This is a genomic window from Priestia sp. BR_2, assembly GCF_041954005.1.
Lineage (GTDB): Bacteria > Bacillota > Bacilli > Paenibacillales > Paenibacillaceae > Paenibacillus_AQ > Paenibacillus_AQ lautus_A.
This window is the reverse complement of sequence record NZ_JAVFHM010000351.1, coordinates 115,343-173,013: the sequence shown is the minus strand read 5'-3', so window position 1 is coordinate 173,013 and position 57,671 is coordinate 115,343. Positions and strand designations below refer to the sequence as shown.

Sequence of the window (57,671 nt, the reverse complement as noted above, 5' to 3'; positions counted from 1 at the left end):
ATACGGCGGCAAGCTGTATTTCAATCCGGGGGTGCCGGAGGCGCAGCAGTTCATTATTGACGGCATCATGGAGGTCGTTCGGAATTACGATATCGACGCCGTGCATTTTGACGATTATTTCTACCCGTATCCCGTAACGGGCGTGGATTTCCCGGATACGGATACGTTTAATCAGTACAAGGGCTCCTTTACGAACAAGAGCGATTGGAGAAGAAATAACGTCAATACCTTCATTCAAAACGTGAAGGAAGCCATCAAGGCGGAGAAGGGCTACGTGAAATTCGGCATCAGCCCGTTTGGTATTTGGAAAAACAAATCCAGCGATCCGTCCGGCTCCGAAACGACGGGACTCGAGAGTTATCATGCGATTTACGCGGATTCGAAGAAATGGGTCGAAGAAGAGTGGATCGACTATATCACGCCGCAGATTTATTGGAACATCGGGTACTCCGCAGCGGCTTACGATAAGCTGATCGATTGGTGGAGCGGGATCGTGTCCGGCAAGAACGTTCATCTGTACAGCGGACAAGCCGTATATAGAATCGGGTCGAATGCCGACTGGTCCAATCCCGACGAAATGCCGAACCAGATCCAATACAATCGAAACTTCGAGGAAGTTCGGGGCAGCATGTATTTCAGCTCCAAATGGTTTAAGGACAACGCGCTTGGATTTACGGACAGACTGAAAAACGATTTGTACCGATACCCGGCGCTCATCCCGGCCATGCCTTGGATTGAATCGGAGGCACCGGCTGCGACCAAGAAGCCAAAGGCCGACCAAGTACAGGAAGGCGTGAAGCTCAGCTGGTCTTCGTCTGACGACGAGACGTATTACGCGGTTTATCGCTTTAACGGTCGGGAAACCGGCAGCGTTCAGTTACCGGCGAATTTAATAGGGACTTTCAGGAAAAACGCCGGAATGACGCAGTTCTTTGTTGATCGTACCGTTGTAAAGGGACAAACCTACACGTATGTGGTGACGGCTGTCGATCGTTTGCATAACGAGAGCGCCCCGAGCCCTTCCGTAACGATTAAAGCGGGGGACCACGGCCAGCCGCCGGTTGACCCGCCGGGGAATCCGAACCCGCCGGTGACACCGCCGGTCACTCCGCCTGGGAAACCGAATCCACCGGTAACACCGCCGGTGACTCCACCCGTAACGCCTCCGGTGACACCGCCGGTCAACCCGCCGACGCCGCCGAAACCTCCGGTGTTCCGCGATGTGGACGGCGTTGGCTGGGCAAAAGCGGCGATTGAGGAACTGGCGGCGCTTGGCATCGTAGAGGGGGTGGGACAGGATTCGTTCCGGCCGATGAAATCGGTGACAAGAGCCGAATTCCTGGCCATGCTTGTCCGGGCTTTCCAGCTGACGGGGGCGGCCGACCTGGAATTTACTGACGTGAAGCCGACCGATTGGCATTATACCGTCATCGCATCTGCGGTAGATGCCGGCCTAGCTCAAGGAATCGGTGGCGGCAAATTCGATCCGAACCGGCCGATCACCCGCCAGGAAATGGCGATCATGAGCGCCAACGCGCTGACATTATTCACCGATATGAAGGCAGAGGATGAGAACGGCACCTTGGCGAAGTTTAAAGACGGCAGCAGCATTGCAGGCTATGCAAGGAACGCGGTTGCCCTCTTGGCCGAGAAAGGCGTGATACAAGGCACCGGCAATGACCGGTTTATGCCGAAAGGAATCGCCAATCGCGCTCAGGCAGCGGTCATCATCCACAACCTGTTGAAATTGTAGAACCTGTAAAAAAGGGACATCCTTAGGCATAATGCCTTAGGACGTCCCTTTTGCTGCTTGTTCCAATCGACATGCTCCATGGTACAATAGAGGCATTATGTCTTGAAGTGTGGTGCATGGTCAAAAAATTAGGAATGGCACTTGTCTACGTTGCCGTGGGTGGTCTTATTTACTATAAAGGCGAGTTCATATTGGCATGGATTCGATCGACAGACAGCATCATGCTGATCATGCTCGTCGCTGTCGCCATGGCTCTGTTCCCGGTGATCCCTTATCCCGTTGTCGGCGGCGTAATCGGGGCGGCCCTGGGTCCGGTTATCGGCGGGATGGTTACTTGGGTCGGCTCCACAGCTGCTTCCATCCTGATGTTCATGTTCATCCGCTACGGTTATCAGGAATGGGGCAACCGGGCGCTTCACCGTTACAACAGCCTGGGAAAAGTGACCACGATGTTTGAACGGAACGCCTTTTTGACCATCCTGTTTACCCGGTTGATCCCGTTTATTCCTTCCATTGTCATCAATGTGTACGCAGCGCTCAGCAAGGTAACGTTCGTATCGTACAGCTTGGCGTCCGCATTGGGCAAAATTCCCGCCATGCTGCTGTTCTCGATGGTAGGAGACAATTTGATGTCCAATCCTTCCCATATCCTAATAACCATAGGCGTATATGGCGTATTTCTTGCCGTAACCCTTCTGGTTTACCGCTTGTCGGGCTTTGGCCGTTCGGGAAGAACGGAGGCCAAACGCTTATAGGCGTTCGATCGATGAGGTGGGACCGCTTCGCTCCGGAGGTGCTAAGGTCTCGCCTTTTTTCTGTTGGAACCATGCCCGTACGGCTTCGATCTCTTGCTGTTCCATTCCGCTTAAACTCTCGTTGATTTCGCTGAATATCATCTTCACTTGAAGGGACAGAAGCCCCTTTCTACGCTGCCTGCGGGTACCGCTGACCTCCATGGCAATGATCTGCGGCCGGCGTATGTACCTGGTGGACATTGCTATGAAGCGGCTGCGGATCGTAAGCTGTTTACCCGTGAGGTTCAGTCCGGAATCCCGGTGCGACAGAAGTCCCCAGGCCAACGAGAGCGGAAGCAGCAGGAGCGACAATAAACCGAGCCTGTCAAAATACCAAATGCATGCGGCGCTGACCGCTGCGGCAAAAGCCAGCTTCCAGCGGACGTACATCCATCTGGCGCGGGGCGGCGGCGAAGCCGAAATGGCCTGAGCGCTGAATTGAGGCGTAACCCGCTTCAGCAGCGCCGGGATATCCCCGGTCCTCAGCAGAGGATGCAGCATGAAATGTTTCTCGGACTCTGACGTAAGCACATGAACCTTCACTTCGGCGTAACCGAACCATCGCCGGAATACGCCTTCCTTTACGGTTATGGCCAATACGCGTTCCGGGGAGAATAGCAGTCTTTTTCTCTCCAGCAGGCCGCAGCTGACCGAGATTTGTTTCCCGAAACGCTCGACGGTAAATCCGGCATATTTGATCGTGTAGAGCACGGCCGAGAGCAGCCAGGACACGATGAGCGCCAATGCCGCGATGCTGATCCAGCTGCCGGGCAGCAGCTTCCCTGCCGATTGAAACAGCGATTGGTACATCCGATCCGGCAGCAGGTCGTCGGCAAAAGACACGATACCGCCCACAAAGGCTAAAGCCAATGACAGGTTGGGCGAGGATAGAGCGGCAATGAGCAGACGGCCCGAGGATAGCTGGAGCAGCGTGCTGCGTTCTTCCTCGGCCGGGATGGGACGGCTTGCCTTTTCTCTGCCGGCGGCGTCGGATTCGGAATCCATCAACGGAACGCTCTCGAAGTCCCGGTTATGATACGACGGGTGGTGAACGGATTCATAAGCCTCCGGGGTCCCCGGAGAAGGAACGGACGATCTCTCCGTCTCTGAGGAAAGGCTCTGACCGGATCGGCCGGAGTTTTCCGCAGCTGGGTGAACCTCGCGATCCGCCTGCCTGGTTTGGGTTTGCTCGCGCAGCCAGCGCTGCAGCCGTTCGCCTTCGCTATTGGTGACGGCCGGCAGGATGCCGCCGCCGCCTTCCTTTTTGCCCGGCGTTTCGATCCGGACCTGGGTAAGCCCCAATAAACGCTGCAGCAAGGGCTGCTCCATATTCATGGAATGGATGCGGCCCGTATAAATGGACATTTCCTCCCGGAACAGCACGCCGCGGCGGATGAGGATTTTGTCTTCTTCCAGCGTATAGACGAAGCGTTTCCACTTCAGATACCCGTACAGGAGCAGAAGGGAGACCAGGATGACGATGGCGGCGGACAGCCAATACCAAGGGATGTCGCGCAGCGATTTTCCGTTAAGGAATTTGATGGATACCAGGGCTGCGATCGGAATGAGCGATTTTACGCTGCCTACGAGCGGGAACAGGATGAACAGCCGGTGCAGTCTTGTCGGTTCATTCATCATGATCCACCACTCTGGCCAGCTCGCCGATCTGTTTCTTTAACTCCTCCGCTTCTTCCAGCTTGAGCGCTTGAATGACATGGGTCGTTGCGGCCGTGACGACCTTGACCTTGGCTAAGCCGTATTTGCGAAGAAGCGGCCCCCGTTCCAGCTCGACATGCTGCACCCGCGTCATGGGAACGAGGGTGTCGCTGAGCCAGATCCAGCCGGAGCGAAGCTCCAATTCCTCCTCGCTGACTTTAAAGCCGAATTGTTTGTAAGTGAAAGAGGGCACGGCCCAAGTAAACCAGGCTCCGAGAACCAGGAGTCCGATGGTGATCCACCCGGGAATGAGGGTCCATCCGAATATAGCCGCGATGATCAGATAAGCTGCTGCAGCGAGCATAATAATTCCGTCCGTGATGAAGCCCGTTATGCGGGAGATCGTGACGGAGTCCGGGTGGCACTTGCGCATGGCGTCAAGCCGATGGTCCATATGTAGGTTCCTCCTTGATGTTAAAGATTCGATCATTCCTTACCTATATGTATGTCTACGTTGCTAGGGAAAACCGCGTTTCATTCCGCCCCTGTTTGCTTGCCGTGCTTATCATTGTAGCATAACAGATTAACGATCATCTGAACCAGACCTAACGGTTGCATGAACACATCCCGATTCTGTTAAGCTTGAGTTAAGAAAGCTGATGAAATGATCGAGAAGAAAGGATGGCTGATCATGAAAATAGACCGGCTGTTAGCCATAACCGTCCTGCTTCTTAACCGTGGGAGACTGAGCGCCAAAGAACTGGCGGATCGGTTCGAGGTATCCAGCAAGACAATATACCGAGATATGGATACGCTGTGCAAAGCCGGCATTCCGATTGTTGCCCACCAGGGGATCACCGGCGGATTTGAGATCATGGAGCATTATATGATCGATAAGTACTGGCTGTCCGCCGAGGAGATGAGCACCTTGGTTACAGCCGTTAAGGGGCTGAGCAGCGCACTGGAGGATCCGCAGATGGGCATGCTGCTGGAGAAGATCAAAGCGCTGCTGCGCAGGGTAGAGCAGGGACTTGGCGATGAATATCGGAAGGAGCCCGTAGTCATGGACTTTCAGCCTTGGGGACAGCGTCAGGGACTGAAACCCGCCGTGGGCTTGCTCAAACAAGCCATTCATGACAAGCGCAGGGTGCAGATGGAATATATCGATGCGGAAGGCAGCGCGGAGCGAAGAACCATTGAACCGGCATCCTTGTTTCTGAAGGGCAATGTTTGGTATGTGCAGGCCTTTTGCCTGGAGCGGGAAGATTTTCGCCTCTTCCGGTTGTCGCGCATGCAGGATATCAAGATGCTGAGCGAAGCGTATGAGCCAAGGCCATGGCCCGGCAAGGAACGTTTGGAATGGGACTCCTCCTGGTCCAATGTTCGGGAGCAGGAGACCGTGCTGCTATTCGAGGCTGCCGCGCGTCAGCGGGTGGCGGATATGTTTCCGCCGGAACAAGTGACCGTCAACCCGGACGGATCTTTGCGCGTTCATGTGTTATACAAGCTGGACGAGTGGTTTTACGGCATGATTCTGAGCTTCGGGGATCAAGTGCTGGTTGAGCTTCCGGGCGAAGCAGCCGAGGAAGTGAAGCGAAGGGCGAAACGGATGCTGCTGCGTTACGATAACCCGGACAGATAGATGTCCACGTTACCTCTTTAGAATAGAGATATATTCATCTCAAGGAGGAAACAACTATGAGTCATAGTCAACAGCAGAATCAAAGTGAACGATGGATCGAAACTAGACCCGCCATGTCCATTCAGGGCGTCGGCGTCCGAACGACAAACGAAGCGGAGGCAGGACCGCAAGGCAAAATACCGCAGTTATGGGATCGGTATTTCCAAAGCGGCTTGCAGGCACGATTATCTGATAAGGATCAAGCCATCTATGGGTTGTACACGGATTACGAAAGCGACGCATCCGGGTCGTATACCTTAATAATCGGCAACAGGATAGATGAAGACGTGGCTGCCGAAACCTCCAGTGAACTTCAGCAAGCCTCCGTCCCTGCATCCAGGTATTTGGTATTCCGGACAAGACGCGGCCCCTTAATGGAGATCGTGCCTGAGGTATGGCATGAAATTTGGAGCTACTTCGACCAAGCGGCGGAAAAAAGAACCTATACGGGCGATTACGAACGCTATGACATGCAGCAGTTTGATCCTGCGAATACTGTGGTGAACGTATATATCGCAATTGAATAGCCGCGAAGCATCGGAAGACCGGTTCGGGTGCCTGGAGCTGATAAGACGATCCAAAGGGAATACGATCCGATCCGGGCCAACCGATGGTTGTCAACATCAAATAGAGGGTGTCTCAAAAGATCCTGGATCTTGCGAGATGCCCTTCTTGCTGTTTGAAGATGCCCCGGGCTTTTTGACCATCGTCATGAAGGAGGTGCCGCCCTTATCGAACGTTGCAGCCTCCGAGAAGCCAAGCTTGGCATACAGGCGAATGGCTCGTTCGTTGAATCGGGCTACGGTCAGCCGAAACGATTTGCGTTGGTGAAGTTCTCCCATGGATGCCAGCACGCAGTAGAGGAACTTGTGTCCCAAGCCTTTTCCCGTCAGCTCCGGTTTCATGCCGAGTCCGATATCGAGCAGATCCTCATCGTATGCCCCTAACGGGATCGCAATCGGTATTTGGGCTGATGAACCCGTGCAGCAAAAACCGATCAATTGCTGCTCATCGTCCAGTATGGCGTAATACGAACATTCCAGAAGCTCTCTTCGAAACTCCTCATCCTGTCCGCTGTCGTAGAAGTCATAGGGAGGTTCATAGTTCCAAGACATGATTTGATCGGCAAACGCCTCCGTCATGGCAGTGATATGATAAGTCATTAATCTCATCCTTTATGTCTATTGATATCGTTTCTTCATCGTTTATTTCTGCACGATCAGCACAAAAACCTCCTCTTCCATATTCGCAGCGGGCCTGATCGGCCTAACTGCCATGGAAGAGAAGGTTTCATTCAACCCATTATTTAAACCCGGTCAACGCCGATCCCGATTTCATGAAATACTTCTGTCCGAAGAAATAGATCAGGATCATGGGAATCGCCATGATGGTGGATGCCGCCATCAGTTTCTCCCACTGCGCCCCGTGGTCCTGCTGAAAGCTTTGCAGGCCGACGGTGATGGTCCATTTGGCCGAATCGTTCAGATAGATGAGCGGTCCCATGAAATCCACGTACGACCACACAAAAGAGAATAAAGCAACGGTGGCCAGTGCCGGCTTCAGGATCGGCATAATGATCTTGATATAGATCCGCAGCTCCGAAGCCCCGTCGATCTTTGCTGCCTCGGACAATTCGGTCGGCACGCCAAGCAGAAACTGCCGAAGCAAAAAGATGAAGAACGGCGCCCCGAAGAATGCGCCGATGGTAAGCGGCATGATCGTATTGACCCAGCCGAGCTTGGTGAAGATGATGTACTGCGGAATCATCTGCACTTGAGCCGGCAGAATCATGGTTGCCACGACGATGGTAAAGATGATGTTCCGGCCCCTCCAGGGGATGCGGGAAATCGAGTAGGCTACCAGCGGTGCAGAGAATAGCTGGCCGATGATATTCACCATACAAATCAGAAACGTGTTCATCATGTAGCGGGTAAACGGAATGGCAGAAAGCGCCTCTTTATAATTGGACCACTGGAACGTCTCCGGGAAAATGCTCGGCGGGAACTCGAGTATCTCCTCCGGCGTTTTCAGCGAGGTCATCACCAGCCATACAAATGGAAACAGGAAGATCACAGCGAATAGAAGAAGGACTACATGCGGCAAGATAACCCGCAACCTGACAGCCATGTTACTCACCTCCGTAATAGACCCAGCGGCCCGACGTTTTTAACAGGATGAACGTAATCAGCAGCACGATGATGAACAGAATCCAGGCGAGCGCCGAGGCATAACCCATCTTCAGAAAGACAAAGGCTTCCTGATACAAATTGACCGCATAGAACAGCAGCGATTGCTCCGGCCCGCCCAATGAGCCGCTTCCATCCACCTTGCCGCCAGCCAAAATATACGATTCCGTAAAGATTTGAAAGGCGCCGATCAACCCCATGATGAGCTGAAAAAGAATGATGGGGGACAGGGCAGGGACCGTGATCTTCCAGAAGCGGTACCACCAGTTCGCTCCGTCCACCTGAGCCGCTTCATAATATTGCCTTGGCACGCCCTGGAGGGCGGCCAGGAAGATTAAAGCGCCGGCACCCGAGCCCCACAGGCTCATCAGGATAAGGGACGGCTTCGTATAACGCGGATCCAGCAGCCACGCCGGGTCTGTTAAACCCAGGGTGCGAAGTGCCATGTTAACCAACCCGAAGTCGGGGTTCAGCATCCATGTCCACAATAGAGCGCTTGCAACGATCGGTATGACGGACGGAAGGTAGAAGATGGTGCGGTAATAATTGATCCCCTTCACTTTGAAATTGAGCATCACGGCAATCAGCAGTGAGACGGCCAGCGTGATCGGCACGGATATGAACGCCATGAAAAAGGTGTTACCGAGCGACTTATAGAAGCGGTCATCCGCGAGGATTTGCTCGTAATTCTGCAGCCCCACCCACTGGGGAGGGCTGAATAAATCGTACTCGGTCAGACTCAGATAGAGCGAACCGAAGAACGGATAGACGGTAAAAGCCAGAAACCCGATGATCCAAGGAGAGGCGAACGCCAGGCCAAGATACACATAATGACGCTCCTTCCTGGACCAGCCTGATACGGGCTTTCGTTGATTTGCTGTGGAGACTCTCATCTTCGCGATTCTCCTTCCGCTTCAAAATATTTAGGCAGCGGCCCCGCCCAACCCATCGCTGCATTGGACAGAGCCTGCTTGGTTCATCATTTCACCAGCGGCTGAATCTTGGCCTTCACCTTGTCCAAGCCTTCTTCCATGCTGACGGTGCCTCGGAGAATAGCGTCATATTGCGCGCTGAACTCCGTCATGTACTCGTTCGCGTAGGAAGAAGCCGGGAAGGACTTCAGGTTTTCGCTCCCCGAATAGTCGAGGAATTCCTTAAACCCTGGCACATCCTCGTAGAGTGGGTTGGAGAAGGCCGAATTTCGCGTCGGGAGATTCCCGAGGGCAGCCGTAAACTCGGCCATTTGCTCCGGCTCGGTCATCCATTTGATGAATTTCCAGGAAGCGTCCGGGTTTTTGACGCCTTTCGGAATATAGAATACGCTGGTAGTTACATTTCCGGAGTTTTTAAGTTCCGGGTTGCTCTCATCATAAGGAATGGGAGCTATGCCGTAGTTCAGATCAGGCGAGTATTGCTTGATGAAGGTGGGCAGCCATTCTCCGTCAATCGTCATCGCGTATTTGCCCGAGAAGAAGGGATTCTGTGCCGACATGTATTGGCCGAGCCCGGAGGAGAATCGGTCCAGATTATCGGAACCGTATTGATCCCAGATCTCCTTCGAGAGCTTGATGGCCGATTGGATCCCCGGATGATCAGGCGTCACCTGCTGCGTTGCTTCATCATAAAACGATCCGTTAAAGGCATAACTGAACGTATACGCATCCATGCCCGGCCACAATCCAAGCCGCTGGAGGCGGCCGTCATCCTGAGCGACGCTCAGCTTCTTGATATACTCTTTCAAATCGCTTATCGTTTCCGGCGGACCGTCATAACCGGCTTCCTGCAAAATATCCTTGTTGTAGAACAGCATGGACACGTGCATGGCCGTCGGGATTGCATACGTCTTGCCTTCATGCTGGGACGTGCTTAGGGCAGCCGGCACGAAGTCCTTAAGATCGACGACGTCCTTCGCTATATAATCATCCAGCGGCATCATGGCGCCACGGAGTCCCCACGGCACGACATTTTGTCCGAATTGGGATGCGATGTCCGGAGGATTGCCCCCGGTGATCGCGGTAAGCTGTTTCTGGTAATCGCTTTGGGATAAGCCCTTCACTTGAATGTCGGGATTGGCGCTGTTCCACTTGGCAATCAACGCTTCCAACGCCTCCGCTTCCGGTCCGGTCCATCCGTACCAGAAGTCGAGCGTTACGGCATCCTGGGCAGGCGGATTATCGGATGGCTCGTCACCAGCATCACTGCCTGCTTGGGGCGCATTACCGCCCGAGCATCCTGTTACGATAGAGAATAATAGAATAAGGCTCCAGATCCATGATTTCTTCTTCATTCCTCTTCCTCCCCTTGAGCAATCGTGTACAATCGTGCAACGTCATTCATTGAAGTTCTATCAATTCCCTCCCCAACACAGTTGACTAAACAACCGGCCCTGATCCAGTTATTTGTAAGAATTATGGATATCGTAGCATGTAAAAAAATCATTTCATTTCACTATCGTGTTCAAAAATAGGATTATCGTATGGCATTGAACACTCTATTTCATCGCTTGCTTACGAAAGTCGGTGGGAGAGATGCCCGTATACTTTTTGAAGATTCTGCAAAAATAGGAGAGTTCATTAAATCCGGTGGAGTAGCAAACATCCGTTACGGATAACTCCGGCTGCTTCAGCATCATCATGGCCTGCAGAATCCGCAGGTCGGTGAGATAACGGTTGAATGTTTTGCCTGTCCATTCTTTGAAGAGGATGCAGAACGTGGACCTTGATAAATTCGATAGGCTGCATAGATCATTCAAATTCATATCTTCCTGGTAGTGGTTATGGATGTGATCAACGACTCTTGTCATGATTTCCCGGTATTTCTCCGATTTCTCGAATCCTTCACGCAGCAGCTCGCCGTTAACCTGCCGTGCCAGAATCGAGAGAAGCACAAGCAGCTTGGCCTTGAGCGAGATTTGAAAAAAAGGGGTGCGTCTCTCGTATTCGATCAGCATATCCTTCAGGACATTTCGAACCGTTACGTCGGTAACGCTGTCCAGCGTGATTTGGGATTGGGCATTCGTTTCCTTGCGCAGAAAGTATTCCAGAAAGGCCACATCGAAAAAGGCATGGTCTGTCGGCTGTTCCTGAAATCTCTCGTTCACGAAGGAGGGCATGAATTCGCATCCGTAAATTTCGATGTCCTCATCGGGTGAAATGCTTACGCTGTGCAGGGTAAATGGAGGAATAACAAAAATATCGCCTTTGCGTATCTCGTATACCTGTTGTTGGACGGTGTGCAGGAAAGCGCCTTTTGCCACATACCATATCTGAAAATAATCATGGCAATGCGTCCACAGGCTCTGCTGATAGGTCAATTTATACATTTTGCATGGAAGACCTTCCAACATCTCCATCTTTGAGTTAAAATAAACGACACCTGATCCCGTTAGCTCTTCAATATCGACCTGACTCCAATAAATACTCAAATAAATTCCCTCCCCTGTTGATTTCCTTTAGTTTAAGAAAACGCTTTCATTTTAGGTGACAGCCATTTTCTTAAACATGATTATCCCTAAAACATCCGGATCGTGTACAGAATTCCTCCTCCTCCCTGAGAAATATAGGTCACATTATCAGCCTATTTCATAGGGGAACGCGGGGTTGTTTATGAAAATCGTATATTTGGACGGCTTGAGAGGGCTCGCTGCCTTGATCGTGGTGGTATCTCATTTTTTTCAAGTGTTTGCACCGTCGGTTTTTGAGGGGAGGGAGGAGATCGAGCATTTCGCTTTTGAGGGGATTGCGGCGCGAACGCCGTTCAATCTGCTGTTTAACGGCAACTTCTCCGTCTGCCTGTTTTTTGTGCTCAGCGGATACGTGCTCAGCTATCGTTTTTTTGGAACAGGGGACAGGTTCATCGTTTATTCTTCCGCCATCCGCCGCTATTTTCGTCTGGCCGTGCCGGCTTTGGCATCCGTTTTCCTTGCATATCTGATCCTCGTATGGGATCTCGGGGCTTATGACAATATACGCGGGATGACGTTATCTTCGATGCCCGATCCGTTTGCCGCGGACGCCAATCTGCTGGTTATGCTGAAGGAAAGCTTGTTCCATACCTTTTTTACTTATGGCTCGCAGTACAATCCCGTGCTATGGACGATGACGTACGAGCTGTTCGGTTCGTTCATGATCTTCGTTTTTCTGATTGTTTGCGGCCGCCATTGGATTCGTTATGCTGTGTATGCAATCCTCATCTGTTTATTCATCGATTCCTACTATTTGGGATTCGTCCTGGGTATGCTGTTAAGCGATGTAAAGAACAGCGGGAGGGAGCGGCCGGCATTTATTCATCGGTCCTGGATCCAGCTTCTGCTGCTCTGCGCCGGTGTTTACTTAGGCTCCTATCCCTACGTCGCACCGCAAGGAACGGTATATTCGATCCTCCAGTGGGGAACTGCCGATTTCGATTTCTTTGTGTTTTACCATGTAATCGGATCATTCCTGATCCTGATGGTGCTGCTGCGTTCGAGCCGAATGCAGTCGATATTCAGCCATCGTTTTTTTGCTTATTTGGGTAAAATCTCGTTCTCGCTGTACCTCGTACACTTTACGGTGATTTGCTCGTTCGGAAGCTATGTATTTCTGCAACTCAGCCCGTTTCTGGGTTATGGTCCCCGCGTGCTGCTTACCACGATTCTCACGTTTGCGGTTATCGCCGCGGTGGCCCATTGGTTTTACCGGCTCGTGGATGCCCGGATTCTGCTCGGGTTATCCAGGTGGAACAAAGCGTTATTCGCGTCTGGGAAACTGAGAAGACGGGAGGACCAAATACAAACGGAACAGACCATAAAGGCCGACTAAATACAGATTCGGTTACCTCCATCTTGTGAGCGAACAATGAAACGCAAAGAAACCTTCTCTTCCGGGATACCGGCCGGGCTTACGCCCGGTCCATGCCGAGAAAGAGAAGGTTTTCTTTTTGTTTTTTCTTCAGGATCCGCTCGCATGGGTTTGCAACACATGCTGCCTGCGGTATGCGCCCGGCGTCATGCCGACGGCCTTCTTGAATGTTCGGTTGAAGGAGGTAATGTTGAGATAGCCGACGCGCTGGCTGATCTCATTGACGGTCAGGTCGGTGCACGCCAGCAGCTCCTTCGCTTTGTTCATGCGGATGCCGAGGAGGTGATCGCTGAAGTTGAGACCGGTCTTCTCCTTGATATAAACGGAGAGGTAGGCGCTCGACAGGTTCAGTTTGGCTGACAGATAGTCCAGGGACAGATCATCGGCATACTGGTTATGGACAATGTTCATGAACATGGCGATAAGCGGCTCTTCCCCGGTATCCTTTTTCTTGCGGATGAGGGCACAGGAGGCTTCGACGAGCTGACGGAATACCCCTTGGTAATCAGATAAACAATGGCATTCCGCCAATCTTGCGCTCCACTGCTTCAAGGATTGGACGGAGGTTTTGTCAATCTGGGCCATCTCCATATAACTTAGAATTTTGGAAGCCACCGAATCGGCGAAGAAACGGAATTGCGCGATGCCGGCCTCCTTGCGCTGCATGGCTTCAAGCGCTTGGTCGATGATCTGCAGGGAGCGGCCATGGCTGCCGGATTGCAGCGCGTCGAGCAGTCCTTTTTCCTGCGGCGGGCTCAGGTTGACGGTGGTAGGGAGTACCCGCTGCATGGTTACGATCTGCGATTCCTCGAGCAGCGGAGCCTGGGCAGTCAATCCTTTGACCTGATGGTAGGCTTGATTGAATTCGGACGAATCGCTTACCTGGGAGCTGACCGCAATCGTGACCAGGAACAATTCCTTCTCCTCGTTCAGCATATCCTTGATCTCCAGCAGCAATTCCTCCAGGCGGGCCGCTTCCTCCCGTTTGAAGATGGAGACGATCTCGTTCTTCTCGATCTGGAACGTATGGGAGCCCGGATAGCGCTCCGCCGTGATCAGATGAATATGCTCCAGCATATGACGGACGGCCTGATCGGTTTGGAGGGGAAGCTCATAGACCGGATTCATCCGGAACCGGATATGGTACAGAACCACGATGAAGCTTCCGTCATCCGACAGGAAATCCTCCCATTCGCTGATATCGGTATTGATGCTCTTCAACTGACTGATATAAGAGTAACTGGTCAGGACGGACTTGTGTTTGTTCATGCGGTCCCGAATCTCTTCCTTCTCCCGGAACAGCTCCTGAATGCGGTTCTGGATCAGGTCGTATTCCGTGACGCTGCCGGTTTCCGGCATCGCCGAGCTGCTGGCTCTGTTCAGCACGGTCGTCAGGATCTGCTTCACCGGCTTATGCAGCCGCCGGCTGAGGAAATAGGATGCAGCAAGCGCTACCCCGAGCGATAGGCAGAAAATAAGCAGCAATCCGCCGGTTAACCGGCTCAGCTGGGAAGAGACATGGCTGTAAGGTACGGCCGAGACATAGGTCAATCCGTCGGACCCGGCTTCCGCAAAATAGTAGGTCCCATCCTTCAGCACGGCTTTTTGACCGGCCTCGAACGGCGGCAGCTGATCCTGGTTCATGGAGCCCAGCGTGTACAGCACTTGGCCTTCGGCATTCAGAATGGCAAGCGCGCGATCGTTCGACTCGCCGAAGAAGGACTGGGCGGCCTTATCGATATCGATGAGGGCAATGACCTCATATGGACTGTCCGGCTGCTTGTAAACAAAAGGCATCAGCGTTTTCTCGGACAAATCGTTGTTGATTCGATAGGTTGACGCAGGGAGGAGCTTGAAGGATTCCGAATCGCCCGTATAACCGTTCCAGAACGAATAAGGGTACATCGGACTCGTATAGGAACGATTGAACATATAGGCAGCATCGCCGCTCCCGGATTTGCTGAGCACAAAATCAAACTCCCGAAGATAGATCAGGGTGTCCTCCAGAAAGAACAGCGGGTTATAGATATCGCTCCGCATCTGCATCATCACATCTCGGGCCTTCAAGTAATTGACTTCGTTTCCGGTCTGGTGGCGAAGCTGATTATTGAAGCCGATTAATTCGGACTGGTTATATATATCGAACATTAATACCTGCAGCCTGCTGAATTGGTTGTTGAACCGTTCTGCCGTATCGTGAACCGACCGTTGGCTGTTATCGATGATTTCTTTTTGCAGGCTGGTCTTGAAGAGCTGGAAGATAACCGCATAGAACAATCCGAATAACACGATGATGGCCAGAAAGCTCAGAAAAATTTTAAAGAATACACTGTGGCTTTTATGCCGGATCCAATTCACAGTCTTCCCCCCTTTGTATTTTTCTGACGTTCCAGGTTTCATAACATTATATAGGACAAGTATTAAGGAATGTGCCCGAATCGTGTTAATCTTTCGTAAAAATGGGATAGTCAATATTTTAGATTTTAAGCATTGCTTTAGGAAAACGCGGCTTCCGCCCTTCCATCCAATGAAAGGCAAGACATCATTAAAATGGTCAATACCCCTCATGCGTTCGGGTCGTTTATGATGCAGACGTGGACCTTGGGACACACGAAGACGCATAGACGAAAGAGAGGGGATTGCCGATTTTGCAACGTCAGCTAAGCAACGTGGAAGCGCATTCAAAAATTCAAAGGAAAAGTGTCTGGCGAAGAACCATGATGCAGATGCGCAGAAACTGGCAGCTATACGCTTTATTTGCACCGGTTCTGTTGTACTTCATTGTATTTCATTATGTACCCATGTATGGCGTCCAGATTGCATTCAAGGATTTTATGGCCAACAAAGGGATCATGGATAGCCCATGGGTGGGCTTCAAACATTTTGAACGCTTTTTTGACAGCTTTTATTTCTGGCGCATTATTAAAAATACGATGGGTATCGGGTTATATGAGCTGGCGGTCGGATTTCCGATTCCGATCATTCTGGCCTTGATGATCAACGAAGCCAGATCGGGCCGGTTCCGCCGATTCGTACAAACGGTAACTTATGCACCTCATTTCTTGTCCACGGTCGTTGTTGTCGGAATGATCATGATGTTCCTGTCGCCGGTAAGCGGCCTCGTCAATTTGATTATCACCTCCTTCGGCGGAGAGCCGATTGCATTCATGACGGAGCCCTCCTGGTTCAAGAGCATCTATGTGTGGTCCGGCGTGTGGCAGGGCATGGGCTGGAGCTCCATCATCTATTTGGCGGCACTCGCCGGGATCGACCCGCAGCTGCATGAGGCGGCCAAGGTGGATGGTGCGGGCTGGCTCCGGCGAATCTGGCATATCAATCTCCCGGGGATCGCGCCCACGATGACGATACTGCTCATTCTGAACATCGGTTCCGTTCTTGGCGTCGGCTTCGAGAAGATCTTCCTGATGCAAAATTCGCTGAATATGGAAGCGTCCGACGTCATCGCCACAAACGTATACCGGAGCGGTATACTGGGTGCCCAGTACAGCTTCTCGGCTGCGGTCGGCCTGTTTAACTCCATCGTCAACTTTATCATGCTGATTACCGTAAACCGGATTGCCCGAAAAGTCAGCGAGAACAGCCTATGGTAAGGAGGAGTGATGGCATATGCCGCAAAGCCGCAGTGAACGAATAGCCGGAGTATTTATTTACATTATACTATCATTTATTACGCTCCTTGTGCTCTATCCTTTATTTTTTGTTCTGATTGCTTCCATCAGCGCCCCGGAAACGGTGATGCGGGGGGAAGTATGGTTATGGCCGAAGGAATTGTCGTTTGTCGGCTACGAGCGGTTATTCGCCAATTCGGATCTCATGCGGGGATTCATGAACACGCTGCTGTATACGACGACGGGAACGGCCTTGAATGTACTGATGACGATCGCAGCTGCTTATCCGTTGTCCAGAGCCGATTTTAACGGCCGCGGCATTTTTACGGCGATCATCGTATTCACCATGTTTTTCAGCGGGGGAATGATCCCGAATTACTTGCTGGTGAAGGAACTGGGGATGCTCGATACGATTTGGGCGATCATTATCCCTTCGGCCGTATCCGTGTGGAACATCATTATTATGCGGACCTTCTTCCAGAGCTCCATTCCGAAGGAGATGCAGGAGGCGGCGTTTATCGATGGAGCTTCCAACATGCGGGTGCTATGGCGCATCGTCCTGCCGTTATCCGGTCCGATTCTGGCCGTAATGGTGCTGTTCTATGCCGTGGGCCACTGGAATTCGTATTTCAGCGCGCTGATCTACTTGTCCGACCGTGCGAATTATCCGATGCAGCTGTTCCTGCGCGAAATTCTGGTTCAGGGGCAAATGCAGGAGATGGTGGATATCAGCGACGATTCGCTGGCTCGCAGCCTGATGGATGCGGAGGCGATCAAATATGCGGCGGTCATCGTGACGAATCTGCCGATGCTGCTGCTGTATCCGTTCCTGCAAAAGTATTTTGTGAAGGGTGTTATGATTGGTGCAATTAAAGGTTGATTACGGACAATCGATGAGGGGGATATGAAATTTATGGTGATGAAAAAATGGACTTCGCTTACATTGGCAGCCGTGCTGGCCGCCGGATTGCTGGCCGGTTGTGGAAGCAAGAGCGGGGAGGGCGCAGCCGATAAGGGCGAAACGCCGCAGGCTAATTTTAACGAGACCGGAATGCCGATCGTGAACGAGCCCCTCGACCTTACGTTTTTCACAGGGAAGTCGCCAACGAACGGAAGCAAATTCGAGGAAACCCTTGTATGGAAAACCTACCAGGAAATGTCGAATGTAAATGTGACCTGGAACCTCATTCCATTCGATACGCTGACCGAGAAGCGGAACCTGGCGCTTGCAGGCGGGGATTATCCGGATGTGTTCTATTCCGCAAGGGTCAGCTCCGCCGAATTGACCCGCTATGGGGAACAAGGAGTATTTATACCGCTGAACGATCTGATCGATCAATATGCTCCGAATTTCAAAAAGCTGATGGAGCAGTACCCGGATATTCGAAAAGGATTGACGATGCCGGACGGCAATATCTATTCCCTGCCTTCTTTCTATGATCCTGAGCTGCTCTCCATGTTGATTGGCACCCCGATATGGATTAATCAGGAATGGCTCGATCAGCTTGGGATGAAAGAACCGCAGACGACCGAAGAATTCTATGCCTATTTGAAGGCGGTCAAGGAAACCGATCTGAACGGCAACGGACAGCATGACGAGATTCCTTTCTCCTCCACAGGCATTACCGGGATCATCGATCATTTGAAAGGCTCTTGGGGACTTGGGACGAGCGGACTTGGCCATAAATTAGTGGATGTCGATCCGGACACTGGGAAATTGCGTTTTACCAAGGCCTTGCCGGAGTACAAGGAAATGCTTCAATTCGTCAACAAGCTGCACCAGGAAGGACTGCTCGATAAAGAGATCTTCACGATTGAAGGCGGCGCGTTGAATGCAAAAGGGCAGGAGGGCCTGCTCGGTGCCACGATCGTGCCGAATCCGGAGATGGTCATGGGACGCAAAGAATACATCGGGCTCGGGGCGCTTAAGGGACCGCACGGAGACCAGCTCTATTCCCACGTCAAAGTACCGATGGTTCACGTGGGTGCATTTGCGATTACCGATAAGAACCCGAATCCGGAAGCAACGATCCGTTGGATGGATTATTTCTACGGGGATGAGGGAGCCCAATTCTATTTCATGGGTAAAGAAGGAGAGACTTACACGAAGAACGCGGACGGTCAGCTGGAATATGTGAAGGAGATAACGGAGAATCCAAACGGATTAACGCAGGATCAGGCATTGGCCAAGAATTTCACTTGGCTCGGGGGCAGCTATCCGGGCTTTGTGCGGGAGAAATGGTTCAAAGCTTCGGAGACGCGTCCTAACGCCATGGCCGCTGCCGAAAAAGCACAGCCGTATGCCGTGAAGGAGATCCTGTACAACTTTAACTTTACATTGGAGGAAACGGACGTCATGACCTCGATCGGTAAAGATATCGAGGATTACGTGAAGGAAATGGAAGCGAAATTCGTGAACGGCTCCGCCTCGTTCAGCCAATGGGAAGAGTATGTGAACACGCTCAACAAGATGGGATTGGACCGATACATGGAAGTTTACCAGGCCGCCTATGAGCGCTATCAGGCGGAATAAACGACAAATATATAAATCCAGGGCGCGATTCGGGGGATTCCCGGATCGCGTTTTTTTATTTAATTGGTGAAATCCCAAAAGGGTGAAGATAAAGCGTACAACAAGCTGGGGAAAGCGGCCCGTTCAAGGAAACATCCTTGCTAGCGGACCGCTTTTGTCGTGGTTTTAGTCGAGGTGAATCAGAGTTCTTCCACATGGATGGTACAGAACAGCAGGGCGCTCCTGCCGGGCCCCAGCACCTGCATGCCGGTGATTTCCGGATCCATCCCCAGGTTGAAGGCATTGGTGGCGCAAGTATAAGGCTCGGGACATAGATAACCGCTCGCCCCATCGCCATTGTGCAGCACCCAATGTTTGAAGGCGTCATCCGCGCGGTAGGTAACCCTGAGGCCAGCCCCCGGATCGGTTAATACGGCTTCGTTACGGTCTTCCGGCATGGCAAGGAACAGATCATCGAGCGGGAACTGACTGACGGAAATGCCGTCCCGCAGGCCTCTGCTGCGGAAGTCATGAGCGAGCTCCCCGGTCGGCAGCACCCGGTCGTTAAGAACCCATCGTTTCCCGACAGGCGCCCGCAGCGTGCAGCGCTCCTGAGCTTCCGCATCCCCGAAGGGAAAGCGGAAGGTGGTATGATACCCCAATCCCCATGGAAAAGAGTGTTTGCTTTTGTTGCGGATTTCTGCCGTCTGCCTGAACGAAGCGCCGTCAATGCTCATGCGCAGAAGGATCGAGAACTCATGCGGAAATTGCGACATGACCGCAGGGCGGCCTCTCGAAGAGAACACGGTTTCGATCACGGCCCGATTCCCCTTGGTCCAGCAGCGTCCGACTTCCCATGCTTCGTCATGAACAAGTCCGTGCGCATGATTGTGATGCTGCGGCTCATTGATGCAGAATTGATAGGGGCGGCCTTTAAAGGTAAAGCTGCCGTTCTCGATCCGGTTGGGCGGAAATAAGACAGGCATACCGTATAAGAAGGGTGTCCGCTCATATTCCGTCATGGATGGCGGCGTGCGCAGCAATTCGGTGTCCGATGGTTTCCAGCGCAGCGAGATGACTCTGCTCCCCCATCCCGGAACCACCGTCATGGATAAGCGATCATTTTCGGCCCTCACTGCAGGCATGTCAAGAAAAGTGCATGATTCAACCGCTGGGCATGCCTCCATGTCACACCTGCTCAACCTGTCCGCTTAAGACGGAGCGATGGATGGCATGTACCAGCTTGGTATTCAGCAAGCCGGCAGCTGCGCCCGATTCGGGCATCGTATCCAGGCGGATATGATCGACAAAGGAATGGAGCATATAATGGGGCGCCGCGGTATATTGGCCGTTGATGGGCGTGCCGAGCGTATGGACATGACTGTAGACGCTGCCGCCCTTACGGACCATTTGATCGGATAAGTCGACATACAATGCCCCGTCCTCGCCGATGATCTCGACTTTGAAGTCATAGATCAGCGGCATCGACTCGGGCAGCACCCAGCTGGTCGTGAATGCTGCATGCGTGCCATCGTCGAAGGATACGATCGTTTGCATGGAATCGTAGGTGTCGATCCCCATCCCGGCCAATTTCTTCTTCGTCCCTACCGCGTAGACGCTGACCGGCAGAACCCCGCTCTTCAGCCATAAGGCAATATCCGTCGCATGCGGGAATAGGAACCAGCCCGGCGTGGATTCCCCGGCCCATTTCAGCATTTTGGTAGGCACGTAGATGGTGTCATTCAAGCGGGTGTTGATGGTCAGAATATGGCCAATGTCCCCATTCCGGACGGCTTCCTTAACCGCAACGAAAGGAGAATTCCAGCGATTCTCGAATGCGACGAGGCATTTGATGCCCGCTTTCTCTACCGCGGCGTACATTTCCTCGGCCTCCTCGACGGAGGTGGAGAAGGGTTTTTCGACCATGATATGGATGCCTTGCTCAGCCGCGAGCATAACGGGCTTTTTATGCAGGAAATCCGGCGTGGCAATCACGATGGCATCCAAAGTCTCGCTTTCGAGCATATCCTCAACTTGCAAATAGCCGGGAACCCCGTATTTCTCTATGCTTGCGTTCAGGGTAGTTTCATAAGCGTCGCTGACCGCGGCCAGCTCCGCATAAGGATTTTGGCTGAGGGTATCGGCGAACATGCTGCCGCGAATCCCCATGCCTACGATTCCGAATTTGATCATTGTGACCCCTCCTTGAATGGTTAGCTTTATTTAACGGCTCCGGCGGTCATTCCGCTGACCAGATGCTTTTGCAGCAGCCAGAACGCAATCACGATCGGAAGCGTGGTTATGACGGAGCCCGCCATGAGGTAATCCCAGTTGACGACATACTGTCCCTGAAAGCTGGCGATGCCGACCGACAGCGTCCATTTGTCGTAATCGCTGATGAACGTCTGGGCGAACATAAACTCGTTCCAGCTGGTTAAGAAAGAGAAAATGCCGGTTACCACGAGCCCGGGAAGCGTGAGCGGGAGCAAAATCCGGATAAAGGTTGTGAAGCGGTTGGCACCGTCAACGCTGGCAGCTTCATCGATGGACTGGGATACGCTGTCGAAGTAGCCCTTCAGCATCCAGGTACAGAACGGTACCGCAAAAGTGGTATAGGCAATGACGAGACCCAGATGGGAGTTCAGCAGATTGTAATCCTTCATGATCAGGTACAGCGGAATAATGAGCAGCGAGCCGGGGAGCATCTGCGTCAACAAGATGATATATCCGAGCGACATCCGTCCCCGGAAACCGAACCGGGACATCGCATAGCCGCCAAAGGCGGAGATGATAAGAGAGAATACCGTCGTTAGCAGCGAGACAAACGCCGTATTGCCGAACCATTTCATAAAGTTGGCGCTGTCGTCCGCATGGGGATTCAGCATGCCCTTGTACCCCTCCCAATGAAGCTCTTGAGGAAGATACGTCAGCGGCGTACTGTAGATTTCGGCCTGAGGCTTCAACGAAGTCAGGATCATCCATAGGAAAGGGGATACGGCAAACAACGAAATGAGAACGGCGCATGCATATACGATGATTTTGCTGATCCCTTTGCTCATGACATCTCACCTGCCTTCGTAGCTTTCATGTACATCACGGTGAATACGATGGAGATGGCCAGCAGGATCATCCCCGCAGCGGAAGCCAAACCGAAGTCAAACGATTTGAACCCTGCCCTGTATATAAAAATGGTCAGTATTTCGGTTACCCGGCTTGGTCCGCCCCCGGTGAGGACGTAGACGATGCCGAAATCCTTGATGGTCCAGATGATCAGCAGCAGGAAGACGATGACGGATACGGGCTTTAACATCGGGAAGGTAATGCTGAGAAACTGGCGCCATTTCGAGGCACCGTCGATTTCCGCCGCTTCGTACAAGCTTTTGGATATGCTCTGCAGACCGGCGAGCAGCATGATGGCGGCGAACGGGAAGCCCTTCCATACATTGACGAACATGGCTGCCCAGAGCGCGGTGTCGGCTTCGCCGAGGAAAGCGACCGGATTGGACAACAGGTTGAGCTTCAGCAGGAGATCGTTGATCACGCCGAATTGGTAATCATACATCAGAATAAATACGAGACAAGCAACGACTTCAGGGACGGCCCATGGGATGATCACCAGCGCTCTTACGAGCCCTCGGCCCTTAAAGGGAATGTTCAGCAGGACGGCCGTACCGATTCCCAGCAGGAAACGCAGAACCACCGTCACGATAATGTATAGAAAGGTAATGCCCAACGATTTCAGGAAATGCCCCGACTGGATGGCTGCTGCATAGTTGTCCAAGCCTACGAAGGGATTGCCTTCGGCAATCGGCTTCGCAACCTTCCAGTACTGCACGCTCATGAGCGCCGATTTCAAAATCGGATAGAGGAGTACAAGAGCAACGGTAATGGCCAGCGGCGCAATAAATAAATAGGCGGCTGTATTTTTTTTGAAATGCCGTTTTTCCTCCAGCCATAATCGCTTGGCCTTCGAAGCTCTCTTCAACGGCAAGGGAGTTTGCCTGCTTGTCACATCCGTTCGCGTTGGATTCATTCCCCCACCTCCTTATGATGTAAGTGCCACCCGGCCGTGGGGCCGGGGCAGCTTCAATCGTTTGATGTTTTCGAATGCCTCTTAATGCATCGTGTCTTTCATCTGCTCAGCCGCGCTATCCAGCGCCGTCTTGGCGTCTTTCATGCCGACGAACATCTCCTGCGCGGCATTGATCAGGATTTGGGACAGGGAGCCGAGTTCAGGGATGGGCGGGTCCATCACGGCCGGGGCGTATACATTCTCCTGGAAATCGAAGAATTGGGCAGCCAGCGGATTCTCCGTTTTGTATTCTTCGGATTCGGCGTATTCCTTGCTGCTCGGAATCATGCCGGAACCGGCGATAATTTGCTGCGCTTCCCGGGAGGTCATCCATTCAAGGAATTCCCAAGCTTCGTCAGGATGCTTGCTGTCTTTGGAAATCATCGACACGATCGGATAATTGTGCGGGTTCGGTTTATAGGTTTGACCTTCGTATACGACGGAAGGCTGCGGCATGAGCCCCAGGTCGTCCATTAAAGCTTCATCGCGTTCTTTGGTCATGCCGATAAACCAGGGACCATCCATCATCATGCCGGCCTGGCCGTTCCAGAACATCTCGCGGCTGACCTTCTTGTCGCGGGTTCCCGGAGGCGTGGCCTGCGGGTTCTTGATCAGATCCTGCCACCACTCCGCCGCCCAAACGTTGGGTGCGGAATTGACGTTAATCCGGTCGGCCTCGTAAGGGCCAGCTTCGCCGTCCGGGAAGTAAATGCCTCCCGATACGGGACGAGCGAGCAGCCGGTACCATTCCGAGGCGATAAAGGGATGGGTGCCGATGACGCTGGAGAACCCGTATTGTCCGTCTTTAAAACCGCCAAGCTGTATGGCTGCTTCTTTGAAATCATCCATCGTTTGAATGGAGGCCGGATCGATTCCGGCGGCTTCGAACATCGATTTGCTGTAGAAAATGCCGGTTGATCCCCATGCGTAATTGGATAAGGCATAATAAGAGCCGTCCACCTTGCTCAGTTCCTGTCCGACAAGCTTGTCCTCAAGTCCGCTCGCTTGAATCTTCTCGTCGAGATTCACGAAGGTGCCCCCGCTCTGCAGCGCATTATAGGTGGCGATATTCTCCGGGTATACCTGAACGATGTCGCCCTGCGTACCTGCCAGAATCTCGGTGGTCAGTTTATCCCAGTAATTCTCGTAGTCTGTTCCATGAACTTTGATGGTGACGTTAGGGTGGGTTTCATTGTATTTGGCAATGAGTGCATCGATTGCCTTCTTATGAGGTTCTTCGGCGTATACCGACGTCTCGAACGAGATCGTAATTGGATCGCCGTCGGACGGGGCGTTGCTTGCGGAGGCCGGTTCCTTGCCACCCGAGCAGGCGCTTAATACGGTTGATAACGTAACGGCTGCAGCGATCAGCGCCGTCCATCCCTTTTTCTTTCTGTTTCTGTCTACCATTGCTAGTTCATCCCCTTCTGGTTTTTTGGATATGATGGAAAGCGCGGTGAGGCGCCGTTCCTTGCCCTTAATAAAAACACCTGCTGCCAGGCCAGACAACAAACACTTTTCACTTAACAAACCGAAAGGCGAATCTAGTGTTAGTGTAAACGTTACCGCGATGGCAATTTAAATAACACTGGAAAATGTATGTAATATAAATCACAAAAAACTTTTCTCTACCCGGAACTATTTTCTACTTTGCGCCCGATGGGAATGGCTGCGCGGGCAGGAGCCGCTACGGCATAAACGGGAAAAGGCCGAGGGACCATATGATGTCCTTCTCGGCCTTCGTTTGATGTTTAGGTTCTGTGCCGTTTTATTTGCCTTTGCGGTAATCCATCGGGGGGACGCCGGTAATTTTTTTGAAAGTCCTGGCAAATGAAATCGGGCTGCTGTAACCGACCCTCTCCGTAATTTCCTGTACAGACAATGCGCTTTCCGTTAGGAGCCGTTTCGCTTCCTGGATTCGTAAATCAATCAAAAAGTCCACGAATTTCAAGCCGTACTCTTCCTTGAACAATCTGCTCAAATATTTGCCGCTGATCCCGAACTTGTCCTGCAGGTAATCAAGGGATAGTTCCGCCTTCGTATAATGCTTTTCAATATAAGCCTTAACCTCTTGGACGAGGTTTCCCTGGCTTCGCAGATTCCGCTGCGTATCCAGCCGTTCGGCAAATTGCTCCAGAAGCTGAAGCACCATCTGCGTCCAATCCTCCGGCAGGTCGATTTCTTTTTGAACCCGGTCGAGTGCCGGCATCGTTTCTGTTTTCCAGAGCAGGTAGTATTCGTCGTTCATTCCGGAAGCCGTTTTGTTCAGGTGGTAGGTCAGGTAATGCAGCACGCTGCTTGCGCCCCGGCGCGATATGCCTTCTTCCAGCATGTTCTGAAAGAGCGCCTGCATTTCCGTCTTCCACTTGGCTTCTTGGAGTCGGAAGGCGTCAACGATCCGGTCAACCTTTTGAAAATAATGAAAACTATGATCCTTCGACAAGGGATCGGACGAATAAGGAATGATCATGGCACTTCGATTGACGGGCTTCGTTTGCAGGGCATCCAATGCCTCATGGTATGAATCATGCAGATTGTCCGGATGCTCGACCGGCTCCCCGAGGCCGACGGATAAGGTGAACGATAAGGCATCGGCAAATCGGCGCTGGCATTCTTCCGCGAAGGAGAGGGCCTCGAATGCCAGCTTCTCCGCTTCTGGCGATATGACCAGAATGCAAGCAAGCTGGTGCAAGGATACCCAGAGCAGCTTCACCTCGCAGGCATGATCCGACGCCGCTTCCAGGATGATGGTTTCGATGGCTTTTTGCTGAGTGCCATGCTGCATCTGACCGTAATTTGCGCTCCACTCGGAACGGTGATCCACTTCCAGGACAAAAACCAGCTGCTTGCCAAACAGCACGGGCAGGCCATGCTTGGCCGATTCCTTCTCCCATTCCTTCAAATCGAAGGAACGCGTCCCTTCCAGCAGCTCGTACACGAAAAAATTTTGCTGAGCCTTCAAATCCTCCTCGAACTGAAGCTGGAACCTTGCGTTCTGATCAATCATGTTTTGCAATTTAGAATTGATGAACGTAAATTCGTTTTTATGGATTTCCTCCGGGGCGTCCTCCTTGGAGGATAGCTGCTGCAGCTGGTTGACCAGGCGCTGAATGGGCCTGTAATTTTGCAGCGTCACGTAGACGATCCAGGCGACCGAAACGGCACAGAGAAGCAAACCGGCAATAAACCAAATATTCGATAGGCTGATGATGAAATTGAAGGTATCCGCTCCTTGAACGCTGCTAACGATGCGCCAGCCCGTATAGTCGGAATTCGCTTCCGACTGAAGGGCGCCGTTGCTGGCTCCGCTCCTGCTGACGGGAGTCTCCGATTTTGCCATATCGAACACGCTGTTCCCTTGTGTATCATATAGGCTTAGTATGCGGGAAGACGGGTCATGCATTTGAAGAAGCATTCCCTGCAGGGCGTCAGCGCTTACATTAACGACGATTAACCCATGATGCTTGGAGAAGATGGAAACGCTGCGCGTCAATGAGACGACGGGGACCCCTTTGTCGGACGGCAGCTCCTTGTACAGCCTGGTATCCGACCAATGGCTGTTGGGTGCTTCCAGCTTGGAGCGGATGAAGGCGTTATCGGCATATTGATCCAAGGAATAGCTTGTGCTTTCATTGAGGACTTGATTATGATCCGCTTGAACCATGTAAATGGAATGAATCAGAGGATTGGTCATTTTTAAATCGCGCAACAGATTCATCACGTCCACCTGAAGGGGCAGATCCTTTTCCGTGCTTCTGGAGAAAAAGGAGATGACCTTTCGATTGCGCAGCATTTCAAGCGAAATTTTCTGATCCAGGGAAGACAACGACGTATCGATCATCAGCATCGCTTGCTGGGTTACGTAAGCATTGGAACGCTCGGCATCCTTTCGGTTGCTTTCGCTCAATGATTGGAAAAAGACGAAAAATAAAAAGGCGGGGACGATCAGAAAAGCAGGGATATACAGCATAAGCATCCGCGTAAACCAGTTACGATTCATGTTGGTTCCTCTTTCCTAGGCAAACATAAATGATATGCACACGTTATGGCCTTCGAATAGTCATGAATAGATCTTCGGCTGTTTTTCTTGTGAAGTGTTTGTGTTACAAATAGCAATTCTTTATGTTAGTTTATCAGACATCATGTCGATTTGACTACAATATTGTCGGAAATGTGACAAGGAAACATGATGCATGGTGAATTTTTCCATTAAACATGATAAAATTCAAGAAACGTGTTCAACCGAAGACTTGCGTTGTATATCCGACATACTAATCGATAGAAAATGGAGGAGGACGCAGCCAATGGAGCCAAAGACAACTTTCAGCGATATTCCCAAAGGGTTCGCGGCGTGGTTTTTTAAGCAGAGGCGCAGATATACGTCAAACAAGAAGATCGAATGGATGGTTGAGCGGCTGTTCCAAGGTCTTCTTATCGTTTGGGGGATCATTCTCATTCGGTGGTTCATCCTGATCACGGTTGCAACGATGCGGCATTTCGGGGTTTTTGATTGAAGTATGAGATGATCCGAGGCTGGCGCATGTTATAAACAGGTACCGGAATACATATGGAAGAAAAGAATAAGCAAGCCGCCAGCTCGAATGCAGCTGCTGCTCTGGGAAGCCCGACTTGGAGGTCGAGGCTTTTTTTGTTGCATGGAGCCATTTTACATAAACCGCGACTGATATTGAGCATCCGTTAACACTTCCTCCTTACACTTGAATGTAAATAAGGTAGAAGAGGGGATATGGAGTTGAAGCATAAAAGCATGAAAGTAGTTTCGCTGTTGATGGCAGCGGAAATCACGATGGCCTCTCTGTTTTCGGGGGGCAGCGTGTATGCTGGCGAGGGGCAGGAATTGCTCCAGACCGCCAGCATGGAGACGACATCACAAGATGCAGCTATTGCTGCCGTGGATTTGGGCATGACCGATATGATCTTTCCGGATGCATATGCGGAAGAGCCGTATGCGGTCACCGTAGATGTGTATGGCGGACAAGCGCCTTATACGTTCTCGGCGACAGGTTTACCGGCAGGCTTGACCCTTGCATCCGATACGGGAGCCATTTCAGGTACGCCTGCGGCTGGACAAGAGGGCGAGCATACGGTTGAGGTAACGGTGCAGGATAGTGCAGCCTTACCTGCTACGGTCCAATCGGTTGTGAAATTGCAAATATTGGGCAAGCGTCCATCACCTGTGGCCGACAAGCTGGCCATGAAGATGATCGGACATTATTCCGTAGGTACTTCCAACAAGGATGGCGGCGTTGCGGAGATTGTAAAATACAACAAAGATAATGGGAAGCTCTATTTGGTTAACGGATCGACCCAGCCGGCCAGTCTCGAAATCGTGTCTCTAGGCGCCGATGGCAGCTTGGTTAAGGACAAGCAGATCCATGTAGAAGATTTGGCGAACACGGGCGGTTTCCTGTATGGAGACTTGACCAGCGTGGATATCAACACCAAGACGAAGCAGGTCGTGGTTGCCGTTCAGGAGCAGGATCATACGAAAGCCGGCAAGGTCCTGGTGCTCGACTATGACGGCGGCTTGACCGGATCCTATGAAACCGGCGTTCAGCCGGATATGGTCAAGTACACGTCCGATGGCCGTTATATCCTGACGGCGGATGAAGGCGAGCCCCGCACGGAGACCGCACCGGATCCGGAAGGAAGCATCACGATTATCGATACTTTGGCTGGCGAAGTAAGCCATTTGAAGTTCGATGACCCGTCGATCATTGACGATCGGGTGCATATTCGCGGGAATGTGGAAGCGGACGGGCAAATTCGCAGCACCGGAACGAAAAACGATGCCGTTCATGATCTGGAGCCCGAATACATCGCATTGTCGGAGGACGAGCTGACAGCGTATGTGGCCCTGCAGGAAAACAATGCGATAGCCGTGGTCGATATCGCCTCGAAGCGGATTCAATCGGTCCGGGGGCTCGGATATAAGGATTTGAGCCAGCCAGAGAATCAACTGGATCTGCTCAAGGATGGACAAATCAAGTTTGAGAATGTTCCTTTTTACGGCATGTATATGCCGGACGGAATTGCGACCTACAGCGTGAACGGGCAGCAGTATATTCTGTCCGCGAACGAAGGGGACGCTACCGGCTGGGATGACCGAAGCAATGAAAGCGACATCGGCAAAATGAAATCCAATCTGGATCCATCGTCGCCGGCAGCCCAATTCCTGGCTGGCAAAGGGACAACCTATGACAAGGTTGAAGTTGCGAGCGATATGGGCAGTGAAGGGCTGTATCTGTACGGGGGGCGTTCCTTCTCCATCTGGAATGCGGCGGATTTGTCCCAGGCATACGACAGCGGCAGTGATTTTGAGAAGATTACGGCGGAGCGCTTGCCGAATCATTTCAATGCAAGCAATGACAAAACCGATCTGGACAGCCGCAGCGCCAAGAAAGGCCCGGAGCCGGAATATGTTGCCGTGGGCAAGGTCGGACAGAAGACGCTGGCTTTTGTCGGACTGGAGCGCATTGGCGGCGTCATGACCTATGACGTAACGGATCCATCCGCTCCGGCGTTCCTGAACTACTTCAACTCGCGGGATTTCAACGGAGGCATCCAATCGGATTCCGGACCGGAGGGACTGGACTTTATTCCGGCTTCGGACAGCCAAACAGGACGCCCGCTGCTGCTGGTTGCGAATGAAGTTAGCGGAACGGTGGTGCTGCTGGAGCTTCAGGTGACCAAAATTACGGTGGATAAGCCATCGCTCACGTTGAAAACGGGCGGGTCCCCGGAACCGTTGCAAGCAAGCGTTGAGCCCGTTCAGGGCGGATCGGCCGAGCTGGCTTGGCGTTCCTCCGACGAAACGGTAGCCGTCGTGGACCAAAACGGCCTGGTTACGCCGGTATCCGCAGGTGAAGCCGTGATCACCGTCCTGAGCAAGGATGGCTACGGTTCGACGGAAGTATCGGTTAACGTAACGGACGGTTCGCCGGATGGAGAACCGTGGAAGTTAACGGTGATGCATACCAACGACACCCATGCGCATCTGGCGGAAGTGGCCAGACGTGCAACGCTGGTTCAGGAGATCCGCAGCGAAGGCGGAAACAGCCTGCTGCTGGATGCAGGGGACGTCTTTTCTGGCGATCTGTATTTCACCAAATGGTTTGGGCTGGCTGATCTGGCCTTCATGAACTATATGGGTTATGACGCGATGACGTTCGGTAATCATGAATTCGATCAAGGCACCAAGACGCTTGCGGATTTCGTGAGCAAGGCGCATTTCCCGCTCGTCAGCGCGAACGTGGATCTTAGCCGCGACGCTAACATTTCACATCTGATTAACAAGCCGGCGGTTATCGATACCGATCAGCCCAAGACGACGGCAAATAGCGGGGTATATCCATACGTGACACTGCTGGTTGACGGCCAGAAGGTCGGGGTGTTCGGCTTAACGACCGAAGATACCGCGGAAACCTCCAGCCCGGGTAAAGACGTGGTCTTCCGTGATGCGGTGACCTCGGCTCAGGCTACCGTTGAGGCGATGGAGAAGGAGGGGCTGGACAAGATCATCGCCCTGTCCCACCTGGGGTACGCCAAAGATCTGGCGCTGGCCGAAGCCGTCGAAGGCATCGACCTCATCGTCGGAGGTCATACCCATACGACGCTAAACGCGCCGGAAGTGGTGACGGACAGTCAGCATCATACCCCTACCGTCATCGTCCAAGCGAATGAGTGGGGCAAGTTCCTCGGCCGGGTAGATCTGCAGTTTGATAAAAACGGCGTCGTTCTCGTGGGAGACGGCGAACTTGGCGGGAAGCTGATCCCGGTAGACAACACGGTCCAGGAAGACACGCAAGCGAAGGATATGCTGGCTCCTTATAAAGCGGAATTGGAAGAACTGATGAAGCAGGTTATCGGCATTGCCGGAGTCGAGCTTGACGGCAAACGCGAGAATGTCCGCTCCAAGGAGACGAATCTGGGCAATCTGATTGCGGACGGCATGCTGGCTAAAGCCAAAGAGCTGAAAAACGCCGATATTGCCCTCACGAATGGCGGAGGCATCCGCGCCGCGATTGATGAAGGCGATATAACGATGGGCGAGCTGCGTACGGTGATGCCTTTCGGAAATACGCTGTTTGTTATGGACGTCACCGGACAGCAGCTGAAAGACGGGCTGGAAAACGGAATAAGCGGTGCCAAACTGGCGGATCTGCCAGGGAAGTTCCCGCAAATCGCCGGGATGAAATTCAAGTGGGATCCTAGCGCTCCGGCAGGAGATAAAGTGTTCGACGTACAGATCATGAAAGACGGCAGCTACAAACCTCTGGTATTGACCGAAACGTACCGGATGGCAACGAACAGCTTTGTAGCCAAGGGCGGAGATGGATATAAATCCTTTGCCGATGCGATTGCCGAAGGGAAATACAACGAGGATCTGGGTTACCCGGATTATGAAATTTTCATGGAGTATGTGAACAAGCTGGGCGGTAAGGTATCGCCGAAGGTCGAGGGCCGAATTACGGAGCAGAAGAAGCCGGCGAATCCTGGCGGCGGCTCTTCTCCCGGATCAGGATCAGGCGGTTCGGGAGGCGGCACGGTAACGCCGCCGACAACGCAGCCTAATCCTCCTGCTACTGGCGGAAATGCATCCGAGCCAAACGTGATGACAGGCAATAGTTTGAATATCAGCGCTGCTTCAGGCGGAACGATGGACCGCATTACGGTAAAGGAAGAGGCGTGGAAAAAGGCCGTAAGCGGCTTGTCCGCGAACGGGCAGCAGGAATTGATTATTCGGGCTCCTGAATTGAACCGTGCCGCGGAGCTGTCCCTTCCCGCAGCAGGCCTGAAGCAGGCCATGGAACGGAATCCGAAGGCAACCCTGGTGCTGGAGACCGCACTTGGAGCCTTCCGTCTTCCGATAACGGCTTTGCCTCTGGATGAGGCTCTGGAGACGGCACAAGGGTCGGGCGGCATCCAGGTGAAGGTGTCGGTGGCTCCCGCAGCAGGCAAGGTAGCGGACGCTATGACAAGCAAGGCCACTTCCATGGGCGCCTCGTTGGCAGCCAATGGAGGACTGCGGTTCGGCGCAGCGGTTGGAGCGCCTGGCGCAGAGCAGGAACTGAAGGATTTCGGGAAGCGCGTCATCAGCCGTATCATGCCGCTGCCGACAGGGATGAATCCGGATTCGCTTGCTGCCGTCATTTATGACGAAGCGGCAGGAACTTTCCGGTTTGTACCGGCCGTAAGGACGACATGGAACGGTAAAGCGGCGATCGAAGTCAAGCATGCCGGAAACGGCGTTTATGCGCTACTGCAATACAAGAAGACGTTTGCGGATCTTGACGGCCACTGGGCGCAATCGGAAATCGAATCCATGGCTTCCAAGCTGCTCGTGAACGGAGTCAACGCGGACTCCTATGCACCGGGCAAGGCGATCACGCGAGCTGAATTTACGGCCATGCTCGTCCGTGCGATGGGGCTCAGCCCGGTCATCGAGAGCGGTGCATTCAAGGATGTTCAGGATCATTCCGCGTATGCCGGCGAGATTGGCGCAGCCTCGCGCTACGGCTTGATCGAGGGCGGCAACGGCGGTGCCTTCTCGCCGAATGCCAGCATGACCCGATCGGAAATGGCTGTAATGATCACCCGGGCCATGGAGGCGGTGAATCCGGCAGACCTATCCAACCAGGGTGCGAATGCCGCTGCCGGATTCAAGGATCAGGCATCCATCCCGGCATGGGCGGCTGCCCATGTGGCCAGTCTTACTAAGCAAGGCATCGTACAGGGTGACAACAACGGCAATTTCGGAGCACTCGATTCGGTCACGCGTGCGCAAGCAGCACTCGTGCTGAAGCGTACTTTGGCAGCGTTGGAGTTTATGAGCTAATCGAAGCAGGATAGCATTTCATGCGATTAGACCGTTCTTAAGGTGGATTGAAACCTTGAGGGCGGTCTTTTTGCATACTCAGGCAGATGACGATCGGTTAAAGCCAAGCGATCAGGCATCCATACATTTAATAAGGGTTAGAAATAACAACCTGTTAACGATCTGATAAGGATCTGATAAGGATGGAGTTCATGCGCATTGAATCTGAATATACATATTGGAAGTGGAACAAAGCCTTGCTGAGTGAGACGAAGCAATCGGAGGAAACAGCTGCGGAGAGTGTTCTCGGTTGTTATCTAAGCCTTATGGGAGCGGAATGAGCCTTAATACCGAGGAAGCGCTGGAGCTGCTGAATCTTCAGGCAGGAGCGGCTGCTGTTCAAGTCAGAAGGTATTCGAGATAAACGCGCGAAGATGGTAAAAAATCATGCTGGTAACAAATTGATACTTGCTGTATAATTCTCAGTAAGTATTGGATGAACGTGAGATTTTTCATTGTATTCAAGTCTAATTTCGTTTATTTTGAAAATAGATGTATTTACATGAAAGGATTCATGTTATAATTTCAATATAACAACTAAGTTTATAGGAATTATCGGTTAATTAGTGATTAAGGCATTACAAAATAAAACATGAATATGGATCTTCGGGGTAAGGTGAAATTCCTGACCGGCGGTGATGGTTCGTTCCTTCGCGAACGAACCCAAGCCCGCGACTCTCTGCGTTCTGTATCCAACATGAATGCAGCGACTGACTTGGTGCAATTCCAAGGCCGACGGTAAAGTCCGGATGGGAGAAGATCAAAGATGAGTTTGCCGTGAATGCGAATATTCCATTCGGCGCAGGCTTATTTGATCAGCCCCCGTATACGTCGGCCATGCCGATGACGGGGGCTTTCTGCTAGTAAGACCTCCGTATTCAAGACAGGAGAGGGCAAGATGAGTAATATGAATACCGGGATCAAGGTGAAACCTTATGGTTCCGACACACAGGCAAGTCGACGTTTTAAAGGAGGGTTCTGGCTCGTTGTTTTGGGGGCCGCCCTGTGGGGCGTTGACCCGTTATTTCGGGTCATTCTGCTCAAGAATCTGACTTCGGCTCAGATCGTTTTGCTCGAACATATCATTATTTCCTTGATTGCGATTCCTGTATTGTGGAAGAACCGGGAGGAACTTAAGAGCCTGGGCTGGAATCATGTCGGCGCGCTGCTGTTTATATCCTGGGGCGGTTCGGCATTGGCTACCGTATTGTTCACGATGGGGCTGTCGAGCGGCAATCTGAATGCCGTCCTGCTGCTGCAGAAGCTGCAGCCGCTGTTTGCCATCATTCTGGCCAGCCTGCTTCTGAAAGAGAAGCTTCCGCGCCATTTCGGGATCCTGCTTATCATCGCTTTGGCAGGCACGTATTTGCTCACCTTCGGCTTAACCCTGCCGATCGGCCATTGGAACGAGTTTGTTCAAGTCGGCAGCCTCCTGTCCTTAGGCGCAGCAGCCTTATGGGGCGGCTCAACGGTCATGGGACGCTTGATGGTAGGCAAACTGAAGTATGAGACGGTAACCTCGCTTCGTTTCGTGCTCGCGCTGCCGCTCCTGACCGTCATTACTTGGAGCGAAGGGGCAGCTTGGAATATGCCGGCATGGGGCACAGGCGCCTTTGCCTTGGTATCGCTGAACCTGATCGGGCAGGCACTGCTGCCGGGTCTGCTGAGCTTGCTGGTGTACTATAAAGGGCTGACCACGACCAAAGCCTCTGTCGCAACGCTGGCTGAATTGAGTTTTCCCATGGTGGGCGTGCTCATCAACTGGATTGTATTCCAGCAAATCGTGACAGGGCCTCAGCTCCTAGGATTCCTGCTGATTTGGATCGTGCTGTTCATTATATCGAGACAGCAATCCGAGGCTTCTCCGCAATTGCAATAAAATCATACGTTTGTAGAAAAAGCCGATCCGAAGGGGTCGGCTTTTTTTGCCGTTACTCCAAGCAAAGCTACTCCAATCCGTTTGCATGGCGAAACGATTATTTTTTCAAAAGATGTGTAGGGTTTCCGGAATTAAAGGTGTCTTATATAGTAGCACGGGATTTGTGGCTTGGTTCTACCAACAGAGATGATTATATAAGAGGGGGAGGATCCCATGGAGGATCAGACATTGCTGGATGGGCTAGCGAGGAAAGATCCGCGATGTTTTGAAACATTGGTTGACCGCTATTCACGCTACATAGCCGCGGTGGTTGCTAAGGTGGCAGGAGGGCGGTTTAATTCCTTCGATGTGGAGGAGATCACCGGGGACGTGCTGGTCAAGCTGTGGACAGACGGGACAAAAATCATGCTGCGCGGAGATAGTCTCAAGCCTTATCTGGCGATAGCCGCGCGTAATCATACCTTGAATGCATTGCGAAAGAGGCAGCGGGTCATTGAATCCGAATTGGAAGATGACGCCGTTTCTTGTCCCTCTGCGGAGGCACTGGCTATTCTGCGGCAGGAGAAGGAAACGATAAGCGGCATGGTACAGGGGATGGGCGAACCGGATCGCGAAATATTCATCCGCAGGTACTTTTATTTAGAGAAAGTCCGCGATATTGCAAGCCGGCTGAATATGCAGGAGAAAGCCGTCACCGCCCGGATCCGCCGGGCAAGGGACAAACTGCGCATACATTATGAAACCGAGAATCCGTAGGATTTCTATAAAGACCGTGTCTATAGGAGTGAAGCTTCAAATCGATTGCGAAAGGGGATGGATGCAAGTGAAGCGGCGAATTGTAGATATCATGGCCAATATCGACAATCAGGAGCTGGACAATCTCCTCCTTACGGAGGAAGAGGAACGCGAGTTGACGCAGCAGATCAGTATGGAACGGATCAAGAGCCGAGCGATGAACCGTATTCAAGAGGAGGAAACGATGGTGTTTAAAAACAGGAAAGTGAAAAAATATAAAGCCAGTATCGTTATCGCTGCCGCGATGATTATGATACTTAGCACGACCGCTTTTGCGAGCCAATACATGGATAGCTTGAAGCAGTTCTTCGGTCAATCCGCGTCCATTGCGGAAGACGAACGGTCACCTATACAAGGGACGGATACAGCATCCGGGGTAACCATGAATGTTGAAGAAGGGGTTTATGTCGGCAACAGCGGTTATTTGGTGGTCAGTTTCATGAAAGAGGACGGCATGCCATTCCCCGAGGGTGCTTCGATCCCCCTACTTGAACTGAAAACGGAGCAGAGTGTGAATTATATGGTGGGGCAGCAGCTTCTTGACGACAACAAAAAGCTTGTCGGCGTGTTTGAGATGGATGCGATGAATGACCTCGAGGGACTGAAGGCACGGATCACAGCCGATCGAATCATGTCAGCGGACAACGCCCAAGCCGTTGAAGGCCCTTGGAATGTGCAATTCACCATTTCTCCGGGCAAGCAAAGAGAACAGAGTTTGAATCTGGCAATTGATGAGGGTAAGGAAGCACTGTCTCTCCACACCATTAGTGTTTCATCCATCGGTGTAGCCATCGAAGGCAAGCGTACCGACGGTGAGCTGGATAAACTGCCGGACTATACGCCGGAGGTTAAGGTCATCGCCGCGGACGGATCGGAATTGAAGCTTCACGCCAGCTCGACAAGCACCACGAAGAGCGGATTTCAGTGGCTGTATAATCTGGACAGCAAGAATAACCTCGTATTTCTGGGGGATATGGACATCAAAAGCGTCAGCATTGACGGCAACGTGACGGAGCTGAAATAAATATAAAGCCGGCATGGGGAAATCATAAAGGGGCAGAAACGAAGGCTTCTGCCCCTTATCCATGATGAATACCTCGGGCAGCAATGGAACCCGAAAACCGTGAAGCAGCAGGCCATAGCCTGAATGCTCACGGTTTTTTTGCAGCTTGGGATCCGAATTTTATACATGAGAAAAAAATGTATTGAAATTGAAGAAAACGTCCATTACAATGAAACCAACTACCATACTAATTATACTAGTATACAAAATTACGACTCTCTACATAAGTGGAAGCAGCAGCGGAATCTTTTAAATCTAACGCTCCAAATGAGGGAGTCTATTCTTTAAGCCAAATATGTAAGCGCTTAATTGCACAAGCTGGTGGACGAAGGACTGCTGGACAAAGAGAGTTTTACCCAGGATGACGATCAGGCCGTGCAAAAATTCGTGACCGGCAAATCCTTCATCATCAACGGCAACTCCCAGACCGTGGTCCAGCACCGCACCGATATGGACAAAACGCTGGGCGAAGGCAAGTATGCCATCAGCAAAATCACGGTTCCCGGCGGCACGACCGAGCTGCTGCAATCCATGTTTAGCGAGGAAGAGCAGCAGTTCCAGAAGAGCATGAGCGAAACAAAAACGGTTGTGAAGCCGGAACCGCCGATTCCATACTCGGTAGAAGAGCGCGAGCGAGTGACGCTTTTGAGCACGCCGCTGAAGGACTACACGGATCAGAACACGCTGAAGTTCATTCTGGGGACCGCGATCTCGCCGAGTACGACAAGTTCGTGCAAGAGCTGGATAGCCAGGGCGTGGGGCAATACCTGGAGATTGCGAATAAAACGTATAAAAAATATAAAGAGCAACCATAACCAACGGATCGACAGGCTGCCGTTTCTTGATGGAAGGGCAGCCTGTTTTTCGGTTCGGCCGTTTGCGTTGGTTCCCAAGGAGGGCATTCCAGATTGCGAGTCACCGTTCAAGACATCATCAACCGCTTAACAGAGCCCGCAGCATTTCTTGAATCCAAGGTGGACAGGGTTACGGCAGGAAGCGCCGAAGCGGTGGTCCACGGCATTGCCGTCACGTTTACGGCATCGTATTCGGTTCTGCAGAGAGCGGTCCAAGTTGGGGCCAACCTTGTCATTACCCATGAAGGGGCGTTTTACAGCCATCAGGAGGAGGGATATGAGGGGGTGGAGGCGAGTCCTGTCTTTCAGGATAAACTCCGCTTGATGGAGTCCGGGGATCTGACGATTTACCGGTTCCATGATGCGCCTCACCGATACGTTCCCGATATCATGACGCAAGGACTGGTTCAGGCGCTGGATTGGGAAGTTTATGTCGATAAGCATCTTAAGGCAGCGGCCATTGTCACGCTGCCGGAAGAGATGAGCCTGCCGGATATTGCGGAGCATGTAAAAAGAAAGCTGAATCTTCCTTACCTTCGTTATGTCGGTAATCGAAGCAGCATATGCTCCAGAATCGGCATAACCGTGGGCTATCGCGGCGGCGGCGCGCATGCCATTCCCCTCTGCCTGAAGGAGTCGCTGGATCTTCTCATCGCAGGGGAAGGTCCGGAATGGGAGACGCCTGAATACATGGGCGATGCGGCGGCGCAGGGGAGGGGCCCGTCCCTGCTTCTGCTCGGCCATGCTGCCAGCGAGGAGCCCGGCATGGCCTGCGTGGCCGATAGGCTGCGGGAGTTTTTTCCGGGGATTCCTATACATTATATACCGTCCGGGCCTTTGATTCGGGTAATATAGAGGGAAGGGTAACATTAAGCAAAGAGAACATAGAGCATTTAAGAAAGAGGTAGCGATATATATGTCAACAGAGCAAAAGATTAAAGGCTCTACCAGAGAGTATTCTTATCAGCTATTGAAGGATCGGATATTTCATCTGGAGCTGGAGCCGGGTACGAAAATCTCGGAAAAAGAAATTGCGGATGAATTGAACGTCAGCCGGACACCGGTCCGGGAAGCGTTCATGAAGCTTGCGGAGGAAGAGCTGCTGGACATCATTCCGCAAAGCGGGACGATCGTATCCCGTATTAATCTTCGGCATGTTGAGGAAGGCCGATTTATCAGGGAGAAGATCGAGAAGGAAATCGTGGCCCTCGCCTGCGGTTCTTTTCCCGAAGAGTTCCGCTTCCGCCTGGAAACCAATATTGCGCTGCAGGACGTGTGCGCAGGCAACCATAACTTCTATAAGCTGTTTGAGCTGGACGAGGAGTTCCACCAAATTCTGTTTGAGGGGACGGGCAAAGAACGGACCTGGAAGATGCTGCAGCAATTGAACATCCATTTCAACCGTCTGCGGCTGCTTCGCCTGTCCAAGGACTCCAACTGGGAGAATATCATCTCCCAGCATAAAGAAATGTATCAGTTGATCGTCAATCGGCAGGCGGAGCAAGCCATGAACGTGATGGAGCGTCACCTGCGCCTCGTCGTTGTGGAGCAGGATATTTTGCGAGAGAAGTATCCGCATTATTTCATCTAACCATCGATATACATTCATCATTCAAAAATAATGGCCCGCAGGAGAGTCGCACGGGAATCAAGCGACCTGCCTTGCGGGCCATTTTTCATTAAATCGATCTGCGGATGACACGGTCCAGAATTTGGGCCACGTGGGATGGCCCCTGGGCCAGATCCTGCTTGTCGAGGGTTACCCAGGAGTGCTGTTCATCCATATCGAGCGAACGCTGGAGCCAGCCTGAAACGCCTCTGCCTCTCCGGTCGACTTCGACCAGGATGGAAATCCCCTCCTGCTCCGGATAGAGAATCAATTCAAGCTCTTTGATATGACCGGCATAGGAGGAGCCGGGATAAAATTCAATTTCCTGCACGAATGGAACACCCTGGCCGAGCCGCGGATGATATTCGCATGTTGCTATTTTGAAGCTGAAGCCAAGCGCTTCGACGGCATCGAACACAATGGATGCGTCCTCGTTCGGTTCGACGTCGATGAAATCGCGGTCCTTCGGATCGATGGCATTATCGATATCGAGTCCGGTGTGGATCCAGACCGGCTGCCGCGAAATGGTGAGCGGCGTTTCCAGCGGCAAAGGAAAGGCGAACGGAATTTCCTGCTGATCGCCAGGCTTCAACGTGAGGCGGCTTGAGACGTTGACTTTTGCAATGGTATAGGATTCTATGTATTTCTTGTCGTCGCTTTCCCTGGTATATTCCGTCATCAATTTCAAATAGATGCGGTCGACCGTCTGCTCTACGTTGCCTCCCTTAATGTGAATGATTCCGCGTACTTCTTCACCCGGATAATAGGAGGATTTTTCGAGGTGCGTATCGATCTGGGCGGCTCCAATTCCTACACTGGCTAGCATTTTGTTAAAAAACGACATAAAAGATACCTCCATAAGAGAATGTATGATAATGGAATTATACGCTGGAGGATCGTCTCTGGTTTCCATATCGAAAAAATATTTTTTGCGGTTTTTTGCGGATCCAAGATGTTGGCGCCAATGAAGCGAAAGAATCCCCGTACGACACCGGGAAAAAGTACATGGCTCGTTCGCATTCGCGGGTCCGGCATGGTATATTGGACACGATACCATTAAGGATGGAGCAATCAAGGCATGAGTGAACAACGGCGTTCCGGACAAGGAACCAACAACAGCAAATCAGCGGCATACGGGAAGAAGCCTGGTGAGCGGACTGCAGCGAACAAAGCAGGGGCAAAGCCGATTTTTCAACGTGACCGTATGAAGAACAGCAATTCGTCGTCGGCATCCCCGCATGCGAAGGGGAGACGAGCGGATCAATATAAGCAAGGGGTACGCGGACCGAAGCCGTCATCCGGGCGCGAGCATGCGGATGAGCTGCAGGCCGGGGACGTGATTGTCGTTACGATCAAACGCCTCGGCATTAACGGCGAGGGAGTGGGTTACTACCGCCGCAAGGCAGTGTTTATCGATGGAGCGATCACGAATGAGGTGGTCAAAGCCGAGGTGAGGGAGGTTCAGCCTAAATTTATCAAGGCGCAGCTGCTGGAAGTGGAGAAGCGTTCGCCTCACCGGATAGAGCCCCCTTGCCCGGTATTCGACATTTGCGGCGGATGCCAAATTCAGCATATTTCCTATGAGGGACAGCTGCAGGCGAAGACGGATATCGTGCGCGAAGCGTTCAGCCGCTACGCGGAATTGGACGATGTCAAGTTTAAGCCGATTCTCGGGATGGAGCATCCATGGGACTACCGGAACAAAGCGCAGCTGCAGCTGAGACGGAAGGGCCATGAAGTGATCGCAGGGCTCTATGAAGCGGACAGCCATACGATTGTGGATATCAGCGGCTGCCCGATTCAGCATCCGAAGGTCAATGAAGCGGTGGAGAAGGTCAAATCCGTACTCGAGGAATTGCGGATACCGCTTTATAAGGAGAATGGTGCCAAGGATGGCGTACGGACGATCGTAGTCCGTCACGGCTTCCAATCCGGGGAATTGCAGGTGACGCTGATCACGGCTGGAAGCAAGCTGCCAAGGCAGGACGATCTCGTTCGTATGCTGCGCCTTACCATTCCTGAGGTAAGCGGAATTTCACTCAATATCAATCCGAAGAAAACCTCGCTCATCTTCGGAGACCGGACAATCTCGCTATGGGGCACCGAGAGCATGCAGGAATCGCTGAGCGACCTGCAGTTCTCGCTGTCGCCGAGAGCGTTCTTCCAGCTGAATCCGCAGCAGACCGTCAAGCTGTACGAGTCGGTCCGGGCGGCAGCGGGGCTGACCGGGAAGGAAACCGTCATCGACGCCTACTGCGGCACCGGCACGATCGGCTTGTGGCTTGCGCCGTATGCCAAGGAGGTGCGCGGAATCGAGACGATTCCTGAAGCCGTCGAGGACGCCAAGGCGAATGCACAGCGGAACGGAAGGGCTAACGCCAGCTTCCACGTCGGCCAAGCCGAAGAGCTGCTGCCGCGCTGGGTCAAGGAAGGCATGAAGCCGGACGTCATCATTGCCGACCCGCCGCGCACCGGCCTGGACCCGCGCTTCCTGGAAACGGTGCTCCGCACCAAGCCGAAGCGGTTTGTATACGTATCCTGCAACCCTTCGACCTTAGCCAAAGATTGCAAGGTGCTTCTGGACGGCGGCTACGAGCTTGAATGGGCGCAGCCGGTCGATATGTTCCCGCAAACCAGCCATGTGGAGGCAGTCCTATTGATGAAGCTGAAATCATAGAAGCCATATGATGGCTTCATGTAAGCGAGTTTCCATTTTCGCTTTGGTCGACAACGCCCCCTTTCTATGATATGGTAGCAAGTAATTAGGCATTTCGTTCCCATGGAACGAGGTGCCTTCTCGCATATATAAAAGGTTTTTACATTAAATGTCTATCTGGAGGTGATGCAATGGTGCTCCTGATTTCCCCGCTACGGGGGGAGAAATCCGTAGTTCATAACGGACGATCGATGGAGAGTGCACCCAAATAACGATAATCTGAGGAGTGTTGTTGAGATGAGAGTAAATTTACGAGCAGAAACGCGCGCTGCGATGAACAAAACCGGACTGAAGCAGCTTCGTCTTTCGGGACGAATTCCGGCGGTTGTATTTGGCACAGGGGAAAACAATATGATGATTCAACTGTCCGCCAAAGAGTTCGGCAAATGGGCACGGAACGGCAAAGGAGGGATCCTTGAGCTTCATTTTGAAGATCGGGAGCCGATTCCGGTTTTGCTGGAGTCCGTTCAGCGTGATCCGGTAACTCGTGAATACATTCATGTCGACTTTTTACGTATCAATATAAATGAAGTTGTGCGGACGAGAGTGAATCTCGATTACATCGGCACCGCAAAAGGAGCCAAATTGGGAGGAGTCGTCCAAATCCAAAGCACGTTCATCGAGATCGAGTCCTTCCCGGACCAAATTCCTGCCACGATTCCCGTTGAAATCAGCAGACTAGAGATCGGGAATTCGTTGCATGTCGGGGATCTCAAACTGCCCGACGGCGTCGTGCCGATTTCTTCGGCCAACGAGCTGCTTGTATCGGTGGTAACGCCGAAAGTCCAGTCGGAACAACCGGAGGCTATGTAGCTTCTGCTGCCGGCAATTGCTTCCCGAATATCGGGAAGCAATTGCCGTTTTTTTCGTTAAAGCCCTTGATCGGAATCCGCGCTGGCAGAGGAAAGCTCTTTACCCGTCGATTTCTTCCATAATTCCCCTGGTAAGTAGGTAGAAAGACCCCTGACCTTTTCAAGGCGGAACCCTATAATGGAATTGCGGGAAGTCGGACATCGGAATCCCGGTTAAGCATGAATCGATCAGGAGCTTGCCCTAAGGAGGACGAGATGGATATAACCCAGGATTTCATAGATGAACGTTTCAAAGCTTATGTGCTCGAAACCTATTGCGGGAACCGTGAACGGATTCAGGCGGGCGATGTAGAACATATTATATCGCTGCAGCTTTCAAATCATGGATACTCAAGCCTGAATGGGATCGAGCATTTCACGTCGCTTGAAGAGCTGGATTGCTCGTCCAATAGCCTGACGGAGCTAGATCTCAGCAAGAATAGCAACTTGAAAACGCTGAATTGCGGATTTAACCGAATTCGAGATTTGGATGTCAGTCACAACGCCATGCTGACGAAGCTGGTCTGTTACTGGAATATCCTATCCGAGCTGCGGCTCGAGCAGAACGTGGATTTAACGGAGCTGGATTGCAGCTACAACTCCCTGTTTGCTTTGGAGCTGTATCAGAACCCCCGGATAACCTATCTCCATTGCGCAAACAATTATTTAATGAGCTTACACCTGGAGGAATGTCCGGACTTGATCGAAATCCGCTGCAACCATAATCATCTGACAAAGCTGGACGTAACCGGAAATCCTTCGCTGCAAAGCTTGAGATGCTTCAATAATCACATCACCGAATTGGATCTCACTCGCAATGTGCTATTAACGGAGCTCTACTGCTCGGAGAACAAAATCTCCAAACTGGATACGCATCGTAATCCCAAGCTGGAGCGGCTGGACCATTCCAACAATCTCATCATGGAGCCGGACCATACCGTTAAGGGCGTTGGGACCTTCGAATACGACGTCTCGCTGTCTTTCTACGGGGCCAGGCTTCAATGGAAGGAGACGGAGCTCTCCGTCAGCACGGTGGCCTCTGCCGAAGCGGATATGAACCGGCTGTCCCCGGTCATCCGGAATGCCTGGGCGAATTTTGGGGAGCTGAACGACCGGGCGCTGGATCTGATTGCCGGGATGCACCCCGGCTAAGACGTGAACGAGTTGGTTCTATCCGAGCTTGCCTTCGACAAGGACGGCACGTTTCGGCTAGGGTATGATGCAGGCGATACGCCGGCCGGACTACTATACATATACGTCCTGTTTAACGACAAGCTTGAAATGAACGGGGATCTCGTTTATGAAACGTATTAACCTGCGAAAGGGCTGTTATATCTGATGAAAGACGATAAAATCGTATACGGGTCGATCGACGATTACATTTCCGGCTTTGCTCCGGAGGTCCAGGATATCCTGCAGACATTAAGGCATGTGATTCAGGAAACAGCCCCGGAAGCCGAGGAAAAAATCAGCTACCAGATGCCAACCTTCGACCTCCACGGGAACCTCGTGCATTTTGCGGCATTCAAGAAACATATCGGCTTTTACCCCGCGCCCAGCGGGATCGAGGCGTTCCAAGATGAGCTGAAGGTATATCATGCGTCCAAGGGAACCTTGAAATTTCCGATCGATCAGCCGCTGCCTTATGACCTGATACGCCGAATCGTCCAATATCGGGTTCAGCAAAACCTGGAGAAGGCAGAAAGCAAAGCGAAAAAGAAGAGGTAGGCGAAGTGCTCGGGAGGGGAAGGCAGCCTTGCTGCCTTCTTTTATCTTATAGAGTTTTCTTCATATAGTAGTGGGTATGCCGCCCGGCGTTCTCGATTTTGCCATACACTTCGTAACCCTGCTTAAGGTAAAAATCCAAGGCTTGAAAGCCCAGCGTATCCAATTTAACGAACTCGCATTGCTTCTCCTTTGCGATGTCTTCGGCCTTGTTTAACAGTTTGGCGCCGTACCCCGATTGACGGAAGGGTTCATCCACGAACAAATAGTGGATCTCCAGCCAGTTCCAGCATATTTCCCCAACGACTCCGCCCAAAATCTGACCGTCCTCCTTCCTTAACAACAAGTTGATTTCCTGGTAACGGCCTTTTAAATCGTCAGGGAAATGCTTCAGATTATACGCAATCATTTGGTTTCTTACGTAATGTTTGTCCACGCTATCGGTTTCGTTTGATTCATTCGTGAAATAGATATTCATATCGTTTTACTCCTTCCGGTATGCCGGATGCGAGGTGTTTGCAGGATTCGGATACGGGTTATGCTAGCTCTCCTCCTCAACATACCATATGTGTTGCATGTACCGGCGGTAAAAAATCCTTTTAACAGAATGTACCCGTGAGCCCGCGGGGGAGCTATGTTATACTGTCAGTGTTATTTTATCCGTTTCATCTAAGGAGGATTGTCCTGACATGTGCTGCATCGCATTCATACGTATTCGTTAATGAGGGTACAGAACATCTACATCCATCCATTTTCATGTAAAAATGCGAAGGATTATTTGTGCTGTGCCTTTTTCATTACTATACGAATGAATGAGGTGCTTTTTTGTGTCCAAATATCATAAAACCCATCGTGAAAAGCTGAAGAAACCATCCAACTTTTCCGCGCAGCATCTATTAATCAGCAAAAGGCTGATTCATGATATGATCGACTTGGCCCGGATTCGCTCCACCGATACCGTTCTTGATATCGGCGCGGGTACAGGGGCGTTAACCTTTCCGCTTGCAGAGAAAGCGGCACGCGTGCTCGCAATCGAGGCGGATCCGGCATTTGTGGATAAACTGCTGGGCAAGATGAAGGATAGCAGCAACATTCTCGTCAAGCAGTCGGATTTTCTGGAAATCCCGCTGCCGAGAAATCCATTTGCCGTCGTGGCCAATATTCCGTATTCGATCACCACGCCGATCATGGGGAAGCTTTTGGAGTGCCCCGGCCTCCCTCTGCAGCGGGCCGTACTGCTTGTGGAGATGGGGGCAGCCAAACGTTTTACGGCCGTTCCCATTCAAGATCCGCGAATTCTCAGCTGGAGGATGCAGTACGACATTCGGCTCGTGCGGACCGTTTCGCCCCGTCATTTTGCGCCGCCTCCCCAAGTGGATTCAGCCATTCTGACTATTCATCGGAGGAAGAAGCCGCTCATTGCCGCATCGCATCAGCCCAAGTTTACGGCGCTGGCCGCCTATGGGCTGCGGGATGCCCGGCTGCCGTTATTTGCGGCTCTATCCGGCGTGTTTACGCCTCCCCAGATGGCGAAGCTCGTTAAAGTGCTTAGAGTGGACCGAGAGCTCCCCGTCGGTCGGCTGAACGAAGAGCAGTGGGGGACCGTTTTTCATACGATGCTCCAGCATGTGCCGGCGAATCGCTGGCCGAAGCTTCGCAAGGGTGCCGGTAACAAGTCCAAGAAAAGAAAGCGACTTTGAAGCGTTACCCAACACATCGAATTCTCTCTTTTTGAAAAAAATCGCGAAATCCTCTTGACCCTGACACTAGTGTCAGGGTTTACAATGAAATCGAATCGTTCGTCCAGGAGGTGTGAAAGCATGAAAATCGGAGAACTCGCGGCCCGTACCGGCGTCAGCATTCGTTCGCTGCGGTACTACGAGCAGCAAGGATTGCTGACGCCTGTCCGAAACGAGAACGGTTATCGGGAATATTCGATGCTTGCGGAAGAGCAGGTGCGTACCATCCAGTTATATCTAAACCTTGGATTGACCACCGAGCAGATCGCCGGTTTCCTGCATTGCGTCCTGAAAAACAAAGAGGCGTTTTGCGCGGAGGTGTTCCCGATTTTTCGTCAAAAAATCGCAGAGATCGAAGCGCAGATTCACCAGTTGAATCATATCAAGATGAATCTGGAGGAACGCATGCAATCGATTCTGGATGAACGGGAATCGGAGGAAGCGGAGGAATGCAAATGAGTTTACCACGATTAGACGCAGGGAGCTTTCAAAGCTCGATCAACCAGAACGGGGTCACGCTTGTTGAATTCGGAGCGGCATGGTGTCCGCCCTGCAAAGTGCTGCTTCCCATTCTGGAAGAGCTGAGCCGGGAGGAGGCGGGTCGCCTGGACATCTATCAGGTGGATTGTGACGAATCCCCCGAGCTTGCCGCCCAATTCGGCATCATGTCCATGCCGACGGTGATTGTGTTTCATAACGGAGAACCGGCAGATAAACTGATAGGGCTGCGGCCGAAGAGTGTATACCAAGCGGCGCTGGGCCGTTATGTATCATAAAATGAATGAATAGCGAGAACGCCTCTGATGTCGTGATGTCAGGGGCGTTTTCTTTTGGAGTAGAGGGCATTACGCCCGGCGTATCGAACTCTAATATATGGAAGATGTATGGATGTAACCAGTTTAAAGGAGATACTTTCAATGAGATCAAGAAGGAAAATCGTTTCTCTTATGGCCATCATCGTATTTAGCTGTCTAGCCATGAGCTTGGTCGACGCGGTGATCCGTCCGGATTACGCCGTCAAATCCGCCATCAAAATCATCCTCTTTCTGACATTGCCGATTGGCTACGCCATCTTCGCGGGCGGGGTTCCGTTTCCCAGGCTGTTCGCGTTCGAGAGAAGGGGTCTCCGAACCTCCCTGCTGCTGGGACTCGGCGTATTCGCCTTCATACTCGGCGCCTATTTTGGGCTGGGGCCTTTATTCGACTTTACCAAGGTGACAGGGGCATTGGAGGATAATATGGGTGTCAATGCAGGCAATTTCGTATTGGTCGCCCTTTACATATCCATCGTGAATTCATTGCTGGAAGAGTTCTTTTTCCGCGGTTTTGCTTTTTTCGCGCTGAAGGAGCAGGTCGGGCGGAGGTTTGCATATGTATTCAGTGCCGGGGCTTTTGCCGCGTATCATGTTGCGATGATGTCCAGCTGGTTCTCGGTAGGACTGTTCCTCTTGTTAATCGCGGGACTGGTTGTGGCGGGACTGCTGTTTAACTGGCTGAATGAGCGAAACGGCAATATTTACGCGTCCTGGATGGTGCATATGTTTGCCAATTTTGCGATCAATGCGATCGGTTTGATGCTATTCGGGATGATTTGAGTGTAGGGCGTCGGGCTCCCGGGATAGCCTTGTAAAATGACGGATTGACCCTCACATGATGTGATGCTTTAAAATGCGGATAACCGATGAAAAAGGAGCTGCTTGGCGTGCATATTAGTGAATTGTCACGAAAAACGGGCGTAAGTCTGCGTTCCTTGCGTTATTACGAGGAGAAGGAACTGCTGTGCCCCGAGCGTCTGAATAATGGCTATCGCGAATACAGGGAAACGGATATCGAGCGGGTCCGCTTGATCCAGATGTATTTTAGCCTGGGATTGACGGTGAAGGAAATTATGAGTTTTTTTCAATGCGCGTTCGATGAGCATATCAAAATCGAATGTCTTCCTAACGCCATTGAGGTGGGAAGGCGGAAGCTGGATGACATCCAGCTGCAGATGGAGATGCTGAAACAGGCGGAACTCCATTTGGAGAAGAGCATTGCGGCATGGGAGGCTATTTTGCATAAGGGGGACGGGCGTCGTGAACAAGGCTAGCGGGGAAGAGGTACAGCGAGTGGCCGTTGTGACGGGAGGCAACCGCGGGATTGGAAAAGAGATAGCAAGACAACTCGCTGCCAAAGGGCTTCAGGTGCTGATTACATCCCGTGACGAAGAGAAGGGAAGGCTGGCAGTCCAAGAACTGCTTAACGAGGGGCTCCGTGTGAAACTGCATGTAGCGGATGTCCATGAGGTCCGCGATGTGGCAGGGATGATGAATCGAATACAGTCTGACTATGGGCGCCTTGACGTGCTGGTGAACAATGCCGGGGTGATTTTGGATCGGGGAGTATCTGTGCTCGATGTAGAGGAGACGGTCGTGCGCGCAACGCTGGAGACGAATTTTTTCGGTGCTCTGCGAATGACGCAGGCTGCAATACCTTTGATGAAGCAGCATCACTACGGGCGTATCGTAAACATCTCGTCGGGTCTCGGAGCCTTCGAAATCATGCAGGGCGGTTACGGTTTACAAGGGGCATCCGCGGCATACCGCATCTCCAAAACGATGCTGAACGCGTTAACCTGTCTCGTCTCGCAGGATGTAGCCAATACCGGAATAAAGGTGAATGCGGTGTGCCCGGGCCGGGTTCAGACCGATATGGGAGGAGCAGACGCTCCGTTAACCGTTGCCGAAGGGGCCGATACGGCGGTATGGCTGGCGACGATGGAGGATGATGGACCCAGCGGGAGTTTTTTTCGTGAACGGCAACGAATCGCTTGGTAATGCGGAAAGTATTTCCGCTAACAAGGGATTAAATCTATCATATGGTATACCGATGACTCTACTAATGATTAGCAATATAAAATTACTCTGAAAAAACTCCTATTTTGAAGACGCTGATGTATAATAAGCGGTATCAGGAGGTGCAGAGTATGAGTGATATCAACATTTTCGGCCATCAGGCTCTGTTTGAACATGTCTACAAAAGTGCTCCAATTGGCATTGCCCTGGTTACGATAGAAGGAAGCTGGATCAGCGTAAATCCTGCGGCGTGCAAAATGTTTGGCTACACGGACGAAGAATTGATGGCACAGCCGGCAACCGATTATATTTATTCTGAATGCATTAACAATAAAGACAAGCTTTTACGGTCCCTGGATGAGGCGTCCTCAACCATTGCGGTGGAGAAACAACTCGTACATAAGGACGGCAATGTCATCTGGGCGTCGATACATGTTTCTCTGGTTCGCGACGATCAGGATCAAACTCCCTTGTTCTTCATTTCGCAAATTGTTGATATTACCGACAGCAAGGTAGCCGAGCAGAAGCTCCAGGAGAGCATTGAGCGATACACCTCGCTGAAGAAGTATAACCATGATGCGATTATTTCTTTCAATCTGGAAGGCAGGATTATTAACGGGAACCAGATGGCGGAGCAGCTGACGGGTTTTAAGATTCCGGAGTTAATTGGAACTAAAATCTCGAATTTGATCGGCGAACGCAATCTCGCCCGAGTGCTCTCTTCTGCGGCCGATTATGTTGCCGCCGAGAAGGGGATCAACTGTATCCATCACAAGGACGGGCATCAGGTTGAAGTGCTCGCGACGCTTGCCCCCATTGTCATTCATGGCAAGAATGTGGGGTTCTACATTATAGCCAAGGATATGACGGAGCAGAAAAGGCTTATCATCGAGAAGGAAGCGGCCGAGAAGACGAATAAAGCCAAAAGCGAGTTTCTGGCGATGATGAGCCATGAGATCCGTACGCCGATGAACGGCGTAATCGGGATGACGGATTTGATACTGGAAACCGAGCTTGATGAGGAGCAGCGGGAGTACGTGCAGATCATCAAGAAGAGCGGGACAACCCTGCTGAACATCATAAATGATATTTTGGATTTCTCGAAGATCGAATCGGGCAGAACGGAGCTGGTGGAGGAAACATTCAGCCTAAGAACGGCCCTGTCCGAGACATTGAATATGATTCTTCCGAAGGCGCTGGACAAAAATATTGAGGTGACCACCTCTGTAGCGTCCGACGTGCCGAATCAAGTTTATGGGGACGTGACGAAGCTGCGGCAGGTATTAATGAACCTGCTCAGCAATGCCATTAAATTTACGCCGAACGGTGCCGTTTCGATCTCGGTTCAGTGTGTCAGGAACCAAGTTAACTCGAAGCTTATACAATTCTCCGTTACGGATACGGGCATAGGGGTGCCAAGCGAGAAGATTGCGCAGCTGTTCGAACCCTTCTATCAGGTGGATCATTATATGACGCGGCAGGTGGAAGGAACGGGACTCGGGCTGGCCATATGCAAAAAACTCGTTCAGTTGATGGGCGGGGATATCTGGTATGAGCGAAATCCGAATCAGCAGGGGTCCGTCTTTACGTTTACGGTCGATTTTTCGTTTAATGCAAACGCGGGCAACATGCCGGAGGCCGGGACGGTTCACGAGAATCACTCCGACGGCAGCGATCTGAAAATTTTGATTGCTGAGGATAATGAGGTGAACCAATTAGTCCTCAAGAAGATGATTGAGAAGCTGGGGTACAATTCGACTACCGTTCTCAATGGGCTTGAGGCGGTAGAGGCCTTTAAGCGATATCCGTATGACATGGTGTTCATGGATATACAGATGCCCTTCATGGATGGCATGGAAGCGGTCCAGCTCATTAAGGAATCGGCCCCGCCCGATCATCAGCCTTATATCGTGGCCGTGACGGCCCATGCGATCAAGGGGGATCGCGAGAAATATTTAGGAATGGGCATGGATGAGTATGTCAGCAAGCCTGTCAGCTTGAATGTCATCTCGGCCATTATCGATAGGTTTCTGGCTGAACGAAATATTGCGCAAGCCTAAATAGACAAAAGCTCAAGTGATTTCACTTGAGCTTTTGTTATTCCCATGCAGCATAACCTATGAGGTGCTGCCGGTCACGCTGCTGCCGTTCTTCGTTAGGTTGTAGGTAATGACCTCGCCGCTCCAGAAATGAAACTTGAGGATGACTTCTCCGTCTCTGACCTCGTTAAAAAAGACAGGTTTAAGCTTGATTTCATGGCTTGCGTAGGATGGGGAAAACGTGTATTCAAATTCCTTGAAGGAGGTCCAGTCCTGCGGCCCTGCATTGCCTCCCGATGCGTAAACAGCCTCCATCGTGGCCAGCTGATCCCCGTTAAACGTCGCGGGAATGCTGAACGAATCAGTGGTTCCCTGCGTGCTGCGCAGCACAGGCGTATCATGATAAACAACCCTGAAGTTCCAGTCCGCGCCTCGGTTGAACTTGGCCGTCAGTACGGCATTCACTCCGAATTGTCCGGATAAAGTCAGCCTGGACAGCAGGCTGGATGTAAACGTAATCTCATTTCCGTTCAGGGTATAATCCTGCCCGGCGACTAACCGCTGTCCGTTTGAGCGGATTTCGGCCAATGCGTTGCCGTTCAAGTTCAATGGGATGCTTTGATCCTGGACCGCCGCTCCTTTTTTCACAAAAATCAGATCGGTATCAGCCGTGGAAGAACGCCCGCTCCAACCAGCCTTCATGATATTGTACAGCTCCGGATCGGACCAGGTGAAGGCGGTTCGCTTAAAGTGCTGGCCGTTGTCCCATAACATATGGGTAATGTTCTTCTGTTTGAGATAATGGGTCAGATATTCGAAGAACTTCAGTTTCTCGCCCTGCTCAATGACCCCTGTGCTTTGATCGAAGCCAAGCAGCCCGTATTCGCCAAGGATAACGGGAATCCCTCTAGCGATAAAGATGTCATATACATGGTTGAACGTCTGATCGATATCGTTTCGGGTATCCGTCTCAAAACGGGTATACCCCGCGATGTTCACGCTGAATGGCCAAAACCCATAATAATGGACGGTGGCGATGAGATTGGCATCATTCAGCTTGGTCATGGTGTTGTACAGCTCGTTCATTCTAGCTTGAGTCGGGGATGCCTCAAGGGTAGAGAGCACAAGCGGCCGGGTTGCATTGCGTGCTCCAGATCCGCGGACGATCCGATGGAACGACGTTTGAAGCTCATCCAGCATCTGAAAGGCTTTGGACTCGTCGGTGGTCCCGCCATCCGAGAAGCGGGGTTCGTTGACGCTTTCAAACATCAGCTTGTTCGAATGGGTGCGGAAGCGCTGGGCAACTTGAGTCCATACGGCGTTGTACTTGGCAACGACTTCGTTGCGGTTGTTCTCCATATGGCTGATCCACAGCCACGAATCGTGATGGACATTGATCATGACGTACAGATCGGCGTCCAGCGCCCAATCGACAACCTCCTCGACCCGGTCCATGTAAGAGGCGTCGATGGCATAACTCGGTGCACTGCCGATGTGATGGTTCCAGGTTACCGGAATGCGGATGCTCTTATATCCCTGTGCCGCAATTTGGTCGATCAGCGCTTCGGTGATGCGCGGATTTCCCCATGCCGTCTCGTCAGCTCCCACGGCATCCAGCGAATTGCCCAGGTTCCAGCCGGGCTGCATATCATTGACGTAGGCTTGGGGATTTTTCTTTGGATGCTTTGGATGTTCGTGTTTCGCTGCGGATGCGTATGAAGGGAACAATGAGATGACCAGAGAAACGATGAGAGCCAAGGAACAGATGGATTTCTTATTGAGGTTTATCATTAGCATCTCCTTTGTCATGAAGTTGTGAAGCGGTATTTTCACTAGATTCATTCAATGACCGTTATCCGTTGTTGAGGACCTAGCTGCAACAATGGCTTTTAAGGTCAGGCTTCACCTCCAAATGATATTTTTGAAAGCGCTTTCTGATTATAAGTTATCATATTTTTCCATGAGGGAGTACCCGGATAATTCATCTTAAAATCATGTGGAAATTAGTTATGAGATGCAAGGAGTTTTGAAAATGGGGGCTTGATGGAAGAAGCGGATAAAAAAGAGCCGTACCTCATCGTCTTAGTGATGAGGTACGGCTCTACATGTTAAAGCTTATTTTGATGCACTTTGGATTAAGGTGTTTTCTTTAATACAACAAGCGTTTTGGACGCTTCGGATAAAGGCGTTGCGGATTGAGTGCTCGACACAGATTTCTTATCTTTGGCCAGTACGGACAGGACATAAACGGCGTACTCCGCATTGTCTTTAATGTTTTGACCCAGGGCATCCTCGGCAGGGATATCGATGAGGGTTGAGACATCTTTGCCATCCGGTTTTATTGTTGCATTCTTATCTTCTTTGGCAGCGGCGTCCGTTGCTGCTTTAAGATTGAAGGTCTTCATGTTATTTTTCTCTACAAACAACAGGCGGTAAGCCGTAATGCCTCGCTCATCAATCGCCCTCTTGAAATCGACTTGAAGCTTCTTTCCACTCGCATCCAGCTTGGCTGTAACGCCCGTTGTTTGGGTGAGGTTAGGGATTTCGAATTCTTCCGACATGTCAGAGATGCTGTTCTTAGTTGACACGGTGCCATCAGCAACGGCAAGAATATAAACTCTGTACTTGACTCCAGCCACGACAGCTGCGCCGGTTACATCCGATAATCCTGCAGAAAGCTTCTGTTCAATTCTGACGGTAGATGGAGCAACCGTCGTATATAATTGTCCGTTGGTGATTTTGTTCGCATCATCCAATCCGAAACTTCTGCTCGATGGTACGATCAGAATTCGGTATTCTCCCACAGTACCGGAAGAAGGATTGAATTTAACCATAATATCACTGCTGTTCCCGTTGGTGCTTTCAATCCCGGCATACACATCAGAAGGAACCGTGACGGCTGTACCCGAAAGCTTGATAGGCGCCGATGGTGCTGACAGGGCATTGCCTATTGAACCATTGTTGCTTACGGACAGTACGAATACTTGATAATCCACCGAATTGCGAATCGGCTGACCTTCGACGTCGTTGATTCCCGATCTCAGAACGTCACCGAAAATGGTGCCAACCGGTACACTATCGTAGTTGCCCGGACGCACATTGATAGCTTGATCCACTTTAAAGTTACCAGCGTTGGTTTGCTTTACGACCATGATTCGGTATTCTTTGATGTTGGCATCATTAGCTGGATTGGTGAATGATACTTTCAAGTCGCTTGCGTTATTATTGTCTCCCACATCCGCTGCTGTAACGTTCGTTACTGCCGCTACCTGGGTCACGCCTTGAATCGTAACCGCATTAGAGACCGCCGAAAGCGCGTTGCTGTAATTCGAATAGCTGTTGCCTACAGACAGGACATACACGCGGTAGCTTGAACCTCTTTGAATGAGGGCTCCATCGCTATCCTTGGTCGTGTTAACCAAATCCCGAGTGATGGTACCGCCGGTTTTGTTAACCAACGTGTAATACCCGTTGCTGTAAGCTTGCGACACGTTCAGGCTTTGGTTTGACTTTACGACAATCACCCGGTAATGGTCGATGTAGCTTTCGCCATAAGCAGGACTGAAGGTGACTCTCAGGTCGCTTCCGTTTCCGTTATTGCCGTTTAGCGTCAGGGACGGCGTGGAAACAGGGTTAACGTTCTGATTGGCGTTCCCAAGCGTAATGGAAGCATAGTCAGATAATGCATTGTTACTGGTCGAATATCCTACGGACAGGACATAAACGCGATAGCTGACGCCATTGCGAATCAGTTCTCCGTCAATATCGCGGCTGCCTGAATTCAGCACCTGCGACATGTAGTTGCTGCTGCTGTTGTTCTTGCTGATTTGCGTATAATAATAGCTGCTTAAATTGGTTGCCCTGTACAGATCAAAATAACTATTCGATGATTTAACAACGAAGACCTGATAATGGCTAATATTCGATTGATCGGACGGGCGATAGAATGACACCTGCAGGTCGCGACCGTCATTGTAGTTGTTCACGTCGGTGACGGACAGGCTGGTAACCGCGCCCACATTGTAGCTGGAACTCAAGATGATGGAGCTTGATGGAGCGGACAGCACGTTGTTATTGGCGTTATTGTTGTCCACCGCCATGACGAATACGCGATAGTACACGCCGTTGCGAATCGTTGCTCCATCCACGTCTCTGGCGCCCGATGACAGCGTCAGGTTCGTGATGTTATTGCCGGTTTTGTTGACATGGGTATAGTAGTTGTAGCTGGAAGCCGTGTTGGCTCTGCTTAGGTTAAAGCTGCTATAATTGCTGTCCTTTACGACAAACACGCGATAAGAATGAATGCTGGATTCGTTGGACACCTTGTTGAAGCTTACGCGAAGATCGCGGCCATCACCGGCATCGCCGATATCCGTTACCTGCGTGATGAAAGGAACCGTTGTATTCCCCGTGCTGAGGGTGATGCTGGCCGAACCGGACGAGAGGTTGCTTGCAAGCACGCTCTCGTTGCTGCTGACAGACTGAACGAATGCGGTGTAAGCGACTCCGCTGCGAATGAGCTCGCCTGAAGTATCGCGGGCGGAAGAACTCAGCGTCGTGGACAGCGTTGTATTCGTCGTACTGGATTTGCTCACCGTCGTATAATTCTGGCTAGCTACAGACTTAGCTGCTGCCAAGTTGAAGTTAGCTGCATCCTTCGTTTTTACGACAAACACGCGGTAGTTGCTTACATTGCTCTCGTTTTGGGCGCGCGTAAAGCTGACCTGAAGATCACGGCCATCGCCGTAGTCGCTCACATCGCTCGCTTTTACGTTGGTTGCGCCGTTCACCGAATTGGTGTTGGTCAGCGTCAACGACGGGGAAGCCGAGGAAAGGGCATACGTTCCGCCTGTTTTGCTGACTGCCAATACATAAGCCTTATAAGCCTGGTTATCGCGGATAAGGTCACCGTCCACATCCTTTGAGCCGGATGTAAGGGTCAGCGTCGGATCCGAGCCGGATGGATATACCGTGGCGTAAGCAGCGGAGGATACGCGCTGTGCCTCGGTTTGGTTTAACGTCTTGGACTGCTTCACAATCATGACGCGGTAATGCGAGATTAAAGGTTCGGTCGACGATTTGGAGAAGCTGACCTGCAGATCGCGGCCGTCTCCGGCATTGCCGATATCCCGAAGGGTTACGTAATTCACCGGTGCGATCCCGGTATTGTTCCCGCCGGAATTGTTCGTCGTGGTGACGGTAACGGTTTTCGTTTTGGAATTCCAGCCGATTTTTTGGCCAAGGGCTTCGCTTACGAAGCGGACCGGCACCATGGTGTTGCCTTTTAAGTTCTTCGCCGGTACATCCAGCGCCACCGTCTTGTTATTGATGGTGGCCGTCTTGGAGTTGATTTTTAGGATGACGGTCGTGCCATCCTTGACCGCCGTGACGGTTTTCGTTTTTTGATTCCATTTGACCGATGCATCCAAGGCTTCGAAGATGGATCGCATCGGAAGCATGACGCGTCCCTGGATCATGACAGGCGCTTGAGGCGTATACAGCTTGACGCCGTCAATCAAGACGCTGATGTTCACTGCCGCCTGGGCCTGCGATTGGAATGTCATGGGAATTAACAGTATAGCTGCTAGCAAGGCAGTCCATATTCTTTTCACACACTCAACCTCCTGAATTTGCTTTGTTATTATTTTCCTCTACAATATGACGCATTCGTTCAGAATAAAGTTTCAACTATTACATCGGCATTCCGAAAATATTTTTTAGTACCAGATCATAAATAAGGGAAGAAACAGTGCATATTCGCCGTTTCTTCCCTCGTTATTGTTGATCAATATTGGGTAATGGGTTCGGTGCCGCCTGCGATCGACCGGGTTACCGCATCATAGATATTCGGCGGGTGCTCGGCGATTCGGTGGCACAAGTACAGGAACCACTCCTCGCCGTATGTCAGGTAGATTCGGACGGGGAAGCCTTCCTCCTTCAGTTGCTTGGCAAAGTCCGTTCGTATGCCATACAGCATTTCAATTTCGACGGCTGCGCCGCGATACACTTCGTTGCGGGTCATATGCCGCAGGATAGGTTCATCATGAGTGGCGACCGATACCGCCCTGCCTGCCTGAACGCATAAATCCACCATTTGAATATACCTAGTGGTAAGCGTCTCGGAACGAGGAATATACTGTCCCTCTTGTTCCTGATAGGCGCCTTTTACGATGCGGATCGTGCCGGAACCGTAGGTAAGAACTTGTTCGAGATCTTCCAGGGTTCGGGGGAGCTGGGCTTGCAGCGTGATGCCGACATTCGCGAACCGGGCCGATATTTTGCGATGCAGCGCAAGGATGGCATCCGTTTTGGCGGACTCCTCCATGCTGATGACCAGCTCCAAATCGGCCGCCTCCGCTTGGCTGGCAAGCCCTTCAAGATGCCGGTAAGCCAAATTCTCGTCTACCGATAATCCGATATGGGACAGGTCGAGCGAAATACGGGTGCCCGGCCGGCCATTCGAGCAGGCTTCGATTAACCGGGAGAACTCCAGGAAAGCCTGCGTACATTCGGCTTCGGTCAGGGTGTTCTCCCCGATATATTCCAGC

Annotated in this window: 47 protein-coding genes and 1 riboswitch (2 of these 48 running past the window's edge); of the genes, 28 read left to right on the top strand and 19 right to left on the bottom strand. The window is 51.7% G+C overall.

Going from position 1 to position 57,671, the window contains the following annotated elements:
* Both RB298_RS32520 and RB298_RS32515 read left to right on the top strand, forming a co-directional pair.
* Positions 1-1,753, top strand: partial view of a family 10 glycosylhydrolase gene (locus RB298_RS32520; protein WP_486050418.1) — the 3' end only. It extends 1,838 nt beyond the left edge of the window; 1,753 of the gene's 3,591 nt are visible here — the last part of the coding sequence; its start codon lies off the left edge, out of view; the stop codon is at positions 1,751-1,753.
* 116 nt (positions 1,754-1,869) lie between these two features.
* Positions 1,870-2,508, top strand: a complete 639-nt coding sequence (locus RB298_RS32515) for a TVP38/TMEM64 family protein (protein WP_012819394.1) — start codon at positions 1,870-1,872, stop codon at positions 2,506-2,508.
* Here the strand turns inward: RB298_RS32515 and RB298_RS32510 are convergent.
* A complete protein-coding gene (locus tag RB298_RS32510) occupies positions 2,503-4,182 on the bottom strand; it encodes a PH domain-containing protein (protein WP_486050588.1) in 1,680 nt (559 codons plus the stop codon). The two genes, RB298_RS32515 and RB298_RS32510, sit on opposite strands and share 6 nt — an antisense overlap.
* On the bottom strand, positions 4,175-4,657 hold the full coding sequence (locus RB298_RS32505) for a PH domain-containing protein (RefSeq protein ID WP_452517396.1): 483 nt from the start codon (positions 4,655-4,657) through the stop codon (positions 4,175-4,177). Before RB298_RS32505 ends, RB298_RS32510 begins: the two co-directional genes overlap by 8 nt.
* Before the next feature lie 237 nt (positions 4,658-4,894).
* Here RB298_RS32505 and RB298_RS32500 point away from each other — a divergent pair, with 237 nt between their 5' ends.
* On the top strand, positions 4,895-5,845 hold the full coding sequence (locus RB298_RS32500; protein WP_486050415.1) for a helix-turn-helix transcriptional regulator: 951 nt from the start codon (positions 4,895-4,897) through the stop codon (positions 5,843-5,845).
* A gap of 56 nt (positions 5,846-5,901) precedes the next feature.
* Entirely contained in the window at positions 5,902-6,411 is a 510-nt protein-coding gene (locus tag RB298_RS32495) for a GyrI-like domain-containing protein (protein ID WP_192569466.1), read from the top strand.
* Between the two features lie 96 nt (positions 6,412-6,507).
* Here RB298_RS32495 and RB298_RS32490 read toward each other — a convergent pair whose 3' ends face one another.
* The 5 genes from RB298_RS32490 to RB298_RS32470 all read right to left on the bottom strand — a co-directional run bounded on the left by RB298_RS32490 (position 6,508) and on the right by RB298_RS32470 (position 11,494).
* Complete coding sequence (locus RB298_RS32490; protein ID WP_486050413.1) at positions 6,508-7,047, bottom strand: GNAT family N-acetyltransferase; 540 nt, start codon at positions 7,045-7,047, stop codon at positions 6,508-6,510.
* A gap of 139 nt (positions 7,048-7,186) precedes the next feature.
* On the bottom strand, positions 7,187-8,011 hold the full coding sequence (locus RB298_RS32485; RefSeq protein WP_090910644.1) for a carbohydrate ABC transporter permease: 825 nt from the start codon (positions 8,009-8,011) through the stop codon (positions 7,187-7,189).
* Between the two features lies 1 nt (position 8,012).
* Positions 8,013-8,963 (bottom strand): carbohydrate ABC transporter permease, encoded by a 951-nt coding sequence (locus RB298_RS32480; RefSeq protein WP_012819401.1) that lies wholly within the window; start codon positions 8,961-8,963, stop codon positions 8,013-8,015.
* Positions 8,964-9,049: 86 nt separating this feature from the next.
* Positions 9,050-10,357: an ABC transporter substrate-binding protein gene (locus RB298_RS32475; protein ID WP_486050410.1), complete on the bottom strand. Its 1,308-nt coding sequence runs from the start codon at positions 10,355-10,357 to the stop codon at positions 9,050-9,052.
* 204 nt (positions 10,358-10,561) lie between these two features.
* A complete protein-coding gene (locus RB298_RS32470; protein WP_090910641.1) occupies positions 10,562-11,494 on the bottom strand; it encodes a helix-turn-helix domain-containing protein in 933 nt (310 codons plus the stop codon).
* 181 nt (positions 11,495-11,675) lie between these two features.
* Here RB298_RS32470 and RB298_RS32465 point away from each other — a divergent pair, with 181 nt between their 5' ends.
* A complete protein-coding gene (locus tag RB298_RS32465; RefSeq protein ID WP_486050586.1) occupies positions 11,676-12,869 on the top strand; it encodes an acyltransferase family protein in 1,194 nt (397 codons plus the stop codon).
* A 129-nt stretch (positions 12,870-12,998) separates the two neighbouring features.
* Here RB298_RS32465 and RB298_RS32460 read toward each other — a convergent pair whose 3' ends face one another.
* Positions 12,999-15,266 (bottom strand): helix-turn-helix domain-containing protein, encoded by a 2,268-nt coding sequence (locus tag RB298_RS32460; RefSeq protein ID WP_486050408.1) that lies wholly within the window; start codon positions 15,264-15,266, stop codon positions 12,999-13,001.
* Between the two features lie 362 nt (positions 15,267-15,628).
* Between RB298_RS32460 and RB298_RS32455 the strand changes: the two genes are divergently transcribed.
* From RB298_RS32455 to RB298_RS32445, 3 genes are read left to right on the top strand one after another with little or no spacing between them, the layout of a single operon-like run.
* Positions 15,629-16,519, top strand: coding sequence for an ABC transporter permease (locus RB298_RS32455; protein ID WP_254778116.1), 891 nt, complete (start codon positions 15,629-15,631; stop codon positions 16,517-16,519).
* A 16-nt stretch (positions 16,520-16,535) separates the two neighbouring features.
* Entirely contained in the window at positions 16,536-17,417 is an 882-nt protein-coding gene (locus RB298_RS32450) for a carbohydrate ABC transporter permease (protein WP_009595368.1), read from the top strand.
* 33 nt (positions 17,418-17,450) lie between these two features.
* Positions 17,451-19,070: an extracellular solute-binding protein gene (locus RB298_RS32445; protein ID WP_486050406.1), complete on the top strand. Its 1,620-nt coding sequence runs from the start codon at positions 17,451-17,453 to the stop codon at positions 19,068-19,070.
* Between the two features lie 179 nt (positions 19,071-19,249).
* On the opposite strand, the gene RB298_RS32440 is transcribed toward RB298_RS32445, so the two are convergent.
* The 6 genes from RB298_RS32440 to RB298_RS32415 all read right to left on the bottom strand — a co-directional run bounded on the left by RB298_RS32440 (position 19,250) and on the right by RB298_RS32415 (position 27,121).
* Complete coding sequence (locus tag RB298_RS32440; protein WP_375120916.1) at positions 19,250-20,194, bottom strand: aldose 1-epimerase; 945 nt, start codon at positions 20,192-20,194, stop codon at positions 19,250-19,252.
* Between the two features lie 43 nt (positions 20,195-20,237).
* Positions 20,238-21,242, bottom strand: coding sequence for a Gfo/Idh/MocA family protein (locus tag RB298_RS32435; RefSeq protein ID WP_192569458.1), 1,005 nt, complete (start codon positions 21,240-21,242; stop codon positions 20,238-20,240).
* Positions 21,243-21,268: 26 nt separating this feature from the next.
* Complete coding sequence (locus tag RB298_RS32430; protein ID WP_096775230.1) at positions 21,269-22,108, bottom strand: carbohydrate ABC transporter permease; 840 nt, start codon at positions 22,106-22,108, stop codon at positions 21,269-21,271.
* The gene (locus RB298_RS32425) at positions 22,105-23,082 is read right to left on the bottom strand and encodes a carbohydrate ABC transporter permease (RefSeq protein WP_176502481.1); all 978 of its coding nucleotides are present in this window, start codon (positions 23,080-23,082) and stop codon (positions 22,105-22,107) included. The genes RB298_RS32430 and RB298_RS32425 overlap by 4 nt, the downstream gene beginning before the upstream one ends.
* 81 nt (positions 23,083-23,163) lie before the next feature.
* Positions 23,164-24,531: an ABC transporter substrate-binding protein gene (locus tag RB298_RS32420; RefSeq protein WP_486050403.1), complete on the bottom strand. Its 1,368-nt coding sequence runs from the start codon at positions 24,529-24,531 to the stop codon at positions 23,164-23,166.
* A 358-nt stretch (positions 24,532-24,889) separates the two neighbouring features.
* A complete protein-coding gene (locus RB298_RS32415) occupies positions 24,890-27,121 on the bottom strand; it encodes a helix-turn-helix domain-containing protein (protein ID WP_486050402.1) in 2,232 nt (743 codons plus the stop codon).
* Positions 27,122-27,425: 304 nt separating this feature from the next.
* Between RB298_RS32415 and RB298_RS32410 the strand changes: the two genes are divergently transcribed.
* The 8 genes from RB298_RS32410 to RB298_RS32375 all read left to right on the top strand — a co-directional run bounded on the left by RB298_RS32410 (position 27,426) and on the right by RB298_RS32375 (position 39,201).
* Complete coding sequence (locus tag RB298_RS32410) at positions 27,426-27,635, top strand: hypothetical protein (RefSeq protein ID WP_009595353.1); 210 nt, start codon at positions 27,426-27,428, stop codon at positions 27,633-27,635.
* Positions 27,636-27,868: 233 nt separating this feature from the next.
* The gene (locus RB298_RS32405; RefSeq protein WP_486050400.1) at positions 27,869-32,980 is read left to right on the top strand and encodes a choice-of-anchor I family protein; all 5,112 of its coding nucleotides are present in this window, start codon (positions 27,869-27,871) and stop codon (positions 32,978-32,980) included.
* Positions 32,981-33,617: 637 nt separating this feature from the next.
* Positions 33,618-33,784, top strand: a riboswitch (FMN riboswitch).
* A gap of 133 nt (positions 33,785-33,917) precedes the next feature.
* On the top strand, positions 33,918-34,898 hold the full coding sequence (locus tag RB298_RS32400) for a DMT family transporter (protein ID WP_090910621.1): 981 nt from the start codon (positions 33,918-33,920) through the stop codon (positions 34,896-34,898).
* 213 nt (positions 34,899-35,111) lie between these two features.
* Positions 35,112-35,654 carry an RNA polymerase sigma factor gene (locus RB298_RS32395; protein ID WP_036662412.1) on the top strand — a complete coding sequence of 181 codons (543 nt, stop codon included), beginning with the start codon at positions 35,112-35,114 and terminating at the stop codon, positions 35,652-35,654.
* A gap of 61 nt (positions 35,655-35,715) precedes the next feature.
* Positions 35,716-36,717 (top strand): DUF4179 domain-containing protein, encoded by a 1,002-nt coding sequence (locus tag RB298_RS32390; protein WP_036662414.1) that lies wholly within the window; start codon positions 35,716-35,718, stop codon positions 36,715-36,717.
* Positions 36,718-37,065: 348 nt separating this feature from the next.
* The gene (locus RB298_RS32385; RefSeq protein WP_486050398.1) at positions 37,066-37,701 is read left to right on the top strand and encodes a hypothetical protein; all 636 of its coding nucleotides are present in this window, start codon (positions 37,066-37,068) and stop codon (positions 37,699-37,701) included.
* A complete protein-coding gene (locus tag RB298_RS32380) occupies positions 37,665-38,465 on the top strand; it encodes a Nif3-like dinuclear metal center hexameric protein (protein WP_192569453.1) in 801 nt (266 codons plus the stop codon). The genes RB298_RS32385 and RB298_RS32380 overlap by 37 nt, the downstream gene beginning before the upstream one ends.
* Before the next feature lie 61 nt (positions 38,466-38,526).
* On the top strand, positions 38,527-39,201 hold the full coding sequence (locus tag RB298_RS32375) for a GntR family transcriptional regulator (RefSeq protein ID WP_015733828.1): 675 nt from the start codon (positions 38,527-38,529) through the stop codon (positions 39,199-39,201).
* 88 nt (positions 39,202-39,289) lie between these two features.
* Here RB298_RS32375 and RB298_RS32370 read toward each other — a convergent pair whose 3' ends face one another.
* Positions 39,290-40,063 carry a sporulation protein gene (locus RB298_RS32370; protein ID WP_009595388.1) on the bottom strand — a complete coding sequence of 258 codons (774 nt, stop codon included), beginning with the start codon at positions 40,061-40,063 and terminating at the stop codon, positions 39,290-39,292.
* A 234-nt stretch (positions 40,064-40,297) separates the two neighbouring features.
* Here RB298_RS32370 and rlmD point away from each other — a divergent pair, with 234 nt between their 5' ends.
* From rlmD to RB298_RS32345, 5 genes are all read left to right on the top strand, one after another.
* On the top strand, positions 40,298-41,896 hold the full coding sequence (gene rlmD, locus RB298_RS32365; protein ID WP_486050396.1) for a 23S rRNA (uracil(1939)-C(5))-methyltransferase RlmD: 1,599 nt from the start codon (positions 40,298-40,300) through the stop codon (positions 41,894-41,896).
* Positions 41,897-42,172: 276 nt separating this feature from the next.
* The gene (locus tag RB298_RS32360) at positions 42,173-42,748 is read left to right on the top strand and encodes a 50S ribosomal protein L25 (RefSeq protein WP_096775240.1); all 576 of its coding nucleotides are present in this window, start codon (positions 42,173-42,175) and stop codon (positions 42,746-42,748) included.
* Positions 42,749-43,002: 254 nt separating this feature from the next.
* Entirely contained in the window at positions 43,003-43,938 is a 936-nt protein-coding gene (locus tag RB298_RS32355; RefSeq protein WP_486050394.1) for a leucine-rich repeat domain-containing protein, read from the top strand.
* A gap of 3 nt (positions 43,939-43,941) precedes the next feature.
* A complete protein-coding gene (locus RB298_RS32350; protein ID WP_486050392.1) occupies positions 43,942-44,100 on the top strand; it encodes a hypothetical protein in 159 nt (52 codons plus the stop codon).
* Positions 44,101-44,124: 24 nt separating this feature from the next.
* Positions 44,125-44,514: an iron chaperone gene (locus RB298_RS32345; RefSeq protein ID WP_096775242.1), complete on the top strand. Its 390-nt coding sequence runs from the start codon at positions 44,125-44,127 to the stop codon at positions 44,512-44,514.
* 46 nt (positions 44,515-44,560) lie between these two features.
* Here RB298_RS32345 and RB298_RS32340 read toward each other — a convergent pair whose 3' ends face one another.
* The gene (locus RB298_RS32340) at positions 44,561-44,989 is read right to left on the bottom strand and encodes a GNAT family N-acetyltransferase (RefSeq protein ID WP_486050389.1); all 429 of its coding nucleotides are present in this window, start codon (positions 44,987-44,989) and stop codon (positions 44,561-44,563) included.
* Positions 44,990-45,338: 349 nt separating this feature from the next.
* Here RB298_RS32340 and erm point away from each other — a divergent pair, with 349 nt between their 5' ends.
* The 7 genes from erm (at position 45,339) to RB298_RS32305 (ending at position 51,144) form a co-directional block, all read left to right on the top strand.
* Positions 45,339-46,211, top strand: a complete 873-nt coding sequence (erm, locus tag RB298_RS32335; RefSeq protein ID WP_486050387.1) for a 23S ribosomal RNA methyltransferase Erm — start codon at positions 45,339-45,341, stop codon at positions 46,209-46,211.
* 120 nt (positions 46,212-46,331) lie between these two features.
* A complete protein-coding gene (locus RB298_RS32330; protein WP_015733837.1) occupies positions 46,332-46,709 on the top strand; it encodes a MerR family transcriptional regulator in 378 nt (125 codons plus the stop codon).
* Positions 46,706-47,026, top strand: coding sequence for a thioredoxin family protein (locus RB298_RS32325; protein WP_009595391.1), 321 nt, complete (start codon positions 46,706-46,708; stop codon positions 47,024-47,026). The genes RB298_RS32330 and RB298_RS32325 overlap by 4 nt, the downstream gene beginning before the upstream one ends.
* Before the next feature lie 141 nt (positions 47,027-47,167).
* Positions 47,168-47,845 carry a CPBP family intramembrane glutamic endopeptidase gene (locus RB298_RS32320; protein ID WP_486050385.1) on the top strand — a complete coding sequence of 226 codons (678 nt, stop codon included), beginning with the start codon at positions 47,168-47,170 and terminating at the stop codon, positions 47,843-47,845.
* A gap of 86 nt (positions 47,846-47,931) precedes the next feature.
* Positions 47,932-48,339 carry a MerR family transcriptional regulator gene (locus RB298_RS32315; protein ID WP_096775246.1) on the top strand — a complete coding sequence of 136 codons (408 nt, stop codon included), beginning with the start codon at positions 47,932-47,934 and terminating at the stop codon, positions 48,337-48,339.
* The gene (locus RB298_RS32310) at positions 48,326-49,066 is read left to right on the top strand and encodes an SDR family oxidoreductase (protein ID WP_486050383.1); all 741 of its coding nucleotides are present in this window, start codon (positions 48,326-48,328) and stop codon (positions 49,064-49,066) included. Before RB298_RS32315 ends, RB298_RS32310 begins: the two co-directional genes overlap by 14 nt.
* 149 nt (positions 49,067-49,215) lie before the next feature.
* On the top strand, positions 49,216-51,144 hold the full coding sequence (locus RB298_RS32305) for a PAS domain S-box protein (RefSeq protein WP_192569445.1): 1,929 nt from the start codon (positions 49,216-49,218) through the stop codon (positions 51,142-51,144).
* 57 nt (positions 51,145-51,201) lie between these two features.
* On the opposite strand, the gene RB298_RS32300 is transcribed toward RB298_RS32305, so the two are convergent.
* From RB298_RS32300 to RB298_RS32290, 3 genes are all read right to left on the bottom strand, one after another.
* Positions 51,202-52,914: a cellulase family glycosylhydrolase gene (locus RB298_RS32300; RefSeq protein ID WP_486050381.1), complete on the bottom strand. Its 1,713-nt coding sequence runs from the start codon at positions 52,912-52,914 to the stop codon at positions 51,202-51,204.
* Between the two features lie 344 nt (positions 52,915-53,258).
* A complete protein-coding gene (locus RB298_RS32295; RefSeq protein ID WP_192569443.1) occupies positions 53,259-56,735 on the bottom strand; it encodes a copper amine oxidase N-terminal domain-containing protein in 3,477 nt (1,158 codons plus the stop codon).
* Between the two features lie 173 nt (positions 56,736-56,908).
* On the bottom strand, positions 56,909-57,671 hold the 3' portion of the coding sequence (locus tag RB298_RS32290) for a proline dehydrogenase family protein (RefSeq protein WP_375120693.1). Its footprint extends 215 nt past the window's final position; 763 of the gene's 978 nt are visible here — the last part of the coding sequence; its start codon lies off the right edge, out of view; it ends in the stop codon at positions 56,909-56,911.

Coding starts and splice junctions, on each gene's coding strand:
- RB298_RS32515 (WP_012819394.1), top strand. CDS start 1,870: ATGGTCAAAAAATTAGGAATGGCACTTGTCTACGTTGCCGTGGGTGGT.
- RB298_RS32485 (WP_090910644.1), bottom strand. CDS start 8,011: ATGGCTGTCAGGTTGCGGGTTATCTTGCCGCATGTAGTCCTTCTTCTA.
- RB298_RS32300 (WP_486050381.1), bottom strand. CDS start 52,914: ATGATAAACCTCAATAAGAAATCCATCTGTTCCTTGGCTCTCATCGTT.
- RB298_RS32340 (WP_486050389.1), bottom strand. CDS start 44,989: ATGAATATCTATTTCACGAATGAATCAAACGAAACCGATAGCGTGGAC.
- RB298_RS32430 (WP_096775230.1), bottom strand. CDS start 22,108: ATGAGCAAAGGGATCAGCAAAATCATCGTATATGCATGCGCCGTTCTC.
- RB298_RS32305 (WP_192569445.1), top strand. CDS start 49,216: ATGAGTGATATCAACATTTTCGGCCATCAGGCTCTGTTTGAACATGTC.
- RB298_RS32355 (WP_486050394.1), top strand. CDS start 43,003: ATGGATATAACCCAGGATTTCATAGATGAACGTTTCAAAGCTTATGTG.
- RB298_RS32330 (WP_015733837.1), top strand. CDS start 46,332: ATGAAAATCGGAGAACTCGCGGCCCGTACCGGCGTCAGCATTCGTTCG.
- RB298_RS32500 (WP_486050415.1), top strand. CDS start 4,895: ATGAAAATAGACCGGCTGTTAGCCATAACCGTCCTGCTTCTTAACCGT.
- RB298_RS32415 (WP_486050402.1), bottom strand. CDS start 27,121: ATGAATCGTAACTGGTTTACGCGGATGCTTATGCTGTATATCCCTGCT.
- RB298_RS32320 (WP_486050385.1), top strand. CDS start 47,168: ATGAGATCAAGAAGGAAAATCGTTTCTCTTATGGCCATCATCGTATTT.
- RB298_RS32395 (WP_036662412.1), top strand. CDS start 35,112: ATGGAGGATCAGACATTGCTGGATGGGCTAGCGAGGAAAGATCCGCGA.
- RB298_RS32440 (WP_375120916.1), bottom strand. CDS start 20,194: ATGCCTGCAGTGAGGGCCGAAAATGATCGCTTATCCATGACGGTGGTT.
- RB298_RS32490 (WP_486050413.1), bottom strand. CDS start 7,047: ATGACTTATCATATCACTGCCATGACGGAGGCGTTTGCCGATCAAATC.
- RB298_RS32480 (WP_012819401.1), bottom strand. CDS start 8,963: ATGAGAGTCTCCACAGCAAATCAACGAAAGCCCGTATCAGGCTGGTCC.
- RB298_RS32505 (WP_452517396.1), bottom strand. CDS start 4,657: ATGGACCATCGGCTTGACGCCATGCGCAAGTGCCACCCGGACTCCGTC.
- RB298_RS32495 (WP_192569466.1), top strand. CDS start 5,902: ATGAGTCATAGTCAACAGCAGAATCAAAGTGAACGATGGATCGAAACT.
- rlmD (WP_486050396.1), top strand. CDS start 40,298: ATGAGTGAACAACGGCGTTCCGGACAAGGAACCAACAACAGCAAATCA.
- RB298_RS32510 (WP_486050588.1), bottom strand. CDS start 4,182: ATGAATGAACCGACAAGACTGCACCGGCTGTTCATCCTGTTCCCGCTC.
- RB298_RS32400 (WP_090910621.1), top strand. CDS start 33,918: ATGAGTAATATGAATACCGGGATCAAGGTGAAACCTTATGGTTCCGAC.
- RB298_RS32410 (WP_009595353.1), top strand. CDS start 27,426: ATGGAGCCAAAGACAACTTTCAGCGATATTCCCAAAGGGTTCGCGGCG.
- RB298_RS32425 (WP_176502481.1), bottom strand. CDS start 23,082: ATGAATCCAACGCGAACGGATGTGACAAGCAGGCAAACTCCCTTGCCG.
- RB298_RS32345 (WP_096775242.1), top strand. CDS start 44,125: ATGAAAGACGATAAAATCGTATACGGGTCGATCGACGATTACATTTCC.
- RB298_RS32435 (WP_192569458.1), bottom strand. CDS start 21,242: ATGATCAAATTCGGAATCGTAGGCATGGGGATTCGCGGCAGCATGTTC.
- RB298_RS32315 (WP_096775246.1), top strand. CDS start 47,932: ATGAAAAAGGAGCTGCTTGGCGTGCATATTAGTGAATTGTCACGAAAA.
- RB298_RS32405 (WP_486050400.1), top strand. CDS start 27,869: ATGGAGTTGAAGCATAAAAGCATGAAAGTAGTTTCGCTGTTGATGGCA.
- RB298_RS32325 (WP_009595391.1), top strand. CDS start 46,706: ATGAGTTTACCACGATTAGACGCAGGGAGCTTTCAAAGCTCGATCAAC.
- RB298_RS32465 (WP_486050586.1), top strand. CDS start 11,676: ATGAAAATCGTATATTTGGACGGCTTGAGAGGGCTCGCTGCCTTGATC.
- RB298_RS32375 (WP_015733828.1), top strand. CDS start 38,527: ATGTCAACAGAGCAAAAGATTAAAGGCTCTACCAGAGAGTATTCTTAT.
- RB298_RS32455 (WP_254778116.1), top strand. CDS start 15,629: ATGCAGATGCGCAGAAACTGGCAGCTATACGCTTTATTTGCACCGGTT.
- RB298_RS32360 (WP_096775240.1), top strand. CDS start 42,173: ATGAGAGTAAATTTACGAGCAGAAACGCGCGCTGCGATGAACAAAACC.
- RB298_RS32475 (WP_486050410.1), bottom strand. CDS start 10,357: ATGAAGAAGAAATCATGGATCTGGAGCCTTATTCTATTATTCTCTATC.
- RB298_RS32445 (WP_486050406.1), top strand. CDS start 17,451: ATGGTGATGAAAAAATGGACTTCGCTTACATTGGCAGCCGTGCTGGCC.
- RB298_RS32370 (WP_009595388.1), bottom strand. CDS start 40,063: ATGTCGTTTTTTAACAAAATGCTAGCCAGTGTAGGAATTGGAGCCGCC.
- RB298_RS32390 (WP_036662414.1), top strand. CDS start 35,716: ATGCAAGTGAAGCGGCGAATTGTAGATATCATGGCCAATATCGACAAT.
- RB298_RS32420 (WP_486050403.1), bottom strand. CDS start 24,531: ATGGTAGACAGAAACAGAAAGAAAAAGGGATGGACGGCGCTGATCGCT.
- RB298_RS32450 (WP_009595368.1), top strand. CDS start 16,536: ATGCCGCAAAGCCGCAGTGAACGAATAGCCGGAGTATTTATTTACATT.